Annotated in this window: 48 protein-coding genes and 1 riboswitch (2 of these 49 running past the window's edge); of the genes, 37 read left to right on the forward strand and 11 right to left on the reverse strand. The window is 60.4% G+C overall.

Annotation, left to right across the window (positions count from 1 at the left end; genetic code table 11):
• Positions 1–3161, forward strand: partial view of an InlB B-repeat-containing protein gene (locus E6C55_RS13680; RefSeq protein ID WP_230986678.1) — the end only. Its footprint begins 3187 nt before the window's first position; the window shows 3161 of its 6348 coding nt (coding positions 3188–6348); its start codon lies off the left edge, out of view; the stop codon is at positions 3159–3161.
• 60 nt (positions 3162–3221) lie between these two features.
• On the opposite strand, the gene E6C55_RS13685 is transcribed toward E6C55_RS13680, so the two are convergent.
• Entirely contained in the window at positions 3222–4088 is an 867-nt protein-coding gene (locus E6C55_RS13685; RefSeq protein WP_136370355.1) for an AraC family transcriptional regulator, read from the reverse strand.
• A gap of 184 nt (positions 4089–4272) precedes the next feature.
• Between E6C55_RS13685 and E6C55_RS13690 the strand changes: the two genes are divergently transcribed.
• The 7 genes from E6C55_RS13690 (at position 4273) to E6C55_RS33815 (ending at position 13815) form a co-directional block, all read left to right on the forward strand.
• The gene (locus E6C55_RS13690; protein ID WP_136370356.1) at positions 4273–5343 is read left to right on the forward strand and encodes a glycoside hydrolase family 88/105 protein; all 1071 of its coding nucleotides are present in this window, start codon (positions 4273–4275) and stop codon (positions 5341–5343) included.
• Positions 5333–7069: a hypothetical protein gene (locus E6C55_RS13695; protein WP_136370357.1), complete on the forward strand. Its 1737-nt coding sequence runs from the start codon at positions 5333–5335 to the stop codon at positions 7067–7069. The genes E6C55_RS13690 and E6C55_RS13695 overlap by 11 nt, the downstream gene beginning before the upstream one ends.
• A gap of 569 nt (positions 7070–7638) precedes the next feature.
• Positions 7639–9927: an AraC family transcriptional regulator gene (locus E6C55_RS13700; RefSeq protein WP_168735634.1), complete on the forward strand. Its 2289-nt coding sequence runs from the start codon at positions 7639–7641 to the stop codon at positions 9925–9927.
• 204 nt (positions 9928–10131) lie between these two features.
• The gene (locus tag E6C55_RS13705) at positions 10132–11103 is read left to right on the forward strand and encodes an ABC transporter permease (protein ID WP_136370359.1); all 972 of its coding nucleotides are present in this window, start codon (positions 10132–10134) and stop codon (positions 11101–11103) included.
• The gene (locus E6C55_RS13710; RefSeq protein WP_136370360.1) at positions 11104–12000 is read left to right on the forward strand and encodes a carbohydrate ABC transporter permease; all 897 of its coding nucleotides are present in this window, start codon (positions 11104–11106) and stop codon (positions 11998–12000) included.
• 75 nt (positions 12001–12075) lie between these two features.
• Positions 12076–13650 carry an extracellular solute-binding protein gene (locus tag E6C55_RS13715; RefSeq protein ID WP_136370361.1) on the forward strand — a complete coding sequence of 525 codons (1575 nt, stop codon included), beginning with the start codon at positions 12076–12078 and terminating at the stop codon, positions 13648–13650.
• A 15-nt stretch (positions 13651–13665) separates the two neighbouring features.
• Positions 13666–13815, forward strand: a complete 150-nt coding sequence (locus E6C55_RS33815; protein ID WP_168735635.1) for a hypothetical protein — start codon at positions 13666–13668, stop codon at positions 13813–13815.
• Between the two features lie 122 nt (positions 13816–13937).
• Here the strand turns inward: E6C55_RS33815 and E6C55_RS13720 are convergent, their stop codons facing one another.
• From E6C55_RS13720 to E6C55_RS13730, 3 genes are all read right to left on the reverse strand, one after another.
• Entirely contained in the window at positions 13938–14321 is a 384-nt protein-coding gene (locus E6C55_RS13720; protein ID WP_168735636.1) for a PD-(D/E)XK nuclease family transposase, read from the reverse strand.
• Positions 14322–14444: 123 nt separating this feature from the next.
• Positions 14445–15872: a sensor histidine kinase gene (locus tag E6C55_RS13725; protein WP_136370363.1), complete on the reverse strand. Its 1428-nt coding sequence runs from the start codon at positions 15870–15872 to the stop codon at positions 14445–14447.
• A complete protein-coding gene (locus tag E6C55_RS13730; RefSeq protein ID WP_136370364.1) occupies positions 15859–16560 on the reverse strand; it encodes a response regulator transcription factor in 702 nt (233 codons plus the stop codon). Before E6C55_RS13730 ends, E6C55_RS13725 begins: the two co-directional genes overlap by 14 nt.
• A 204-nt stretch (positions 16561–16764) precedes the next feature.
• Between E6C55_RS13730 and E6C55_RS13735 the strand changes: the two genes are divergently transcribed.
• The 14 genes from E6C55_RS13735 (at position 16765) to E6C55_RS13800 (ending at position 33263) form a co-directional block, all read left to right on the forward strand.
• A complete protein-coding gene (locus E6C55_RS13735) occupies positions 16765–17709 on the forward strand; it encodes a hypothetical protein (RefSeq protein WP_136370365.1) in 945 nt (314 codons plus the stop codon).
• A gap of 237 nt (positions 17710–17946) precedes the next feature.
• Positions 17947–18048: riboswitch (purine riboswitch) on the forward strand.
• A 196-nt stretch (positions 18049–18244) separates the two neighbouring features.
• The gene (purE, locus tag E6C55_RS13740; RefSeq protein WP_136370366.1) at positions 18245–18727 is read left to right on the forward strand and encodes a 5-(carboxyamino)imidazole ribonucleotide mutase; all 483 of its coding nucleotides are present in this window, start codon (positions 18245–18247) and stop codon (positions 18725–18727) included.
• 41 nt (positions 18728–18768) lie between these two features.
• Complete coding sequence (gene purK, locus E6C55_RS13745) at positions 18769–19965, forward strand: 5-(carboxyamino)imidazole ribonucleotide synthase (RefSeq protein WP_136370412.1); 1197 nt, start codon at positions 18769–18771, stop codon at positions 19963–19965.
• A gap of 7 nt (positions 19966–19972) precedes the next feature.
• Entirely contained in the window at positions 19973–21268 is a 1296-nt protein-coding gene (purB, locus tag E6C55_RS13750; protein ID WP_136370367.1) for an adenylosuccinate lyase, read from the forward strand.
• A gap of 102 nt (positions 21269–21370) precedes the next feature.
• On the forward strand, positions 21371–22261 hold the full coding sequence (locus E6C55_RS13755; RefSeq protein ID WP_136370368.1) for a phosphoribosylaminoimidazolesuccinocarboxamide synthase: 891 nt from the start codon (positions 21371–21373) through the stop codon (positions 22259–22261).
• 106 nt (positions 22262–22367) lie between these two features.
• Positions 22368–22610: a phosphoribosylformylglycinamidine synthase subunit PurS gene (gene purS / locus E6C55_RS13760; protein ID WP_136370369.1), complete on the forward strand. Its 243-nt coding sequence runs from the start codon at positions 22368–22370 to the stop codon at positions 22608–22610.
• 6 nt (positions 22611–22616) lie between these two features.
• Positions 22617–23309, forward strand: coding sequence for a phosphoribosylformylglycinamidine synthase subunit PurQ (gene purQ, locus E6C55_RS13765; RefSeq protein WP_136370370.1), 693 nt, complete (start codon positions 22617–22619; stop codon positions 23307–23309).
• Positions 23287–25530, forward strand: coding sequence for a phosphoribosylformylglycinamidine synthase subunit PurL (gene purL / locus E6C55_RS13770; RefSeq protein ID WP_136370371.1), 2244 nt, complete (start codon positions 23287–23289; stop codon positions 25528–25530). Before purQ ends, purL begins: the two co-directional genes overlap by 23 nt.
• Positions 25515–27059 carry an amidophosphoribosyltransferase gene (purF, locus tag E6C55_RS13775; protein WP_136370372.1) on the forward strand — a complete coding sequence of 515 codons (1545 nt, stop codon included), beginning with the start codon at positions 25515–25517 and terminating at the stop codon, positions 27057–27059. Before purL ends, purF begins: the two co-directional genes overlap by 16 nt.
• Before the next feature lie 48 nt (positions 27060–27107).
• The gene (gene purM / locus E6C55_RS13780; protein ID WP_136370373.1) at positions 27108–28154 is read left to right on the forward strand and encodes a phosphoribosylformylglycinamidine cyclo-ligase; all 1047 of its coding nucleotides are present in this window, start codon (positions 27108–27110) and stop codon (positions 28152–28154) included.
• Entirely contained in the window at positions 28151–28807 is a 657-nt protein-coding gene (gene purN, locus E6C55_RS13785) for a phosphoribosylglycinamide formyltransferase (protein WP_136370374.1), read from the forward strand. Before purM ends, purN begins: the two co-directional genes overlap by 4 nt.
• A 102-nt stretch (positions 28808–28909) precedes the next feature.
• Entirely contained in the window at positions 28910–30457 is a 1548-nt protein-coding gene (gene purH, locus E6C55_RS13790; RefSeq protein ID WP_136370375.1) for a bifunctional phosphoribosylaminoimidazolecarboxamide formyltransferase/IMP cyclohydrolase, read from the forward strand.
• A 113-nt stretch (positions 30458–30570) separates the two neighbouring features.
• On the forward strand, positions 30571–31839 hold the full coding sequence (gene purD / locus E6C55_RS13795) for a phosphoribosylamine--glycine ligase (RefSeq protein ID WP_136370376.1): 1269 nt from the start codon (positions 30571–30573) through the stop codon (positions 31837–31839).
• Between the two features lie 599 nt (positions 31840–32438).
• A complete protein-coding gene (locus E6C55_RS13800) occupies positions 32439–33263 on the forward strand; it encodes an alpha/beta hydrolase (protein WP_136370377.1) in 825 nt (274 codons plus the stop codon).
• A 153-nt stretch (positions 33264–33416) separates the two neighbouring features.
• On the opposite strand, the gene E6C55_RS13805 is transcribed toward E6C55_RS13800, so the two are convergent.
• Together E6C55_RS13805 and E6C55_RS13810 are read right to left on the reverse strand one after the other, a co-directional pair.
• The gene (locus E6C55_RS13805; protein WP_136370378.1) at positions 33417–35420 is read right to left on the reverse strand and encodes a glycoside hydrolase family 15 protein; all 2004 of its coding nucleotides are present in this window, start codon (positions 35418–35420) and stop codon (positions 33417–33419) included.
• 5 nt (positions 35421–35425) lie between these two features.
• Positions 35426–36457, reverse strand: coding sequence for a LacI family DNA-binding transcriptional regulator (locus tag E6C55_RS13810; RefSeq protein WP_136370379.1), 1032 nt, complete (start codon positions 36455–36457; stop codon positions 35426–35428).
• A 473-nt stretch (positions 36458–36930) separates the two neighbouring features.
• On the opposite strand from E6C55_RS13810, the gene E6C55_RS13815 reads away from it, so the two are divergent.
• The 9 genes from E6C55_RS13815 to E6C55_RS13855 all read left to right on the forward strand — a co-directional run bounded on the left by E6C55_RS13815 (position 36931) and on the right by E6C55_RS13855 (position 49252).
• Positions 36931–38253 carry a sugar ABC transporter substrate-binding protein gene (locus E6C55_RS13815; protein ID WP_136370380.1) on the forward strand — a complete coding sequence of 441 codons (1323 nt, stop codon included), beginning with the start codon at positions 36931–36933 and terminating at the stop codon, positions 38251–38253.
• 106 nt (positions 38254–38359) lie between these two features.
• Complete coding sequence (locus E6C55_RS13820) at positions 38360–39673, forward strand: carbohydrate ABC transporter permease (RefSeq protein WP_136370381.1); 1314 nt, start codon at positions 38360–38362, stop codon at positions 39671–39673.
• The gene (locus tag E6C55_RS13825) at positions 39670–40503 is read left to right on the forward strand and encodes a sugar ABC transporter permease (protein ID WP_136370382.1); all 834 of its coding nucleotides are present in this window, start codon (positions 39670–39672) and stop codon (positions 40501–40503) included. Before E6C55_RS13820 ends, E6C55_RS13825 begins: the two co-directional genes overlap by 4 nt.
• Entirely contained in the window at positions 40500–42164 is a 1665-nt protein-coding gene (locus E6C55_RS13830; RefSeq protein ID WP_136370383.1) for an alpha-amylase family glycosyl hydrolase, read from the forward strand. The genes E6C55_RS13825 and E6C55_RS13830 overlap by 4 nt, the downstream gene beginning before the upstream one ends.
• A 286-nt stretch (positions 42165–42450) precedes the next feature.
• Entirely contained in the window at positions 42451–43458 is a 1008-nt protein-coding gene (locus E6C55_RS13835; protein WP_230986679.1) for a LacI family DNA-binding transcriptional regulator, read from the forward strand.
• A gap of 118 nt (positions 43459–43576) precedes the next feature.
• Positions 43577–45874, forward strand: a complete 2298-nt coding sequence (locus E6C55_RS13840; RefSeq protein WP_136370385.1) for an alpha-amylase family glycosyl hydrolase — start codon at positions 43577–43579, stop codon at positions 45872–45874.
• 417 nt (positions 45875–46291) lie between these two features.
• On the forward strand, positions 46292–47455 hold the full coding sequence (gene trpB, locus E6C55_RS13845) for a tryptophan synthase subunit beta (protein ID WP_136370386.1): 1164 nt from the start codon (positions 46292–46294) through the stop codon (positions 47453–47455).
• A 325-nt stretch (positions 47456–47780) separates the two neighbouring features.
• Positions 47781–48110, forward strand: a complete 330-nt coding sequence (locus E6C55_RS13850) for an antibiotic biosynthesis monooxygenase (protein ID WP_136370387.1) — start codon at positions 47781–47783, stop codon at positions 48108–48110.
• A gap of 215 nt (positions 48111–48325) precedes the next feature.
• Positions 48326–49252, forward strand: coding sequence for an Rpn family recombination-promoting nuclease/putative transposase (locus E6C55_RS13855; protein WP_136370388.1), 927 nt, complete (start codon positions 48326–48328; stop codon positions 49250–49252).
• Between the two features lie 60 nt (positions 49253–49312).
• Here E6C55_RS13855 and E6C55_RS13860 read toward each other — a convergent pair whose 3' ends face one another.
• The 3 genes from E6C55_RS13860 to E6C55_RS13870 all read right to left on the reverse strand — a co-directional run bounded on the left by E6C55_RS13860 (position 49313) and on the right by E6C55_RS13870 (position 51807).
• On the reverse strand, positions 49313–49894 hold the full coding sequence (locus E6C55_RS13860) for a hypothetical protein (RefSeq protein ID WP_136370389.1): 582 nt from the start codon (positions 49892–49894) through the stop codon (positions 49313–49315).
• On the reverse strand, positions 49891–50730 hold the full coding sequence (locus tag E6C55_RS13865; RefSeq protein ID WP_136370390.1) for a hypothetical protein: 840 nt from the start codon (positions 50728–50730) through the stop codon (positions 49891–49893). The genes E6C55_RS13860 and E6C55_RS13865 overlap by 4 nt, the downstream gene beginning before the upstream one ends.
• Positions 50731–50829: 99 nt before the next feature.
• Positions 50830–51807 (reverse strand): D-2-hydroxyacid dehydrogenase, encoded by a 978-nt coding sequence (locus E6C55_RS13870; protein ID WP_136370391.1) that lies wholly within the window; start codon positions 51805–51807, stop codon positions 50830–50832.
• 191 nt (positions 51808–51998) lie between these two features.
• On the opposite strand from E6C55_RS13870, the gene E6C55_RS13875 reads away from it, so the two are divergent.
• From E6C55_RS13875 to E6C55_RS13890, 4 genes are all read left to right on the forward strand, one after another.
• Positions 51999–52439 (forward strand): DUF4362 domain-containing protein, encoded by a 441-nt coding sequence (locus tag E6C55_RS13875; protein WP_136370392.1) that lies wholly within the window; start codon positions 51999–52001, stop codon positions 52437–52439.
• Between the two features lie 74 nt (positions 52440–52513).
• Positions 52514–53302, forward strand: coding sequence for an MBL fold metallo-hydrolase (locus E6C55_RS13880; protein ID WP_136370393.1), 789 nt, complete (start codon positions 52514–52516; stop codon positions 53300–53302).
• Positions 53280–53858 (forward strand): TetR/AcrR family transcriptional regulator, encoded by a 579-nt coding sequence (locus tag E6C55_RS13885; protein WP_136370394.1) that lies wholly within the window; start codon positions 53280–53282, stop codon positions 53856–53858. Before E6C55_RS13880 ends, E6C55_RS13885 begins: the two co-directional genes overlap by 23 nt.
• A 267-nt stretch (positions 53859–54125) precedes the next feature.
• Positions 54126–54977, forward strand: a complete 852-nt coding sequence (locus E6C55_RS13890) for a VOC family protein (protein WP_136370395.1) — start codon at positions 54126–54128, stop codon at positions 54975–54977.
• 171 nt (positions 54978–55148) lie between these two features.
• On the opposite strand, the gene map is transcribed toward E6C55_RS13890, so the two are convergent.
• Positions 55149–55898, reverse strand: coding sequence for a type I methionyl aminopeptidase (map, locus tag E6C55_RS13895; RefSeq protein ID WP_136370396.1), 750 nt, complete (start codon positions 55896–55898; stop codon positions 55149–55151).
• Positions 55899–55901: 3 nt separating this feature from the next.
• The gene (locus E6C55_RS13900) at positions 55902–56528 is read right to left on the reverse strand and encodes a TetR/AcrR family transcriptional regulator (RefSeq protein ID WP_136370397.1); all 627 of its coding nucleotides are present in this window, start codon (positions 56526–56528) and stop codon (positions 55902–55904) included.
• A gap of 421 nt (positions 56529–56949) precedes the next feature.
• Here E6C55_RS13900 and E6C55_RS13905 point away from each other — a divergent pair, with 421 nt between their 5' ends.
• Complete coding sequence (locus E6C55_RS13905; RefSeq protein ID WP_136370398.1) at positions 56950–57336, forward strand: tautomerase family protein; 387 nt, start codon at positions 56950–56952, stop codon at positions 57334–57336.
• A gap of 27 nt (positions 57337–57363) precedes the next feature.
• Positions 57364–57671 carry the 5' end (the start) of an HAD family hydrolase gene (locus E6C55_RS13910; RefSeq protein ID WP_136370399.1) on the forward strand. It continues 379 nt past the right edge of the window, so 308 of the gene's 687 nt are visible here — the first part of the coding sequence; its start codon is at positions 57364–57366; the stop codon falls past the right edge of the window.

Genomic DNA, 57671 nt, shown 5'->3' on the forward strand with positions numbered 1-57671 from the left:
GATGGAATAACGCGCCGCTAGCCTTTACGTCCACTCCTATTCAGCGGACGTATGATCTGACATGGTTGAAATATTCAGGCAAGAGAAGGATCGTGCTTAATACGGGCAATGGAGGGCTGGCTACCTACATCCTCGCGGAGTATAAAGACAAGATCGTTGCTCCGGCCGATCCCGAGCGTCTGGGCTATACCTTCGAAGGCTGGTATACGGATGCGACTGGCGGCACGAAGTATGTCATTCCGGACACGATGCCGGGAGAGAATGTCATTCTCTATGCGCGTTGGGCATTGAGAACGGATATGCCGTACACCATTGAGCATTATTGGGTCGATCCGAATAGCGGAGCTGCGACGCTCGCGGCAACCGAGAGCTTGACGGGCACAGCCTTCTCGACGTTTACGCCTGCGAATACCGACCGCTTCAAGGCTCAAGGCTATGTGTATACCTCTTATGCGAGTACGGGCGCAAGCACGATCGTGAGCCGGAATGCAGATGGCGACGTAACCAAAACCTCCGTGTACATTAATGGATACGGTACGACAGTGGTTAAGGTTTATTACGTGCGGGATACGAGGGTGATGACGTTTAATGCCGGCTATGCGGGCGGCCCAACCTTTACGAAGTCGCTGCAGATCGGGCAAAACTTCACATGGAGGCCTTCGATATCCAGACCGGGCTATACGCTGGTCGGATGGTTCGAGTCCGATGGCGTCACCTCCATTCCGGGTACGGTGCCGGGGCAAGATACCGCATACACGGCGAAGTGGCAGGCTAGAACCGATACCTCCTACAAAGTCGTCTACCTGCAACAGAATATGGCGGTGAACAACCAGCTCGTGCCGGTTCTAAGCAATACCTACACGATCGTTGATCAGCAGGAGTATAGCGGCACAACGGATACCGCAACGATTACGGCGAAGATGAAGGACTATGAAGGATTCACCTTTGACAGCAGCAATCCGGCCACCCTTCTATCGAGCACCATATCAGGGGACGGATCGACGGTCCTGAGATTGTACTACACACGCAATACGTATAAGGTAACCTATGATCTGGATGGCAGGGTTTTCGTAGGGGATACGGATGATCCTTATGTATTCGCTCTTCCATACGGAGCTGCTGTAGGCTCGATAGGCGCCATCAATAAGGCTGTAGCTCAAGGAACGGGAGAGATCCTCACCGGATGGACACCGTCCCTTCCGACAACGGTGCCGGCGCATGATATGACGGTCGTCGCACAGTGGAGCGCGAAGCTGGCCTCCTATACGGTAACCCATTACAGGCCGGATACAACGGGCCAATACACGATAATCGAGAAGATGACATTAAGCGGACCCGTAGACGAGACAGTTACAGCAGCAACGAAGAGTTATGAAGGGTTCTCGATTGACTCCGCTGTAGTTGCTGCAGTTGCATCGGGTACTGTCATCGATTCGACGACGAGTCCTCTCGAATTGAAGCTGTATTACAAACGCAACGTGTACACGGCGACGCTCGATCTCAATGGAGGGACTGTCTATGCAGGGACTTCCAGCGCGAAGACGGGCACTTACACGCCAAGCATACTTTACGGGTATTCCCTCCCGTCCATGCCCGTTACGCGGGCAGGCTATGTATTCGCAGGCTGGTCGCCTGCTCTGCCGGATCGTATGCCTGCCGGGAATATCTCATCTGTTGCACAGTGGGAGCCGGATTACACGATAACGAGCGTGAGCATAGACCATACGGAGCCGGCGATAGGCGATACATTAAATGCCGAGGTTATCATGGGGGATGGTCAGTCTGCAAGCAATCGCGTAACCTATCAATGGAAGGTTGAGACGGAGGCCAGCGGAACGTATGTGAATGCGGCAGGCACAGGCAATACAACGGCGAGCTACACAGTTGCTGCTGCGGATGCGGGGAAGAGGCTGCAAGTGGCAGTGACGGGGGTCAGCCCGATAACCGGCACCCGAAGCGCAACGACCCATGCGGTATCCGTTCCGATCTCTGAAGTCACGATCGACAATGTGTATCCGGTTTATGGCGATACGCTTACCGCCAGTGCGACATTGAGCGATGGCAGTGCCGCAGGCAGCAGCGTGACTTATCAATGGAAGGTCGAGACAGAGGCCGGCGAGACGTATGAGAATGCTGCAGGCGATGGCAATACAACGGCAAGCTACACGGTTGCGGCAGCGGATGTAGGCAAGCAACTGCAAGTTGTGGCATCGTACATGGGTCGAGCGGCAGGAGCCGCAACAAGCGAAGCGACCCATGCGGTAGGCGTGTCTATCGCAAGGGTTGCGATAGACAACCCATCTCCTCGGATTGGCGATATTCTTACAGCCGCCGCAACGATGGCTGACGGCACATCTGCGGGCGACCGCGCGACTTACGAATGGATGGCAGAAGATATAGCCGGAAGCGGCGTGTACGTGTCCGCTGCCGGTGCGGGCCGGACAACCGCGAGTTACACCGTTGCGGCAGCGGACGCAGGGAAGAAGCTGCAGGTGTGGGCGATTGGCGCCAAGGAAGGCCTCGGTATGGCAATCAGTGAAGCAACGGATGCTGTTCAGGCGGCCGCGTTCGAGCCGCTTCCGGAATGGATCGCGAGTGCAGAAGCATTGGATCTGGAGTCGGCGACCGTCACTGTCGTATCCGCAACGGAAGTATCCATAAGCGGTGCTGCGCTGACCGATGATTGGGCTCTTCCGGAAGACGTAACGCTGAATATGAGCGATATGACGTTGAATGGCCACACCTTGACCCTTGCAGCAGGCGCAACGCTGAACGTGAGCGACTCTACAATGGATGGCAATATAGAGGCTGAGGCAGGCTCGACGTTGAATGTGAGCAATACGACGATAGACGAAGGTTATTATTGGAACATCCGGGAAGACGCCGCATTGAATGTGAGCGGCACAGTTACGCTGGCAATGGCAGCATCGTTGATCGTCGACGGAACGGCTGCTGTTCTAAGCTCTGCGACGGTGAACAATAACGGTACCATCACAGGATATAGCGGCACCGGCGTCATTACGAACGACGGTACCATCACGAACAACAGCTCCATTATGAATTCCGGCACCCTCACGAATAACGGCACTATTATCAACACAGCCGGTGCGATATGGAGCAACTTCGGTACTTTCGCCGGCAACGATCCGATTGCCAATTAGCTGTGACAGCAGGGCCTCCCCAAGCCGAAGAAGGCTGGGGCGGCCCTGTGTTTGCTTCCGTTACGTCTTCCCGAAGCGGGAACGGTATCCGCTTGGCGTCGTGTGGGTGAAGCGCTTGAACATATGGCAGAAGTGCGACAGGTCGCGGAATCCGACCTCGGCCGCCACCGCGATAATCGGCCAGTCGGTCCGGAGCAGAATCGCCTTCGCCTTGTTAAGGCGCAGCGCAGCCACGTATTCATTGGGCGCGAAGCCGGTTTGGTTTTTGAAGATGCGATACATATAGGAGCGAGACAGGCGGAATTTGGCCGCGACCTCGTCCATCGGCAGCTCTTCCTGATAATGCTCGGAGAAGTATCGCAGGATCTGCTCCACCTTGACGTCCGCCGCCGATACCGACCGAGCCGGAGCCGGGCCTCCCGTTCGCAGGCGGGCGATCTCCGCCAGCCCCCGCAGCAGCAGCCCCTTCACGGCGGCTTCGGCATACGGCTCGTGCCGGGCCAGCTCGTGCTCGAGCTGCAGCAGCAGCTCCTGCAGCATCGCCGCATTGTTCGGCGCAGGCGTCAGACAGAGCAGCCGATCGTCGTCGGGCAAGCTCCGGTACGCATCCGCAAGCGGAGCATCCGTCTGAAGCAGCTTCTCCCAGTAGTGCTCCTCGATGGACAGCACGAAGCGGTGGAACGGCTCCGATTCCGGCCGCGACAGATGCAGCCGCATCGGCGGGATGATGAACAAGGCGCCTTCCGCAAGCGGATACATGCGATCCCCTGCGAAGAAGCGCCCCTTGCCCTTGGCGCATAAGTAAACCTCGTACCCGTTGTGGGAATGCAGGCCGGGTTGGCGCAGCGTCTCCGTGCGGAAGCTGCAAATAACCGGCGCTCGCTCCAGCATCGAATTCGTGACGGCATCGACAGCTTCCGAACTCATAACATCCCTTCTCTCCCCGGTTCGATTCCTGTTCCCATTCTATCAAATTCGAGCCGAATAGGGAGCCGTTCGCCAGTAGACAATTCCCCAACTTAAGAAGTGAATTCCCCAAGAGACCCGAGAGGAGGAAGAGTATAGTCGTAGGGGAAGCACGAAGAAGGAAGCATGAGGAGTTGGGCAAATAATGGGCATTCCGGAGAAAAGCTTGATCGGCGAGCGGGCGCAACGTGTGTATGAACGATTGAACCAAGGAACGGACGGCGAATGGGGCATGGATCGCAACGCTTGGGATTGGGTGCCCGGCGTTGGCGTCATCTCGCAGTTGGCTTATTACGAGCGCAACGGCAGCCCGGAGATTATCGCGGACCTGCGCCGCTGGGTCGCGGCCAACCGCCACCGCGCGGGAGCCGTCAACGTGATCAATTCCATGGCGCCTTATGCGATTTTCCCGGCGCTGTATCGCCTGACGGGAGAGAGCGGACTGCTCGAGGAAGCGAAGCGCATCGGCGATTGGATGCGGTTCGAAGCTCCTCGCACGCGCGGGGGAGCCTGGGAGCACACCGTGACCGAGGATGCGAGCTTTCCCGAGCAGGTATGGGCCGACACGGTCTTTATGGCGGCGCTGTTCATGTCCAGGCTGGCTCGCGTTACCGGCCAAGAGGAATATGCCGAAGAGGCAGTGCGGCAGTTGACGCTTCACCTGCGGCAGCTTCAGGACGAAGCGACCGGCGTGCTGTTCCACGGTTGGGATTGCCGTGCGGGCAATCCGCTGTCCGGAGCCCGCTGGACCCGAGCGAACGCCTGGATTGCGCTCGCGACGCCGATGATGCTCGAAGAGCTGAAGCCGTTCGGGACTATTCCGGACGAGGTTCCCGAGCGATATCGAACGCTGATGACGGCGCTCGGCCGTTATCAATTGGAGGGCGGCTTATGGCCGACCGTCTTGGACCGCCCCGACTTCTATACCGAGACGTCTGGCAGTGCGGGCATTGCCTGCGGCATCCTGTACGGCATCCGTCAGGGATTGCTGGAGCCGAAGCTGCAAGCGGTTGCCGACCGGGCGCTGCCGGCCGTGCTGGAGCGGATCGGGAGCGACGGGACCGTGACCGGGGTGTCGGGCGGCACGCCGGTGCTTCAAACGGTCGAGCATTACAACGAGGTCCCCTGTTATCCGACGCTATACGGACAAGGCTTGGCGCTAATGCTGCTGGCGGAATACAACGGAGCGAAGGGAGTGTCGGGAGATGGCGAATAACACCATCGATTGGGAACAGGAATTCCAGGAGAAGCTGCGTCAGATGCACGAGAGCTACAACCCGGAGAACCGCCTTCTGCGGTGCCCCTTCTCCAGTCCGGGATACCATACGAAGATCAAGCAAGCGGACTTCGTGCATCCGACCCGGCAAGCGGCGGATTACGCGCTGGCGCTGCTGGATGGAGGCGATCCCTCCTATCGGCAGCGGGCATTCGATATCTTGCAGGTGCTCGTATCCTTGCAGGACCAGGACCCGTCCTCCCCTACGTACGGGATTTGGTCCTGGTTCTGGGAGGAGCCGCTGCCGGAGATGGCTCCTCCCGACTGGAACTGGGCCGACTTTATCGGCAAGCGCCTGCTGTTTGTCCTGCACCGCCACGATTCGCTGCTGCCGGAGCAACTGAGGCTGGATATTCGGCAAGCCGTCCGCAACAGCTGCGAAGCGATTATTAAACGGAATATCGGTCCTCACTACACCAATATTGCCATTATGGGCAGCTTCGTCACCATTATTGCCGGGGAGCTGCTGGAGGACTCCCGTTACCTGGAATACGGCCTGGACCGATTGCGGAAGCTGCTTGATCACACGCGAAGAGAAGGCGCGCTTCAGGAATACAACAGCCCGCCCTATAGCTCGATAGCGATTACGGAGCTCTCCGCGATTGCCGTCTGCACCAAGACCGAGCAGGCGCGGCAGATGGCGGAGGAGCTGTTGGACATCGCATGGGGCATGACGGCCGAGCACTTCCATCCGCTGCTGAAGCAATGGTCCGGCCCGCACGCCCGCTCCTATTCGATCTTCACGGAGCGGGAACGGTTGACCTTCCTCCAGATGGCATTCGACGGGCGGCTCGATGTTCTGGAAGGCTCCGAGCCGGCCTACGATCCGGAATGGCACGGGCAGGGCGTACGCTGTCCGGACAGCTTCCTGCCGTTGTTCGCCGAGTGGAAGGGGAACCGGGAGATCAGCCAGAAGCTTCCCGACGAAGGCATGCCGCTGCAGCGCAAAGCTTATACGTATATGACGCGCGACTATTCGCTGGGGTCGTTTAACCATCAAGCGATGTGGAACCAGTGCCGCAACCTGCAGGCTTACATCGCAGGAGACGGCGGAGAAGCGATCAGCTTGCGGCTGCGCGTGCTGCATGAGGATTACGACTTCTGCTCGGCCGTTATCCGCACGGAGCAGCGCGGCGGCAATGCCCTGTACGGCATTCGCTTCTCGCTCGACGGAGGGGATACCCATGTCAACCTCGATCCGATCCACGGGCGGACGAAGGCCCGCGATCTGCGGATTCGGTTGGAGATCTCCAACCGAAGAGGGGCAGGGGCGCCGCGCTGGGAACGGCTCGCGGACAATCGCTACGAGGCGACAATCGGCTCGACGAAGGCGACGGTTACCGGGTTGTTCGCAGCGATGAGCGGCTTCGGACCGTTCCGTTGGGAGACGTCCGCAGGAACGGTTCAGAGCCGCAGCGGCGAATACGACGGTTCGTTCCTGGACCTGGTGCTGCATGCGGGAGAAGAGAGGGAGGTCGACTTCCATGCGATGGAGGAGGCGCTGCTTGGCTTCGCGCTCAGCTTGACCGAGCCGGGGCAGGAGCCGCCGACCGCCTCCGCGGAACGGCTGCAGGACCGGGTCGGCTTCGAGCTGGCCGACGCTGCGGAGCCGCTCCGCCTGACGCTCGGCGTCAAGCCCGGGCCGGTGGCCGAATTGTTCGGCTAAGTTCGTTCGGGCGATGGAGCGCCGAAGTGACCAAGCATCCAGGCATCCAGGTATCTAGGCGTCCAAGCATCTAAGCATCTAAGCATCTGGAGTCTGCATGGCCCTTCCGGCATATTATCGCCGGAGGGCTTTTTGCGAATGGCGCACCTAGCCAGATAAGTTCCGAATCCCTTTATCCTGTCTGACGCCTGCGCCAAGCTTCTCTCGCCATCTGAGGCTGCCAAATCCGCACCGATGTCGCCGAAGCCGCAGGAGGCCGGGAATGTATGTGAAAATCCACATTGGAGCAACGCGATAACGGGCAGTTTGGGCGATTGTATGTGAAAAATAGCATACATCCGAAAAATCCCGGCTCGTTTTGCCGGATGTATGCTAAAAACCATATAAAATGCTGCAATTCCTCCCAAACCAAGCCGACGAATGCGAAAAACCGCACAAAACCGCAAACGTCCTCGGGCCGGGAGGGGCTGGCATTCTTTTGAATGGCAGCCCCGCCGCTCTGGCTCTGGCATATGAGGCGATTCGTTGATATACTGATCTGCATCCGAAGGAGAGTGAGGAGGCGGTACATGAAGCCAAACATAACGAACCGGATCATGCTCATCTACGGAGGCGTGCTCCTTGTCATCATTACGCTGACCGTCTTGCTGTCTTATCTGGGGACGGTGCGCGGCTTGCGCGATCAATTGAAGGAGACGAATTACGCGCTGCTGAACCAGATTATCGAGAAGATGGATCGCAGCTTCGCACAGATCGAGAAGGATTTGCTCCAACTGACGAGCGAGCTCGAATTTGTGTATTTTATGAACGACAGCTACGAAGGAACCGCGCAGAAGTACGCCAACTTCTATGCCCTGAACAATAAGATGAGCAAGTTTATGAGCCGCAACCTGCAGTTCTCGTCCATTTACGTCTATTCTTCTGTAAGCGGTAACATATTGACCCAGGACAGCTATATAGATATCGACCAATCGAATAATCAATGGATTGCCGATTATCTCGACATGAACGGCTACTTCAAGTGGCTGCCGACGCATTCGATTACGAACGGGTACGCCAAGGAGAACGTCGTAACCTTGATCCGCTCCTACCCGGCGATCAGCAAGCCCGGCTTCCGCACGGGGCTGCTGGCCGTCAACATGAAGGAGAGCGAGCTGTACCAGATGATTCGGGATATTTATTCCGAAGGCTACAAGGGGCAGACGCTGGTCATCGACAGCGAAGGCAATGTCGTCACTCACGACGACAAGAGCAAGCTGACGAGCCGGCTGGCGGACAAGCCGTACGTGCAGCAAGTGCTGGCCGGGCCTGCCGAGGGCTCCTTCGAGATGACGATCGAAGGCGACAAGCAGACGGTGTTCTACGCCACTTCCGCCTACACCGGCTGGAAGGTCGTCAGTATTATTCCGGAGAGCCAGGTGTACCGTCCGCTGACCGTTATGCGCAATCTGCTGATCGGCTTCGCGTCCGCGATGCTGGCGATCGGATTTGTTGTCCTGTTTATCGTCAGCCGCCGGACGATCCGGCCGTTCGACCGGTTGATCGGACGGCTGTCGGGCAAGTACCACGCGATCCCGAAGCCGGCGGGGGGAGGCGCGTCGTACCTCGAGCATGTGTTCGACGAGCTGTTCCACGACCGGGAGGTGCTGGAGCGGCAAGTGCGGGAGTCCAAGCCGATGATCAAGTGGCGGATCGTCATGGATATGCTGACCGGCCATCGCGCCGAATACTCGGCCGTCCATCATCAATTGGAGTTCGCCGGGGTGAAGCTGCATCCGGAGCGGATCGTCGTCTGCGCGGCGGAGATCGGCAAGGAGGGCGGCATCGCCTCCAAGGACGAGACGCTGTACACGTATGCGCTGTGCAACGTGGCGGAGGAGATCGTCAATGCGGAATATGCCGGCGCGGCGATCGATGCCGGAGGAGGCCACGCAGCGCTGCTGTTCAGCTTCCCGGACGGAGATTCGGCGCAGAACCTGATGCGCGTCACCACGCTGCTCGAGCAGATCCAGGACGTGATGCAGCGGCAGGTCGGCGTGTCGGTGACCGTCGGCGTCGGCAGTTGCTGTACGGAGTTGAAGAAGCTTCCGGAGAGCTACGGCGAAGCCCAGTTCGCCCTCCGCTACAAAATGGTGACAGGACCGAACACCCTCATTCTGATCGATGACCTCAAGCCGCCCTCCGACCAGGACTATTACCGGTTTATGCGCTCGATAGACCGCATCTGCGACGAGCTTAAGCAGGCGGAGCGCGAGCAACTGAAGGCGATGGTCGACGAGCTTTATTCGGAGGCGGTCGGCGTCGGTCTGTTGCCGGAGCTGATCCGGCAATTCTCCTTCGAGCTGCTGATGCGCTTGATGCAGGCGGTCGAATCGCTCGGCATCGCCACCGAGCCGATACGCGTTCGCAACAGCAATCTGTACGAGCGTATCCAGCAATGCGACAATTGGCGGCAGGCCGAGGATCTTGTGCAGTCGTTCCTCGGCGAGCTGATAGACGAGCTTGAAGCGAAGCGGAGCCAACGCGGGCGCAACGATACGATCGAGCTGATCCGCGAGTATATCGGCGAATGCTACGGCGACAGCGGATTGTCGCTGGACCGGCTCGCCGAGCGATTTAATCTCAACCCCGCCTACATCAGCCGCTTGTTCAAGATACACGCCCAGACGAATTTTATCGACTACCTGATCGAGACCCGAATCAACGCCGCGAAGCAACTGCTCAAGGATCGTTCCGTGCGGGTGAACGAGATTTCGCATAAGGTCGGTTATACGAACAGCCGCAGCTTTATGCGCAGCTTCAAGAACTATACCGGGCTGACGCCGACGGAATACCGCGAGCGTTTCCCGGATTCATAAGCCGCTCTATCGCCTTTCCGCGCTCCCTGCGGAAGGGCTTTTTTTATTGCCGAAGGGGGGCAAGGACAAAGGATGTCGCCCAGGTAAATAGTTGTCACCTGCCGTTTGTCAAGAATGGCTACCGGTGTCAAAAGCTATCTGTAGCGCCGTTGCGGCCGCCGCGGCTATGATCGGGTTGCCAGTGATTCGGAAAGGGTGAGCATCATGAGCGGAACCAAATCGGAACTCGCAGCATTCGCAACAGACAGAGATGAGGTGATCGTCCGCCGCCAGTCGCGATGGAAGAGAGTCGCGCAAGACCGTTCCTTATACGTCATGCTGCTTCCTGTAATCGCCTTCTACCTATTGTTTAAGTACGCTCCCATGGGCGGGGAGATTATCGCCTTCAAGAATTACCGCTTCGTCGACGGCATTCTCGGCAGCGACTGGGTCGGGCTTAAGCACTTCAGGCTGCTGTTCCAAAGCCCGGACTTCTGGAGGGTGCTGCGCAACACGCTTCTGTTGAACGTGTACAGCCTTGTTCTGGGATTCCCCGCCCCGATCCTGCTGGCCCTCATGTTAAATGAAGTTCGCAAGGAATTGTTTAAGCGCGTCATTCAGAACCTGCTGTACATTCCCCACTTTATCTCTTGGGCGGTGCTGGGAGGCATTCTGATCGCGGTTCTGTCGCCGAGCACGGGAGTTGTCAACTTCGTCTTGGAACGCGTATTCGGATTGGAGCCGATCTACTTCATGGCCAGCTCCGCCTGGTGGCCGGCGGCCTATACGGTATCTTCGATCTGGCGCGAAGCCGGCTGGGGCACCATTCTGTATCTGGCGGCGATGGCGGCGGTCGATCCGCAGCTCTATGAAGCGGCGAAAATCGACGGAGCCGGCAAGCTGCGTCAGATCTGGCACATCACGCTCCCGGGTATCCGCAGTACGATAGCGATTCTGCTTATCCTCCGCATGGGCAGCATGATGGACGTCGGACTGGAGCAGACGCTCTCGCTGCAGAATTCCTCGGTGCTCGACGTAGCCGACGTAATCAGCACCTATGTGTACCGGATCGGCCTGCAGAACATGAACTACAGCTACTCGACTGCACTCGGCCTCTTCCAATCGTTGATCGGCCTCATTCTGGTCGTCGGCGTCAATCGCGTCATTCGTCTTATCGGGGAAAGGGGGCTGTGGTGAATGGAATACGGACATAAGAGAGTCTCCCCGTTGTCGCTTGCTCTGCGCGCATTAAATGTTGTGCTGTTGTCGTTGTGCGCCTTCATTGCGCTATATCCGTTCTGGTATGAGATATCGGCGTCCTTCAGCAGCAGCCGCGCCATTACCGCCGGCGAGGTGTCGCTGTGGCCGGTCGAATTCAACACCGTCGCTTACGAGCGGCTGCTGCAGGACGGTCAACTGTTCCGGGCGATGGGCAATACGGCGCTGGTTACGCTTGTCGGCACGCTGTTCAACATGGCGATGACCGTTCTGGCCGCCTATCCGCTGTCGCGCAAGCGGCTGCTCGGACGCGGACCGCTTCTGTTGTTCATTACCTTCTCGATGATTTTCGTAAGCGGCCTCATTCCGAACTTTATTCTGATCAAATCGCTGGGGCTTATGGACTCCTACTGGGCATTGTGGCTGCCGGGTCTGATCAGCACTTACAACATGTTCGTCATGAAGAGCTTCATGGAAGGGCTGCCGGAGGAGATCGAGGAATCGGCTGCGATTGACGGGGCGGGCAACTGGCGTATTCTGGTGCAAATCATGCTGCCTCTGTGCAAGCCGATTCTTGCCGCGCTGTCGCTGTTCTATGCCGTCGGCTGGTGGAACGCATACTTTAACGTCATGTTATATATCACAAGCTCCGACTTGCAGACGCTCATGCTGAAGCTGTACCAGATGATCACCTCCGTGGACCCGAGCCTGCTGAACGGGGGCGGAGGGAGCGAAGCCGCCTCTACGGTTGTACTGACGCCGGAAGCGATCAAGGCGGCTTCGGTTGTGGTCGCGATAGCGCCGATCCTGTGCGTGTACCCGTTTTTGCAGAGATATTTTGTCAAAGGCGTGCTGATCGGCTCGGTCAAAGGGTGATATCAGAGGGCGGGCTCCCGTTGCTTGCCCTTCGATATAAATTCGCGATACCATCATAACAAAGGGGTTGAAGGAATGGTTAAACACGTAAAGATTGCCGCAACTGCCATGGCGGTCTGCTTGTCGATGAGTGCGCTCGCGGCATGCAGCTCGAAGTCCGATTCATCGGAGAGCGGCGGCAGCGCTTCGGCAAGCAAGCCATCCATTAGCGTCTCGGTGTTCGATCGAGGCACCGTATCGAGCGAAGAGGGGACTTACGAGAGCAACCGCTGGACCAAGTGGATCAACGAGAACAGCCCGACGAAGGTGGATTGGGTTCCGGTTCCGCGCAACGAAGCCCAGACGAAGCTGAATACGCTGATCGCTTCCGGCAGCGCGCCGGATCTCATCTGGGAATATTCTCGCGATTATATCGTTCAATTGGCCAATCAGGGAGCCATCCAGCCGATCGACGAGTATCTCGATAAATATAGCACCAGCTACAAGGCGTACTTGGAGTCCCACTCGGAGCTGCTGCCGTACTTGAAGATCGATGGGAAAATGTATGCCGTCGCCAGCGAGCGGGGCATCGATTCGGTCGCCAACCACGGCATGTGGATTCGCAAGGACTGGTTGGACAAGCTGGGATTGGATGCGCCTGCAACGGTGGAGGAATTGCTGGAGGTGGCGCGCAAGTTCCAGACCGAGGACCCGGACGGCAACGGCAAGGACGATACCGTGCCGATCGTGTTTAACTATAACTTCCCGGGCATTCTTCAAGCGTTCTTCCAAGCGAATTCGACGCAATGGTATGCCGAGGGCGAGGGCGTTCAGCTCGGGCGGCTTCTGGATCGCTATGAGGACTACTTGAGCCTCCATAAGCAATTGTTCGACGAGAAGCTGATCGACCAGGAATACATCACGGACTCGAATTATACGCGCGCCATGCAGAACTGGACAACGGGCAAGGCCGGCATTCTGTTCGGCAGTTGGAATATGGAGTCTCAATATCGGGACTTGGTGGCCAATGTGCCGGATGCGGAGATGGTGCCCTTGGAATCTCTCGAGACCAAGTACGGCAAGAACGGCCTTTATCAGGAAGCGCCTCCGGGAATCTATGTCGCGTTCAACAGCGATATGAAGGAGGACGAGATCGAAGCGGCGTTCAAATTCCTCGATTGGCTGATCGACGGGGGCTGGGAACCGCTTAAGCAAGGAGAAGAGGGTGTCCATTATCAGGACGTAAACGGCGTGCCGCAGACCATCGATGCGGATAAATTCAAGACGGAAGCCGGCTACGCCTATGAGTATGCCATCGTTAACCAAAGCGCGCCGCAGCCGGAATGGTTCCCGATCATGGCCGCTTCCGACGAGGTCTCGCAGGCGTACGCCAAGCAGAAGGCGGCCTCCCTGGAGACGGCAATGAAGAACACCTATCGCCGCGACATCGCTTATGCGCCGGGAATGGCGGAGCTGACGCAGTTGATGGCTACGTTCGACCCCATCGCGCAGCAGATCGAAGCGAAGGTCGTTACCGGCGGCCCCGGCATGACCCCCGCCAAGGGAATGGAGGAGCTGCGCTCGGAATGGAAGCGTCTGGGCGGCGACACGATCAACCAGCAGGTAAACAAATGGTACGCGGAGAACAAGGATCAGTTGACGACGAAGTAGATCATCATACGGAAAATGATACCGAAGGCGATCCTTGCCAAGCCGGAAGAATTCGACAAGTTCTGGGACGACTATTTGTCGCAATTGGAGAAGGCTGGCGTTCACAAGGCGGAAGAGCTTCGTCTGCAGTTGGTTCAAGAGCGCGTGAAGCTGTGGAACGAATAAGCACGCTTGGGTCGTAGCTATAACAACAAGCTGAAATAGCCAAACGGGACGAAGAGGGAATTTCCCTGCTTCGTCCCGTTTGCGCTTCCGGTCTAATGTCAAGACAAAGTGATGTGATGTCCTCAAACGCGACTTCGTCTCAATGATTCGATACGCTGCAAGTCGATCCCCGTCGCTTCGGCGATGTCGTCAGCCGTGAAGCCTCTCACTAGCATTCGTATTGCGGTCTGCTCGACACCTCGCTCAATCCCGTCGTTCGTCGCATCCTGCAGCCAGGTGGCCCTGTCGTGCAGCGCCTTCTCTCTCATCCGGTACAACCGCCGCGTCACCTCGTCGCTTGCGAGCTGGTTCAGTCGGTCTTCCGCTTCTCCGATCATCTCATCCACCTCCATCAATTCTTGCAATTGTTCGGGTGTCACGTCCTGCTCTAGGAATCTCAGCCAGCGGTGCAGCGGGTCGTCGATGTCGAAGACAACCTCCTTGTCGCCGATCCACTCCCCGCCCAACTGGGTATCGCCGATAAAGACCACTTCTGCAATGAGCTGGCTGCCGCCGCGAGATGTGCGGAAACGGGAGGTGCGAGGTGCGTTGCGGGGAACGGTCAGGGAGCGCTTCCCTGACCGCTGTGCTTAGTCTTGCGGGAGGGGAAGCCGCACCTCGAAGGTGCTTCCGCCCCTGCTGTGGCCGCGATCCCCGCCTCCACCTGTACCGCCATCTCCGCCCGCTCCACTCCCGCCCGCGCTGCCGCGAGCGACGACCGAGATGCGGCCCTGATGGGCGTCGACGATCCACTTGGCGATCGAGAGCCCGAGGCCGTGGCCCCCGGCCTCCCTGGCGCGGGCCTGGTCCGAGCGATAGAACCGGTCGAAGATGCGCTGCGCCTCGTCGTCCGGAATGCCGGCGCCGGAATCCGTCACCGCGATTCGGAACATCCGTCTCCGGCTCATGGCGAGCGGGTCAAGCTCGACGACAATCCGGCCGCCTTCGGGCGAGTACTTGATGGCGTTGTCCAGCAGAATGTACAGAAGCTGGGTCAGCTTGTCCGGGTCGCCGTAGGCCGGCACGCTGGGCGGCGCCTCCAGCTCGATCGCGATTCCCTTGGCCGCGGAGAGCAGCTCCATGGAACGGATCGTCCGCTCGGCCCACGGGCGAAGATCGAACTTCCGGCGGTCCAATTGCACGTCGCCGGAATCGGTGCGGGCGATCATCAGCAGGTCGGACACCATGGCGGACATCCGCTTCACCTCGTTCCGCATGCCTTCGAGCGTGCGCTCCGTATACTCGGGGCTCTCCTCCGAAGGCTCCCTCGTCTCCATCCGGATCGAGTCGATCGAGGAGAGCATGACGCTGAGAGGAGTGCGCAGCTCGTGAGACGCGTCGGCCAGGAACCGCTTCTGCCGCGAATACGATTGCTTGATCGGAATCATCGCTTTGCCCGACATGTAGCGGGCCGTCCAGTAGGCAATCAGCGAGAAGGCGGCGGCAAGTCCGATAAGCGCGAGCAGCATTAATTGGAAGGTGCGGTAACGGGAAGTGACGTTCAAGCCTACATACAGCGTTGCGCCGACATCGGGGCCGAGGTTGATCGCCTCTCCCGCCATCATGAGGCGAACGGCGGAGGTTGCGCCTTCGAGCGTTCCGTTGCGAATGGACCCGGGCTTCGGCGTCCAGCCGCTCACAAGGGCGAGGATGTTCTCCCGCAGCGAGGGAGCGGCCTCGCTGCCCGCGAGGATCGACCCGTCTTCTCCTATTAAGTAATAGAAGAAAAGCTCGTTGCCCGACTTGCGGAACCTCAGGCTGTCCAGGTCGAACCGGTCGATCTTCCGATTGTCGCTCCAATCGCTGCGAAGCTGATCGGTCTGCTGGCGAAGAAGCTCTCGCAGATCGCTCGCCTGCTCGCTCATGATCAAGTAATGAAGCAGGAAGTATATAACGGCGATAAACAGCGCCAGGAACAGCGTAATCAACCCGGTGTAAAGCAAGGTCAGCCGGTAGTGGGTGCGGCGGAACAGATCCTTGCGGCCGTCAGAGATAGAGAGCGGTTTACGGTCCGTCATCGGAGCCCGCCTCCAACTTGTACCCGACTCCCCGCACGCTGTGGATGCTGTCGCTGTGGCCGAAGGGCTTCAGCTTCTTGCGCAGCAGCTTGACCGTCGCGTCGACAATCTTGGGCGACACCTCCGATTCATACCCCCAGATTCTCTCCATAATAAGCTCCCGGGGGAGAACCGCTCCCCGGTTGCGCTGCAGCAGATCGAGAAGCTGGAATTCGCGCGGGCTGAGCGCGGCGGAGAAGCTCTCCTGCGATATCTCCTGGCTGCTGCGGTTCAGAACGAGCCCATCCAGCCGCACCTTCTCCTCCAGCACCGGCGCGAAGTTCCTTCGGCATAACGCGCGAAGCCGGGCGAGCAGCTCCCCGATCTCGAACGGCTTCATCAAGTAGTCGTCGGCTCCCGCGTCGAGCCCCTCGATGCGATCCTCGAGCGCATCCTTGGCCGTCAGCATCAGGATCGCTCCGGAATAACGCTCCTTGCGAAGCCGGCGGCAAGCCTCGACCCCGCTCAGCTTCGGCATCATCCAATCCAATATCGCGACGTCGTAGAACGACGACAGGCAGTATTCGCATGCATCCTCCCCGTTGCGCACCCAGTCCACCGCCTCCAGGCCGCTCTTCCTTAACATGCGAACGACGAGGGCGCCCAAGTGAGGATCATCCTCGGCCAGCAATACCCGTTGCGGATTCATCGTTGCCCTCCTTGCCGGCACCCGGCTCTTCTGGCCGAATGCGAAGCTACCGTCTAAGCATAACGGCCCAATCTGAAAAGAAGCTGAAGCGAGGATAAGAGAAAACAGGAGAATGGCGCGCTTTCACCGATTTTTCACCAAGGGCCGTTATATTGAGGATGTCGACGACAACCACCATTACAACGATCAAGGAGTGTTCTCATGATGAAGAAGATGCAAAAGGCAATTCCGCTGGCCGTAGGCTTGACGCTTCTCTTCTCCGGCTCCGCCTTCGCGGCGAGCCCCGAACCGTCCCATTCCGTCGCCTCGTCCTCCAAGATCGCTGCGGGCGATTACCAGATCAGCTTCGATCAGGCTTCCATCGCCTCGAACGTATATGTGCAGAACCTGCTGGGGCTGACGAAGAACGAGCTTCTGAAGAGGCTTCAGACGGGCGAGTCGCTCGAGGATATCGCGGAGGACGAAGGCGTGGACACGGACGATCTGCTCGATGCCCTGCTGCAGGCTTCCGGCAACAAAATGGCCGCCGCTGTGAAGGAGGGCGAGCTCACTTCCCAGGAATACGAGAATACGAAGACGGGCCTGAGGGACCAATTGACGGACTTCCTGGACAAGCAGGTCCCAAGCGCGAACACGAATGCGAACAATGCGAACGCGAATACGAATACGAATGCGAACACGAGCGCCGCGGCGCAGACGAGCTCGAACGCAAGCAGCCACCGGCTTAACCAGGCGGCATACTTGCTCGGCTTGTCCAAGTCGGAGGTCGAGAAGCAGACGGAAGCCGGCAAGTCGATCGCGCAGCTCGCGAAGGAGCGCGGAATCGATTCCGGCAAGGTCGTGAACGGAGTCGTGTATGCGGAGAAGCTGTGGATCGCCGAGCAGTTGAAGAAGCCGTGGACCGGAACGAGCGCGAGCACGTCGGAGCAGCAGCAGGAGTTCAAGGACAACGGTTATCTGGCGAAGGCGGCGAGCCTTCTCGGCCTGACGGAGACGCAGCTTGCCGCGAGGCTGAAGGCCGGGGCGACCGTCGAGCAGCTTGCGAAGGAGCGCGGAATCGACCTGAGCAAGATTACGAGCGGACTCGTGAGCTTGGCGCAAGAGCGAATCTCCAAGGCGGTCAATACGCAGGGGGGACATCTGGAATAGGGTTCGGGGAAAATAAGGGGGGCCTTGCCGGCGGCGAGGCCCTCCGTCTGCTTGGCGTTAAGCGGACAGATGCGGAAAATTGTCGAATAATGGGGTTGCGAGGCGTACGGCGCACACAGGGGAGCTCGCTAAATCCGCATATTTGTTTGTAGCCTAAATCCGAACATTCGTATTTTCACATTAAATAAGTGTTCGTCTTTGAATTGACATCCATGTGAGGTTGGGGTAAACTTAGAACCGTAAAAAAGCTGATTCGCTCGTATATAGTCGGGGATAAGGCCCGATCGTCTCTACCCGGAAACCTTAAATTACCGGACTACGAGCTCTGACGATGGCGAAATAGGTGGAATATCGGAGAATATGGCCGCTTGCGGCCCGGAGCCCGATGTTGCGCCTATGTGGCGTCCGTCTGGGCGGAAGTTTGGCGAACGAAGTTTCCGCAAGAGAGAAGATGGGGGTGATGGGGAATACTGACAGTATACCCATCGGCCTCTTTGTGTGTTTGGGAACGATTTACAAGGGGAAGGGTGGATTTATGTCGACACTTGTCGGCGTCATCATGGGCAGCACGTCCGATTGGGAGACCATGAAGCGAGCGTGCGACGTGCTGGACGAACTGAACGTATCTTATGAGAAGAAGGTCGTCTCGGCTCACCGGACACCGGACCTGATGTTTGAATATGCGGAGAGCGCGGCCGGCCGCGGGCTCAAGGTGATCATTGCGGGCGCCGGGGGCGCCGCGCATCTTCCGGGGATGGTCGCCGCGAAGACCGTCCTGCCTGTCATCGGAGTGCCCGTCAAGTCGCAAGCCTTGAACGGGCTTGATTCGTTGCTGTCGATCGTGCAGATGCCGGGCGGCATCCCGGTCGCGACGGTCGCGATCGGAACGGCGGGGGCGACGAACGCGGGCCTGCTGGCGGCGCAGATCGTCGGCGCCTTCGATCCGGACGTTCAGGCGCGCGTTGCGGCCAGACGCGACCGGATTACGGCGGAAGTGCTCGCGGGAGAATTGCCATGAATGGCGGATTCAAGCTGGTGAACCTCGGCGCGGCGGACGGCATGATCTGCGAGGACGGCTACTGCGCGGTTCCGGGCGCGGCGGAGGCACGGAAGCCGATTCTGCCGGGTTCCACGATCGGCATTCTCGGCGGCGGCCAGCTCGGGCGAATGCTTGCCCATTCGGGCAGCCGCCTCGGCTACAAGTTCGTGACGCTGGACCCGACGCCGGACTCGCCATGCGGCCAGACGGCACAGCAGATCGTCGCCGGCTACTCGGACCGCGAGGCGGCGCGCGAGCTGGCGAAGCGCTCGGACGTCATCACGTACGAATTCGAGAACGTCGACGCGGACGTGGCGGCGATGCTCGAACAAGAGTCGTACGTGCCGCAAGGAAGCAAGCTGCTGCATACGACGCAGCATCGCCTGCGCGAGAAGCGGGCGATCGAAGCGGCGGGGGCGCGGGTCGCTCCTTACGCGGAAGTGGACAGCCTGGCGTCGCTTCGCGAAGCGGCTTCGAGTCTCGGCTTGCCGGCCGTGCTGAAGACGGCGACCGGAGGATACGACGGCAAGGGCCAATGGGTGCTTCGCTCGGAGGATCAGTTGGCGCCCGCGTGGAGCGAGGCGGAGAAGGCGGGGACGGAGCTCGTGCTCGAGAAGTTCATCTCCTTCGAGCTGGAGATCTCGGTCATCGCGGCCCGCCGGCCTTCGGGGGAGGTCAAGACGTTCCCGCCGGCGGAGAACGTGCACGTGGACAACATTCTTCATCTGTCCATCGTGCCGGCCCGCATCTCGGACGAGGTGCGAGCCGAAGCGGAGCGCCTCGCGGTGTCCATCGCGGAGACGCTCGGCGCGGTCGGCCTGATCGCGGTCGAGATGTTCGTCGCATCGGACGGGACGCTGTACGTGAACGAGCTGGCTCCGCGTCCGCACAACTCGGGGCACTATACGATGGAGGCGTGCCGCACGTCGCAATTCGAGCAGCACATCCGCGCGATCTGCGACCTGCCGCTCGGCGATCCGTCGCTGCTCACGCCGGTCGTCATGGCGAACATTCTGGGCGAACACATTCCTCCGCTGCTTGCGTGGATGGAATCGCGGGACGCGGAAGCGGAGCGCCTGGGCGTTGAGCCGAAGGTTCACCTGTACGGCAAGGCGGAAGCCAAGAACAAGCGCAAGATGGGGCACGTGAACGTGCTGGCTGCCCATACGGAGTCGGCGCTCGCATGGATCTCCCAATCGAATATATGGAGGGTTTGATTTTACGATGATTGATCGCTACAGCCGCCCGGAGATGCGGGCCATCTGGACAGAAGAGAACAAATTCAAGGCATGGCTGGAAGTCGAGCTGTGCGCCTGCGAAGCGTGGGCCGAGCTGGGCCACATTCCGAAGGAAGACACCGTGGAGCTGCGCAAGAACGCGAAGTTCGATATCGATCGCATCTACGAGATCGAGCTGGAGACGCGCCATGACGTCATCGCCTTCACCCGCGCAGTGTCGGAGAGCCTCGGGCCGGAGCGCAAGTGGGTGCACTACGGCATGACCTCGACGGACGTCGTCGACACGGCGCTCGGCTACCTGCTTAAGCAAGCGAACGAGATTCTCGACCGCGACCTGGTGAACTTCGTCGAGATCGTGCGCGGCCAAGCGATCAAGTACAAGTCCACTCCGATGATGGGACGCACACACGGCGTTCACGCCGAGCCGACGACGTTCGGCCTGAAGCTGGCGCTGTGGCACGAAGAGATGAAGCGCAACCTGGAGCGCTTCCGCCGCGCGGCCGACAACGTCGAGTTCGGCAAGATGTCCGGCGCGGTCGGCACGTACGCGAACCTCGACCCGTTCGTCGAGGGCTTCGTCTGCGACAAGCTCGGCATCAAGGCGGCGCCGATCTCGACGCAGACGCTGCAGCGCGACCGTCACGCCGAATACATGGCGACGCTGGCGCTGATCGCGACGTCGCTGGACAAGTTCGCGACCGAGATTCGCGCGCTGCAGAAGAGCGAATTCCGCGAAGTCGAGGAGCCGTTCGCGAAGGGCCAGAAGGGCTCGTCCGCAATGCCGCACAAGCGCAACCCGATCGGCTGCGAGAACATCAGCGGCCTCTCCCGCGTCATTCGCGGCCACATGCTGACCGCGTACGAGAACGTGCCGCTCTGGCACGAGCGCGACATCTCGCACTCCTCGGTCGAGCGCATCATTCTGCCGGACGCGACGATGCTGCTCAACTACATGCTGAACCGCCTCGGCAACATCATCAAGAACCTGACGGTGTTCCCGGAGAACATGAAGCGCAACATGCGCAGCACATACAACGTGCCGTTCTCCGGCCGCGTGCTGACGAAGCTGATCGACAAGGGCTTCAGCCGCGAGCAGGCGTACGACACCGTGCAGCCGCGCGCGATGCAAGCGTGGGAAGAGCAGCGCGACTTCCGCGACATCGTCGCAAGCACGCCGGAGATCACGGAAGTGCTCTCCGCCGAGGAGATCGCCGACTGCTTCGACCCGAGCTGGCACCTGAAGCACGTCGATACGATCTTCGAGCGCCTGGGGCTGAAGTAAGCCTCGCGCCGCTGGGGCAGGAATAAGTGTATAAATGGACTTCATTAAATAATAAGCACGATCGCATGCAGCAAGATTAAGTTGCCACCCAAGGAGGCCATCATGTCCACCGTAACGCTGTCCACCGCCGAAGGGCTGATCCAAGCTCCGCTCCTCCACAAAGGCAAGGTGCGCGAGCTGTACGACCTCGGCGACCGGCTTCTGATCGTCGTCACCGACCGCATCTCGGCTTTCGACTATGTGCTGGACCCGCCCGTTCCGGGCAAGGGCTCCGTGCTGAACGGGCTCAGCTCGTTCTGGTTCGACCAGACGGCGGAGCTGCTCCCGAATCACGTCGTCCATACGGACGTCAACCTCCTGGGCGACCTCGTTGCCGAAGAGGACAAGCCGAAGCTGGCGGGCCGCATCATGGTGTCGAAGAAGGCGAAGCGCATCGACATCGAGTGCGTTGTCCGCGGCTATATCACCGGCGGCGGCTGGCGCCAGTACCAGACGACGGGCGAAGTGAACGGCATCAAGCTGCCGGAAGGGCTGCGCAAGAACTCGAAGCTCGAGCTGCCGATCTTCACCCCGGCTGGCAAGAACGATGTCGGCCACGACGAGGACATCCCGTTCGAGGAGATGGCCCGCCGCGTCGGCCAAGACCTGGCGGAGCAGCTTAAGCAGCTCAGCTTGAAGCTCTACTCCTTCGGGCGCGACTTCTGCGCGAAGAAGGGCATCATTCTCGCCGACTGCAAGTTCGAATTCGGCCTTATCGATAACGAGGTCATTCTGATCGACGAGCTGTTCACCCCGGATTCCTCGCGCTTCTGGGCCGAAGAGAACTACAAGCTCGACGTCGAGATCGACAGCATGGACAAGGAGCCGGTGCGCGCCTACCTCTCGAATTCGGACTGGGACAAGAACAGCCCGCCTCCGAGCTTGCCGGACGAGGTTGTTGCGGCGACTTCGGCCCGGTACCGGGACATTGCGAATCGCCTGATGAACGGTTGATTACCGGCTGATCGCCCCTTCAGACAGAACGCCCCGCCGCCCGCGACAAGCCGCACGGATGGGACAAGACCACACCTTTTTCCCCAACATAGGAGGAGAATCACTCATGAAAGCAACGGTATACGTAACGATCAAGGAAAACGTGCTCGACCCGCAGGGCAACGCCGTCCAAGGCTCTCTGCAGACGCTTGGCTTCAGCGAAGTCGCGAAGGTGCGCATCGGCAAGTACCTGGAGCTTCAGCTCGACACGACGGACCGCGCGGAAGCGGAAGAACGCGTCAAGGCGATGTGCGAGAAGCTGCTCGCCAACACCGTCGTCGAAGACTACCGCTTCGAACTGGAGGGCTGAGACCTCATGAAATTCGCGGTTCTCGTGTTCCCGGGCTCCAACTGCGACATCGACATGCTTAAGGCAGTCGAAGACGTCGTGCAGCAGCCCGTCGATTACGTCTGGTATACGTCCACCGACCTGTCTGAGTATGATGCGATTCTCGTTCCGGGGGGCTTCTCCTACGGCGACTACCTGCGCTGCGGCGCGATGGCCCAGCTCGCTCCGGTCATGCAAGAGGTGCGCAAGGCGGCGGAAGCGGGCAAGTTCGTCCTCGGAGTCTGCAACGGCTTCCAGATTCTCACCGAAGCGGGCCTCCTGCCGGGAGCGCTTATCCGCAACGACTCGCTGAAGTTCCGCTGCCACCAGGTCGGGCTTCGTGTCGAGAACGCCGGCACGGCATTCACGAACGATTACGAGCAAGGCGAAGTCGTCACGATCCCGATCGCGCACGGCGAAGGCAACTTCTTCTGCGACGAGGAGACGCTGGCCAGCCTGAACAAGAACAACCAGATCGTATTCCGCTACGCGGGGGACAACCCGAACGGCTCCCTGGACAACATCGCGGGCATCTGCAACGAGAAGGGCAACGTCGTCGGCATGATGCCGCACCCGGAACGCGCGGTCAGCGAGCTGCTTGGCTCGGCGGACGGCGCCCGGATGTTCACATCAGTACTCAACGCTTGGAGGGAACGCAATGGCGCAGCAAGTATCCGCTAAGGAGCCGACGATCGAGCAGATCGCCGAGCAGAAGATATACAAGCAATTCGGGGTATCCGACTCCGAGTATGAACTGATCTGCGGGTTCCTCGGCCGCAAGCCGAACTACACCGAGATCGGCGTGTTCAGCGTCATGTGGTCCGAGCATTGCGCGTACAAGAACTCGAAGCCGCTGCTGCGCCGCTTCCCGACGACCGGGCCGCGCGTCCTCATGGGACCGGGCGAAGGCGCGGGCATCGTCGATATCGGCGACAACCAGGCCGTCGTGTTCAAGATCGAGTCGCACAATCACCCGTCCGCGGTCGAGCCGTACCAAGGCGCGGCAACCGGCGTCGGCGGCATCATCCGCGACATCTTCTCGATGGGCTCCCGCCCGATCGCCTTGCTCAACTCGCTGCGCTTCGGCAAGCTTGAGAACGACCGCGTCCGCTACCTGTTCGAGCATGTGGTGAGCGGCATCGCCGGCTACGGCAACTGTATCGGCATCCCGACCGTCGCGGGCGAAGTGATGTTCGACGAAGCGTACGAAGGCAACCCGCTCGTCAACGCGATGTGCGTCGGCCTCATCGACCACGACCAGATCCAGCGCGGCGTCGCCAAGGGCGTCGGCAACCCGGTGTTCTACGTCGGCCCGGCGACCGGACGCGACGGCATCCACGGCGCGACGTTCGCTTCAGAGGACCTGACCGCGGAATCCGAAGCGAAGCGCTCGGCCGTCCAGGTCGGCGACCCGTTCATGGAGAAGCTCGTCATGGAAGCGACGCTCGAGCTGATCGCCTCCGGCATCGTGCTCGGCATTCAGGACATGGGCGCCGCAGGCCTCACCTGCTCCAGCGCGGAGATGGCGTCCAAGGCCGGCAACGGCATGGAGCTGTACCTCGACGAGGTTCCGCAGCGCGAAGAAGGCATGACGGCGTACGAGATGATGCTGTCCGAGTCGCAGGAGCGCATGCTGTTCGTCACCGAGCCGCAGCATGAGGAGCAAGCGAAGGCGATCTTCGAGCGTTGGGGCCTCCACTGCGCGAAGGTGGGCAAGGTAACCGACGACGGCCGCCTGCGCCTGTTCCACAAGGGAGAAGAAGTGGCCGACATGCCGGTCAAGGCGCTTGTCGACGACTGCCCGATCTACGAGAAGCCGTCCAAGGTGCCGGACTACTACCTGAAGAACGGCTCCGTCGACACGAACGGCTATGAGCAAGCGACCGATCTGACGGACGCGCTGCGCAAAGTGCTCGGCTCCCCCTCGCTCGCGAGCAAGGAGTGGGTGTACAGCCAGTACGATTACCAGGTGCGGACTTCGACTGCGGTCGTTCCGGGCTCCGATGCCGCCGTCGTGACGATTCGCGGCACGCGCAAGGCGCTGGCGATGACGACGGACTGCAACGGCCGTTACGTCTACCTCGATCCGGAAGTCGGCGGACGCATCGCGGTCGCGGAAGCGGCGCGCAACATCGTCTGCTCCGGCGGCGAGCCGCTGGCGATCACCGACAACCTGAACTTCGGTTCGCCGGAGAAGCCGGAAGTGTTCTGGCAGATGGAGAAGGCGGTCGACGGCATGGCGGAAGCTTGCCGCTTCCTCGAGACGCCGGTTATCGGCGGCAACGTCTCCTTGTACAACGAGAACTCGAAGGGCGCCATCTACCCGACGCCGGTCGTCGGCATGGTCGGCCTCGTTCACGACACGGACCACATCACGACGCAAGAGTTCAAGGCCGAAGGCGACGTCATCTTCCTGCTCGGCGAGACGAAGGCGGAGCTTGGCGGCAGCGAATTCCAGTACGCCGTTCACGGCGTCACGGAAGGCCGTCCTCCGGAGCTTGACCTTGCGACCGAGCAGCGCCTGCACAAGGCCGTTCTCGGCCTGATCCAGCAAGGGCTCGTCGCTTCGGCGCACGACCTGTCCGAAGGGGGCCTTGCGGCGGCGCTCGCGGAATCCGGCTTCGGCCGCGGCCTTGGCGCAACGGTCGACTTCCAGTCGAACCTGCGCCCGGACATCGCACTGTTCAGCGAATCGCAATCGCGCATCCTGCTGTCGGCGAAGCCGGACAAGGCGGAAGAGGTAGCTGCGGCGCTTAAGGCGGCCGGAGTGCCGGCTGCGCAGCTCGGCACGGTAGGCGGAGAGAACCTGACGATCAAGATCAACGGACATACGGCCATCTCGGCGCCACTCGGCGAATTCCGCAAGGAATGGAAGGAAGCGATCCCATGCCGGATGAAGTGAAGTCCATAGCGGCGACTCGCTTGGCTTACCCGCCAAGCAAGTCGGCTCTCGGGGAGCTTGCGCCCTCCGAGTCCCGCTTCTGGACCGGCGACCACTACAACCAAGGCAACTTCCAGGAAGACATCTTCGACAAGGCGAAGGAAGAGTGCGGCGTGTTCGGCGTGTTCGGCCATCCGGATGCGGCGGGCCTGAGCTATTACGGCCTGCACGCGCTGCAGCACCGCGGCGAGGAGAGCTGCGGCATCTGCACGACCGAGGACGAGACGTTTAACTACCATCGCGGGATGGGGCTCGTCAAGGAAGTGTTCGACCGCGAGCGCCTCGAAGCGCTGAAGGGCGATCGCGCCATCGGCCACGTCCGCTATTCGACCTCCGGCTCGAGCAAGCTCGCGAACGCGCAGCCGCTCGTGTTCAAGTACCGCGACGGCGATCTGGCCGTCTGCACGAACGGCAACCTCGTGAACGAGCCGATCATCCGCCGCGAGCTGGAAGAGCAGGGCTCGATCTTCCAGACGTCCAGCGACACGGAAGTCATCGCCCACCTCATCGCCCGCTCGCCGAAGGACCTCGTCGACGCGGTCAAGGATGCGTTCGCCCGCCTGATCGGCGGCTACGCGTTCCTGATCATGACGAAGGACCGCCTGATCGCGGCCTGCGATCCGAACGGCTTCCGTCCTCTCGTCATGGGACGCCTGGGCGACGCTTACGTGTTCGCAAGCGAGACGTGCGCGTTCGAGACGATCGGTGCGGAATACGTCCGCGACGTCGAGCCCGGCGAGATTCTTGTGCTCGACAAGAACGGCTTGCGCGAAGACCGCTTCGCCCCGATGGAGCGCCGCGCCGTCTGCGCGATGGAGTACATCTACTTCGCGCGCCCGGACAGCGACATCTACCAGGTGAACCTGCATTCCGCGCGCAAGCGCATGGGGCGGCATCTCGCGCTCGAAGCGTTCGTCGACGCGGATATCGTCACCGGAGTGCCGGATTCGAGCATCTCGGCGGCGATCGGCTATGCGGAGCAGACGGGCATTCCGTACGAGCTCGGCCTCATCAAGAACAAATACACCGGACGCACCTTCATCCAGCCTTCTCAAGAGCTGCGGGAGAAGGGCGTCAAGATGAAGCTGTCCGCCGTTCGCAAGGTCGTTGAAGGCAAGCGCGTCGTCATGATCGACGACTCGATCGTCCGCGGCACGACGTCGCTGCGCATCGTCAACATGCTGCGCGAGGCGGGCGCGACCGAGGTGCACGTGCGTATCTCGTCCCCTCCTTTTATGAACCCGTGCTACTATGGCATCGACACGCCGAACCCTCGCGACCTGATCGCGAACACGAAGACGGTCGAGGAGATCCGGAAGGCGATCAACGCGGACTCGCTGTACTTCCTCAGCAAGAACGGGCTGATGGAGGCGGTCGGCAAGCACGAGGGCGAGAAGAATCGGGGCTTGTGCCTGAGCTGCTTCGACCACGACTATCCGACGCAGGTGCAGTTCGAGCTGGCGAAGACGACGTCCTGCAGCTGCGATTAAGGGACAAGACTTATAGGGACAAGAATCATACTTAGAGGGGGACCTACTGTGTCCGAAGCGTACAAGCAGGCGGGCGTCGACATTGCCGCAGGCAACGAAGCCGTCGAACGGATGAAGAAGCACGTCAAGAAGACGTTCCGCCCCGAGGTGCTCACCGGGCTGGGCGGCTTCGGCGGCTTGTTCGGCCTGAACAAAGACAAATACGAGGAGCCTGTGCTCGTCTCCGGAACGGACGGCGTCGGCACGAAGCTGAAGCTGGCGTTCTCGCTCGACAAGCATGACACGATCGGCATCGACGCGGTCGCGATGTGTGTGAATGACGTCGTTGTGACGGGCGCCGAGCCGCTGTTCTTCCTCGACTACCTCGCTTGCGGCAAGCTGATTCCCGAGAAGGTCGAAGCGATCGTCAAGGGCGTGGCGGAAGGCTGCCAGCAAGCGGGCTGCGCGCTCATCGGCGGCGAGACGGCCGAGATGCCGGGCATGTACCAGGACGGCGAGTACGACATCGCCGGCTTCACCGTCGGCATCGTCGACCGTCCGAAGGCGATCGACGGCTCCGCGATTGCGGCGGGAGACGTCGTGATCGGCCTCGGCTCCAGCGGCGTTCACTCGAACGGCTACTCGCTTGTGCGGAGCCTCCTGATCGACAGGATGGGCTACTCCTATGTGGACGAGCTTCCGGAGCTGGAAGGCAAGAAGCTCGGCGACGTGCTGATCGAGCCGACCCGCATCTACGTCAAGTCCGTTCTGAAGCTGCTTGAGAGCGTGAAGATCAAGGGAATGGCGCACATTACGGGCGGAGGCTTCATCGAGAACATTCCGCGCGTGCTGCCGGAGACCGTCAACGTCGACATCGAGCTCGGCTCGTGGCCGATTCAGCCGATCTTCAAGCTGATGCAGCGGGACGGTAAGATCAGCGACCGCGACATGTTCACGACGTTCAACATGGGCGTCGGCATGGTGCTGGTGGTCCCGGCCGAGCAGGCGGACGAGGCCGTCGCGCTCGCGAAGGAGAACGGCGAGGCGGCGTACGTGATCGGCAAGGTAACGGAAGGCAGCCGGATCGTCACGTTCGGAGGAGTCGAGCTGCCATGACGGCGGCGGGGGCGGCGAGAGCGGCCGGAGCGGTCGGCGCGGGAAGTCCGCTGCGGATCGCGGTGTTCGCTTCGGGCAGCGGCAGCAACTTCCAGGCGCTCGCCGAGGCGATTCGCGACACGGGCATTCCGGCCGAGATCCGGCTGCTCGTCTGCGACAAGCCGGCGGCGCGGGTCGTGCAGCGGGCGGAGAGCCTCGGCATTCCGGCGTTCGTGTTCCGGCCGAAGGAATACGCTTCGCGCGAAGCGTACGAGACGGACATTATCGGGCGGCTTGAAGCCGAAGGGATCGAGCTGATTGTGCTCGCGGGCTACATGAGGCTTATCACCGACGTGCTCGTGCAGCCGTATTACGGCCGGATGATCAATGTGCACCCGGCGCTGCTGCCGGCCTTCCCCGGCGTGAACGCCATTCGGCAGGCGCTCGACTACGGGACGAAGCTTGCCGGGGTGACGGTTCACTTCGTCGACGGAGGCATGGATTCCGGTCCGATCCTTGCGCAGCGGGCGATCGAGATTCGCGAAGACGAGAGCGAGGAGTCGCTGACGGAGCGCATCCACGCGGTCGAGCACGAGCTGTATCCGCTGGCCGTCCGCTGGATCGCCGAAGGCAAGGTCGAGCTGGACGGCAGGCGCGTTCGCATACGAGAGTAAACAAAGTCGTCATCGAGACGGCCAACTATTCGCAATCGGCTTGTTCCGCGCATGTTCGGCGTCGGGGCGAGCCATCATTTTGGACAGGGAGTGAGAACCTTAATGGCAATCAGAAGAGCGCTTGTGAGCGTCTCCGACAAGACGGGGATCGTAGAGTTCTGCCGCGAGCTGGCGAACCAGGGCGTGGAGATCGTCTCGACCGGAGGAACGAAGACGCTGCTCGAGAAGGAGAACGTGCCGGTCATCGGCATCTCCGACGTGACGGGCTTCCCGGAAGTGCTGGACGGACGCGTGAAGACGCTGCACCCTGCCGTACATAGCGGGCTGCTCGCCATCCGCGACAACGAAGAGCACATCGAGACGATGAAGAAGCTTGGCCTGGATTACATCGACATCGTTATCGTGAACCTGTACCCGTTCCAGCAGACGATCGAGAAGCCGGACGTCAGCTACGAAGACGCAATCGAGAACATCGACATCGGCGGTCCGACGATGCTCCGCTCCGCGGCGAAGAACCATGCGTTCGTCACCGTTGTCGTCGATGCGGGCGACTATGCCAAGGTTCTCGAGGAAGTGAAGGCGGAAGGCGACACGACGCTCGAGACGCGCAAGCGCCTGGCTGCGAAGGTGTTCCGTCATACGGCCGCTTACGACTCCCTCATCTCCGACTACTTCGCCAAGGTGCTGGACGAGCCGCTTCCGGAGCGTCTGTCGGTCACTTACGAGAAGGTGCAGGAGCTTCGCTACGGCGAGAACCCGCACCAGAAGGCGGCTTTCTACAAGAAGCCGCTCTCCTCGGAGGGCAGCATTACGCGGGCGAAGCAATTGCACGGCAAGGAGCTCAGCTACAACAACATCAACGACGCGAACGCCGCTCTCTCGATTCTGAAGGAATTCGACGAGCCGGCCGTTGTCGCCGTGAAGCATATGAACCCTTGCGGAGTCGGCATCGGCGCGGACATCGACGAAGCGTACCGCAAGGCATATGAAGCCGATCCGACGTCCATCTTCGGCGGCATCGTGGCGGCGAACCGGACGATCGACACGGCGACGGCGGCGAAGCTGGGCGAGATTTTCCTCGAGATTGTCATTGCCCCCGACTTCACGCCGGAAGCGCTCGAGATTCTGCAGAAGAAGAAGAACATCCGCCTGATGACGATCGGGGAGCTGGATGCGGGCAGCAAGCGCGAATCGGAATGGCTCGTGACGAGTGTCGAAGGCGGCATGCTCGTGCAGCAGAGCGATGTTCACTCGCTGACCGAAGCGGACCTGACGGTTGTCACCGACCGCGCTCCGACGGCGGAAGAGCTGAAGCAGCTTCTGTTCGGCTGGAAGGTCGTCAAGCATGTGAAGTCGAACGCGATCCTGCTCGCTGCGGACAACATGACGGTCGGCGTCGGCGCCGGCCAGATGAACCGCGTCGGCGCGGCGAAGATTGCGATCGAGCAAGCGGGCGAGAAGGCTCGCGGGGCGGTGCTCGCCTCGGACGCGTTCTTCCCGATGGGCGACACGCTGGAGCTGGCGGCGAAGGCCGGCATCACGGCGGTCATTCAGCCGGGCGGCTCGATCAAGGACGCGGAATCGATCGCCGTCGCCAACGCGAACGGAATCGCAATGGTCATGACGGGCGTCCGCCACTTCAAGCACTGATTCGCGATATATGCGACACGCATGATGAGCATGGCGCGCATGATGCGCGGGATAAACGGGATTCGTTAGAAGCGAGATGCCGATTGGCTTAGATGATTAAGGGGGATTCCGACATGAACATTCTGGTGATCGGGCGAGGCGGACGCGAGCATGCGATCCTCTGGTCGCTCAAGCGAAGCGACAAGGTGAAGCAGTTGTACTGCGCGCCCGGCAACGCGGGAACGGCACAGATCGCCGAGAACGTGGATATTGGCGAGTTCGAGTTCGACAAGCTCGTCCAATTCTCGCTCGACAACGCCATCGACCTCGTGGTCGTCGGACCGGACGATCCGCTCGCGGCGGGCATCGTCGACGTCTTCGAAGCGGCGAAGGTGCCGGTGTACGGGCCGCGGAAGAACGCCGCCGAGATCGAAGGCAGCAAAATCTTCATGAAGAACCTGCTTAAGAAGTACGACATCCCGACCGCGAAGTACGAGACGTTCACCGATTACGAGACGGCGGCGGCCTACCTGCGGGAGCAGGCGATTCCGATTGTCATCAAGGCGGACGGCCTCGCGGCGGGCAAGGGCGTGACGGTGTGCTTCACCCGCGAGCAAGCGGAGGAAGCGCTTCGCGATACGATGGTCGACAAGTCGTTCGGAGCGGCGGGAGACAAGGTCGTCATCGAGGAGTTCCTCGAAGGCCAGGAGATGTCGATTCTCGCGTTCGTGGATGGAGAGACGGTTCGCCCGATGACCGCAGCGCAGGACCACAAGCCGGCGTATGACGGCGACAAGGGGCCGAACACGGGCGGCATGGGCACGTATTCGCCGCTGCCTCACATTCCGCAATCGATCATCGACGAGTCGATCGAGACGATCATCAAGCCGACCGCTAAAGCGATGGTTGCGGAAGGCCGCCCGTTCCGCGGTGTGCTATACGCCGGCCTCATGATCACGAAGGACGGGCCGAAGACGATCGAGTTCAACGCCCGCTTCGGCGACCCGGAGACGCAGGTGGTGCTCCCTCGTTTGAAGACGGACCTGGTCGATATTTTCCTCGCGTCCATCAACGGCCGCTTGCACGACATCGACATCTCCTGGAGCGACGAGGCGGCGGTATGCGTCATTCTCGCCTCCGGCGGCTATCCGGGCTCGTACGCCAAGGGCTTGCCGATCAGCGGCTTGGACGAAGCGGCTGCGGACGCTCTGGTGTTCCACGCGGGAACGGCGGAGAAGGACGGCGAGATCGTGACCAGCGGCGGACGTGTGCTCGGCATCGTCGGGCGCGGAGCGGACATCGCGGCGGCTCGCGCCAACGCGTATGCGGCGGCTGACCGCGTGCAGTTCGAGGGCAAGATGAACCGCACCGACATAGCGGCGAAGGCACTGGTGCGCGTGTAGCGGAAGAGACATGACCGCCCGTTAGCCGATGAATGCTGCTGTCCCCCGTCAGTTGCCAGGATTTTATGCGAAAATCCACATTGGAGCGGCACGAGAACGAGCAGGTTGAACGATTATATGTGAAAAATAGCATACATGGAGGGGATTCCGGCCGGAGTTTCCGTATATATGCTAAATTCTGCATAAAACGTCGCGATTCCGCCGAATCCAGACTGACGAATGTGATAAACCGCATAAATCGTCGTTTTCACAGTCATCCTCATTCAAAAGAACCGTCGAACACGTTCCCTCTCGGGAGCGTCCGGCGGTTCTTTTTTTGTCAGCATCCGTGTCAGTGTCATTCCTTCCAGAACAGCGCTTTGCGGTTCGCGAAGACGTACGAGACGGAGAACACGATGCCGAAGATCAGAATTGTCGTCAGCACGTGATGGGCGAGCCAATTCACGATTAGATCCATGCGCGATCACCTCGGTGTCGGTTGGTCTGGTTAGTTGGTTTGTATTAGCATAACCGAACCGATCCCTTGACATTCGCGCGAACAGCGTGTAAATTTAATACATAGTAAAATAATCGGAATTAACGGAATAGGGGGCGGTTCCATGCAGCGCGCATTGACGATCCGACACGAGGGACTGAACTTGGCGGCGACCATACATTATCCGAATGACATTCACCACCACAGCGGGGAGAAAAAGTGGCCGATCATCGTTGTCGCGCACGGGTTCGTGGGCAATCGGGTCGGCGTGGACCGCTTGTTCGTGCTATCCGCATCGGAACTGGCGAGTCAGGGCAATCTCGTCATTCGCTTCGACTATGCGGGCTGCGGCGAGAGCGACGGCGTCTACGGAGAGCATGGCCTCGACTCGATGATCGAGCAGACGCGGGCGGTGCTCGACTACGCGCTCGGCCTCGACATCGTCGACCCGTGCCGGGTGACGCTGCTCGGCCACAGCCTCGGCGGTGCGGTCGCGCTGCTGACGGCCGTGCGGGATCGCCGCGTGAAGTCGCTGATTCTGTGGGCGCCGGTCGGCTACCCGTTCAACGACATCGTGCGCATCGTGGGCCGCAGCACGTACGAGGAAGCGGTAACGAAGGGAGCGTCCGATTACCTCGGCTACGAGCTCCGGCCGTCGTTCTTCGACTCCCTGCTGAAGCACCAGCCGTTCCAGGAGACGCAGAAGTTCTCGGGCGACGTGCTGCTCGTGCACGGAACGGGAGACGACGTCATTCCGGTGGACTACACATTCCTGCTTGAGAAGACGTTCTGGCTTCGCGGCGAGGGGCGCTGCGACAAGGTTGTGATTTTCCAGGCGGATCATACGTTCACACGCGGCGAGTACAAGAAGGAGCTGTTCCGCGCGACGACCGACTGGCTCGCCGGCTACGAGCAGCGCCAGAGCGACTGGCAGCACTGGAGCATCTGACGCATTTCGCGGCGTATTCGGAGGAATGCGGGGGATGGGGCGGGAGGAGCAGATTGGCGCAGCGCCGCATGGAGCCCCAGGATGAGTCGTGGTTGCTCAATTAACAGAACACCCCGTCCCCGCGGCTTGCGCCGAGTGGGGACGGGGTGTTGTTCAGCCCGCCAAGCTGCCGGATTCGGCGGCGGGCGAACCGCTCTTCGAGCGGGCTTCCGCGATCAGGTGCACCGCGAGGATAAACATCGCGTGCGACCAGGTGAGCGGCACGACCCAGGCGGTGTCGCCGGAGTCGCGGTCGACTTGCTCCGGCAGCAGGCCGCACAGCGACTGGTGGCTCGCGGCCCAGTCGAGGTGCTTCATTGCTTCGTCAAGCTGGCCGTTCGTCGCGCGGTATTGCGCCAGCCACAGCGTCGTCAGAAGCCACGGATTGCCGCCGATGTAGCCGTCGTTCTCGTAGCGCTTGATGCCGCCGACACCGGGCACGGTAAGGGCACGCTCGACGGCGTCGGCCGTGCGGACGGCTTGCGGGTGGTCGGGAGCGACGACGGCGAACGGAACCGAGATGCCGAGCAGGCTCACATCGACGATCGGATCGTAAGCGACGCGGCAGCGCTCGTAGCCCTTGTCGTCGACGAGGCGGGACACGGCCATGCCTTCCAGCTCCGCCTGCTCCGCTCTCCAGCCTTCGACGGCCAGATTGACGCCGCGGTAGTAGGCGCCGCGCTCTTCATTCCAGCAGAGCGTTGTAATGGTGTCCGCGATCCGGTCGGCGACGGCGTTCCATTCACCGCCAAGCGCAGCCTCCCCCTTCAGCTCCGCGAGCGACGCGGCCGCCTTCAGGCCGGCGTACACCGCTGCGGAGGAGTATGTGTGCTGCCCGTTCCGCTCTTCCCACAGATCGTGGCTCGGCAGCGGCAGCCCGTTCGTTCCGTCAATGGAACGGACAAGGAACTCGGCGCCCTTGCGGACCGCAGTCCACACCGACTCCAGGAACGCGCCCCGTTCCGCCTCCGGCAAGGCCTGATAATGCTGGTTCATGCCCCACAGAATCGAGGACCCCTCGTCGATCTGAAGCCCCCATGAAGGCGCAAGCGTGCCGTCGTGGTAGTGGCGCTGCTGCCAGGAGCCGTCCGCGTCCTGCGCGGTCAGCGTCCATTCATAGAAGCGGGTCGACATAGCGAGCAGCCCCGCCTTGTCGAGCGCCGTCGTGATGAACGCGGCGTCGCGGCCCCAGCAGTACGCATAGCCGCCGCAGCGCGAGAAGCGTTCGTCGAATTCCGGAGCGGCGATAATGCTGCCGGTCTCCTCGTCGGTCATGAGCTTCATCGTGAGCAAGGAGCGTTCATACAACGCCTCCAGGTCGGGGCGATCGAGCGGGCATGCCGGGACCGAATCGAGGTACTGCTGCCAGTATTCCGCCGTACGGGAGCGCAGCTCGTCGGCGCCGATCAGCTTGGCGGTCCCGAGCGCGGCGAGCGCTTCCGGCTGGCGGCGGCCGGCGGCCAGGAGGACGGTCATGCGGACCGTCTGCCCCGGCGCCACGTCGCGGAATTCCCACTGCATCGCGCCTTCGGGAGACATCTGAATCCGGTCGCCGTTCAGGTTCCCCGCGTTCGCCGCATCCCAGGCGTATCCGGCCTGATACTTCATGCACACGTTTGCACCCGAGAACGCAAAACAATAATCGCGGCGGAAGTGAACGAGGGCGTCCGACTCCGGTACGAATTGCGTCGTATGGTAGTACGGGCTCTCGGCCGTCAGCACGGAAGCGTAGAAGAGGAACGAGAAGGAGAGCGGCTCGTCGCCTTTGTTCGTGAAGCGATAATCGAACACGAGAATGTCATCGTCCGGTACGGAGTACAGCTCGGAGCGCACCCCGACGGGACAATTCGCGGAATCGGCCCCCACGGCGAAAATATTCGTGCGAGGAACATAAGCGGCTTCATGCGTCCAGCCGTCTTCCGCTGCGTCGAACCAGGTGGTGCGCTCGGCTCCGCCGACCCGAAGGCCGGCGCGGATGGCGTCCGCGTGCTGCGGAATGTCGACATTGGGCCACCAGAACCGGACGAGCCGGCCCGTCTTCAGCACCGAAGCGAGGAATCGGGAGTTGCCGATTACGGCATCGATCAGGTAAGGCTTTTTATCCAACGAGAAGGTCATGAGGATCAGCTCCGTTTGTTTTTTTGCCCGAGGGACGATTCGCGAACGATCAATCGATGCGGCACGATAACGCACATCTGCTGCGGCTTGTCTCCCTGGATGGATCGGATCAGTTGCTGGGAAGCCATATAGCCGAGCTGGTAGATGCCGATGTCGATGCTGCTCAGAGGGGGCGATGACAGCTCGGCGAGCGCGATGTTGTTGAAGCTCACCAGGCTCAGGTCGTCCGGGACCTTGAAGCCGAGCTCGTTCAAGCCGCGCAGCACCCCGAACGTCACGAGATCGTCCACGACGACGAGGGCGGTCGGGCGCTCCGGAAGATTCATGAAGAAGGACATCGCGCGGTAGCCGCTCTCCTGAAGGAACTCGCCCTCGACGATCCACTCCGGCAGCACGTGCAGGCCGCTCGCGTCCATCGCCTGACGGAAGCCTTCCAGCCGGTCGAGCGACACGGTCAGGTTAGGCGGTCCGCTGACGAAGCCGATCCGTTCATGCCCCTGGGAGATGAGATGCTGGGTCGCATCGAACGCCGCTTGCACGTTGTCGTTGTCCACGCACAGAATGTCCTCGTCCTCCCGGTTGTGACCGATGAGAATGAACGGGAACGCTTCTTTTTTCAGAAAATGAATGATGGGGTCGTTCTTGCGGGACTGCAGCAGAATAACTCCGTCCACGCGACGACCCTTGACGAGCCGGGTAACCGCCTCGAGCTCGCCTTGCTCCGAATGGCCAGCCGTCATCAGCAGGTCGTACCCGTTGCGCGAAGCCTGGGTGGTAATCCCGCGAATGTTCTCGGCGAAGAACTGGTTCTGGAACAGCTCCTCCGCCGGACGCGGAAGAATCATTCCGAGCGTGTATGTCTTATTGGAGACGAGGCTTCGGGCCATGATGTTGGAGTGGTAGCCAAGCTCCTCCATGATCTCCTTGACCTTCCGGGTCGTCTCCCTGCTGATTCGAGGATGGTTGGAGAGCACGCGGGAGACGGTGGAAGGCGAGACCCCGGCCTTCTTGGCGACGTCTTTGATTGTAATGGACATAAAAGGACCTCCACGAAATCTGTGCAATCGTTTGAACGACCGCCCTAACTATCTCTCATGTTACATGAACAAATCGGGGTTGTAAACGGTACCTTCCGCAAGTATGTCCCTAAATTAAATGTAAAATTCGTGCGGCGCCTCCTCTTTATTAATAGAAGAGAGAGGAATTTACATCTTTTGAACGACTAAGGAAATGGAAGAAAAATCGAGCATTCAGAAGAATAGAGGGGTGAAAATGGGCCTAAATGTTTGTGCAAACGGTTTCTCATTGGCGATGGATGTTGTATAGTGAAGGTGCGAACATGAAGCGCTTCCACCCCGATGCGAGCGGTTTATCTAGCGGAAATTGCCAAGAAACGGTGGGGGTTCCTTCGTTCTTGGCCGTATTCGTCAAGGTAATACAAACGTTTGCACAGATCTTAAACGACCAAACGAACCGAACAAACGAACCGAATGAGAGGGGAAAAGAAAAAGTGAAAATCAACAAAACGATTACCATGATGGCCGCACTTACGCTGATGGCCGGATCGCTCGCCGCTTGCGGCAGCAACAACAACGGCAACAACACCTCATCCCCGGAGGCTTCCTCCGCGGCACCGTCCTCCAGCGAGACGTCCTCCGCTCCGGCCTCCGAAGAGGCTGCCGAAGACGAGCTCGCGCCGGAAGCGGGCGCGACTCTCGTCGTATGGGAGACCAAAGAGATGATTCCTCGCATGGAGGCGATCGGCAAGGAATTCACCGATAAGTTCGGAATTCCGGTCAAGGTCGAGGAAGTGGGCGAAGCCGATCAGATCAACAAGCTGATCAACGACGGCCCTGCCGGCATCGGTCCGGATATCGTCATCTATCCGCACGACAATCTCGGCAAGGCGGTCGCCGCCGGTCTGATTCTGCCGAACGACTACTTCGAAGAAGAGACGAAGGCGGACAACTCCGATGCCGCGATCACGGCATTCACGTTCGACGGCGTGCTGTACGGCTATCCCCGTTCCGTCGAGACGTACGCGATGTTCTACAACAAGGACCTCGTATCGACGCCGGCCAAGTCGTTCGACGAGATATTCGAATTCGCCAAGACCTTTAACGATACGAAGAACAACAAGTACACCTTCCTGTTCGAACAGAACTTCTATTATCAGTACTCCTTCCTCGCCACGCCGGGCGGCTACGTGTACGGCAACGGAGGCGTCGACAAGAACGATATCGGCCTGAACAACGACGCGGCGATCAAGGGAGCCGAGACGTATCAGAAGCTTAAGGAGATCATTCCGATGAAGACGGCCGATGCGACGTTCGACATCAAGAAGGGCCTCTTCACCAGCGGCAACCTCGCCTATGACGTGAACGGTCCTTGGGCGATCGCGGATTACAAGAAGTCGGGCGTCAACTTCGGCATCGCTCCGCTGCCTTCGATCGACGGCAAGGCGAACGTCAGCTTCTCCGGCGTCAAGGGCTTCTCCGTCAGCGCGTTCTCGCAATACCCGAACGCCGCGAAGCAGTTCGTCCACTTCGCGACGTCGAAGGAACAGCAATTGAAGGACTTCGAGGAGCTCGGCACGCTGCCTTCCAACAAGGAAGCGGCTGCAGACCCTGCCGTTACCGCCGATCCGTTGCTCGTCGGCATTCTCGAGCAATTCTCGAATTCGACCCCGATGCCGGCTATTCCGGAGATGGGCAACGTCTGGACGCCGGCGCAATCCGCAATGGCCGATATCTGGGATAACAACAAGGACCCGAAGGAAGCGCTGGACAACGCCGTGAAGCAGATCCAGGACGCCAACGCCGCAACCAGCTAATTCATTCCGCGATTGAACATGGACGAGGGGCGCCCAGCCGCGCGGGCGGGTGCCCCTTATCCGCGTTCCTGCACGCTTCATGCTTTTTCTATGGGGAGGTCCTTCTATGCAGCGCAAGAGCACTCAAGCGGCCATTCTGTCGTTCCTCGCTCCCGGCCTCGGGCAGCTCTACAATAAACAAATTCTTAAGGGGCTTATCTTCCTGGCCCTCGACGTTCTCGGCATCTGGTACTTCGCCGGCCATCTGTATCGGGCGGTCTGGGGGATCGTCACCTTGGGCGAGACGGCTCAACAGCTCGTCAAGGTAGGCAAAGTGTACAAGAACATTCCCGGCGATCATTCGATCCAACTGCTCGTGGAAGGCCTTATCATCCTCATTATTTTCTTTATATTCCTCTGGTTCTATATCCTGATTGTTCGCGATGCCTGCTTGACGGGGCGGCTCCGGGAGAACGGCGGCACGCCTGCCCGCTTCTCGCAATCGATTGCCGCGTTATTCGAGAAGCAATTCCCGATCACGATGCTGACGATTCCCGCGATCGGAATCCTGTTCTTGACCGTTCTGCCGATTCTGTTCGGCGTTCTTATAGCGTTCACGAATTACTCCGGTCCTTCGCACGTGCCGCCGAAGTCGCTCGTCGACTGGGTCGGCTTCAAGACGTTCGTCGATCTGCTTACGCTCAAGACGTGGAGCCACACGTTCTGGAACGTGCTGCTCTGGACGATCGAATGGGCGATTCTCTCCACCGTCACTTGTTACTTCGGCGGCCTGTTCGTCGCTCTGCTTATCCAGCAGAAGGGCATCCGCTTCAAGAAGCTGTGGCGCACGATTCTGCTGATCCCCTTCGCGATTCCGTTCCTGGTCTCGGCGCTGATCATGAACAACCTGTTCAACGGGGAGTTCGGACCGATCAACCAGTATCTCGGCTACTTCGGCATTCCGAAGATCGGCTGGCTGTCGGACCCGAGCCTGGCGAAGCTGACCGTCGTTCTCGTCAATGCCTGGTACGGCATTCCGGTCACGATGCTGCTTATGCTCGGCGTGCTGACGACGATCCCGCGCGACCTGTACGAAGCGGCGGACGTCGACGGAGCGACCGCGTTCCAGAAGTTCAAGAACATTACGATGCCGCGTATCCTGTTCATTACGTCTCCCGTTCTCATTACGAGTTTTGCCGGGAATATCAATAACTTCAATGCGATCTACCTGCTCACCGCCGGCGGGCCGCTGACGGGCGAATACCAGTTCGCTGGCCATACGGACCTGCTCGTCACCTGGCTGTTCGGCCTGACGTATGCCAACAACAAGTTCAACTTCGCATCCGCGATCGGGATTATCGTCTTCCTGATGATCGCAACCGTCTCGATTGTGAGCTATCGTCAGACGAAATCGTTCAAGGAGGAGGATCTCGTCCAATGAGAGCATCCCGCATCGGTCTTACCTTCAGCTATGTGCTGCTCGTCATTCTGTCGATTGTCAGCTTGTACCCGGCGCTCTGGATCATCATCTCCGCGTTCCGCCCCGGCGGCGCGATCTACAGCCCGACGTTCCTCCCGGATCATTGGACGACGTCCCACTTCACCGAGCTGTTCACGGACAAGAGCTTCATGTTCGGCCGCTGGTACATGAATACGCTCAAGATTGCGGTCTTCAGCACGATCTTCGGCACGCTGCTTGTGACGCTTGTCGCCTATTCGCTCTCCCGGTTCCGGTTCAAGGGCCGGAAGAAGGTGCTGTCGCTGCTGCTTATTCTGCAGATGTTCCCGAACCTGATGGCGCTCACGTCCGTGTTCCTGCTGCTGAATCAGTTCAATCTGCTGGATACGCACCTGGCGCTCATCATCATCTATTCGTGCGGCGCTCCGGTGCTCGGCATGTTCGTGGTCAAAGGCTACTTCGATACGCTCCCGCTCAGTCTCGAGGAATCCGCCCGGATCGACGGGGCCAGCCATATCACGGTGTTCATGAAGATCATGCTGCCGCTCAGCAAGCCGATTCTCGTGAATTCGGCGATCGGTCTGTTCACGGGCTCATGGGTCGACTTCATTATGGCGCGGCTGGTGCTGCGGGCCCGCGAGAACTGGACGGTCGCCGTCGGCCTGTGGGAGCTGGCGACGAACTTCAAGACGGCGAACTTCACGATGTTCGCGGCCGGCTGCTTGCTGGTGGCGCTGCCGATTACGCTCCTGTTCATCTTCCTGCAGCGGTACATCGTCGAAGGACTCACCGCCGGGGCGAACAAGGGATGATCGGATGGAGGGGCGAATGGAGTCTCCGGAAGGCGCTGCGGACAGCTTCGGGCAAGGGAGGGGCGCTTCGTGGCATTCCGGGCAAGGCGCTGCGAGCTTCGCTTCTTCTCTCGACTGCCGCCTTGCTGCTGGCTGCGTGCTCTTCCTCCGGGAACGAAGACAAGTCCGGGCCGTCGAACGTCTTCTACGAGATCTTCGTCCGCTCGTTCGCGGATTCGAACGGGGACGGCGTCGGCGACCTGAACGGCGTGACGGAGAAGCTCGACTACGTGAAGTCGCTCGGAGCCGACGGCATCTGGCTGATGCCGATCAACCCTTCGCCCAGCTACCACGGCTACGACGTGACGGATTATTATGCCGTGAACCCGGACTACGGCACGATGGAGGACCTGCAGCGCTTGCTGGACGAAGCCCATAAGCGCGGCATCCGGGTCATCCTGGACCTCGTCGTCAATCACACGAGCTCGGAGCATCCCTGGTTCCTGGACGCGGCGACGGGCAAGACGAGCGAGCATCGCGACTGGTACGTCTGGTCGAGCGAGCGGGGAGGCCGCTCCCCGGCCGACGGCGCGGCGGGAGCTCCGCCGTGGCACGAGCTGGGCGGCGACGATTACCTCGGCATCTTCTGGGAAGGCATGCCGGACCTGAACTTCGACAATCCGGACGTGCGCGCGGAGCTGGTCAAGATCGGCCAATACTGGCTGAAGCAAGGCGTGGACGGCTTCCGGCTGGATGCCGCCAAGCATATTTACGGCGACTTCACTTCCACGGCGAGCACGCCCGGCGTGAAGGCGGCCAATCAGAAGTGGTGGCAGGAGTTCCGCTCCGGCCTGAACGAGGTCAATCCGGACGCCTATCTGGTCGGCGAGGTGTGGGATTCCACGGCCGTCATCGGGCCTTATCTGAACAAAGCGCTCGACTCCGCGTTCAACTTCGATCTCGCGGGCAAGCTGCTCGGCGCGGCGCAGAACGAGAGAGCCTCGGATCTCGGCTTCACCCTGTCGAGAGTGTACGAATTCTACGCCAAGGCCGCGGAAGGCTCGGCGTTCGTCGACGCTCCGTTCCTCTCCAATCATGACCAGACCCGCGTCATGTCGGCGCTAAGCGGCAATGTCGACCACGCGAAGACGGCGGCCGCGATGCTGCTGACGATGCCGGGCAACGCGTTCGTCTACTACGGCGAAGAGCTCGGCATGAGCGGCATGAAGCCGGACGAGAACATCCGCGAGCCGTTCCCGTGGACGCGGGAGCCGGGCGGGTCCGCAGCAGAGTCGGGCGAGACGTCCTGGGAGGCGTCCAAGTACCGCTCCGCGGACGGCTCGGTGTCGGTTGAAGCGGAGGATGGGGCCGCAGGCTCGCTGCTCGAGCGCTATCGGCTGCTCATCGATTGGCGCCGGCAGGACGTCGCGCTTCGCGAGGGCTCAATCGGCTCCTACGAGAGCGGCATCGACTCCGTCATGGCCTACACGCGAACGGCCGGCGAGGAAGAGCGGCTTGTGCTGCACAACCTGTCGGGAACGCCGCAGACGGTGACGCTGGAGACGACGAAGGCGCAGCCGACCGTCTACAAGAAGCTCGCCCGCACGACGGACGAGGCGGCGACGCTGAAGGACGGGAAGGCGGAGCTTCCGCCTTATGCGACCGTTATTCTGAAGCCGTGAGCAAGGCAAGCAAGTTGCGCAAGGCAAGCAAGAGCAAGGCGGCGAGGAGCGAGGCGCCGGGAGAGCGGCAGAATCGGCGCAACAAGAGGTCCAATACAACAAGAGCTCGGGATAACGAGACAACCGAATGGCATGTTGACCGTCATTCGGTTTTTTCGTACAGATTGATTAAACGTTTCATCAAGCTAGGGCAGCGAGGGCAGGCGAGGAAAATAAGACGAGGGAAATAAGGCGAGAGAGATCAGGCAATGGAGATCAGGCGAGAGGAGAGAGGAACGTGAGCGACATGAGAGTCACGATCAAGGATGTCGCCCGCTGCGCGGGAGTGTCCATCGCGACCGTCTCCAACGTGCTCAACGGCACGGGACGGGTATCGGCGGACACGATAAGCCTGGTGCAGCGGGCGATCAAGGCGCTGGACTTCTCGCCGAGCCAGGCGGCGCGCAATCTGAAGGCGAAGAAGTCGCGGCTGATCGCGGTGATCGTTCCGTTCGCGGGCCGAGGCGTTCTTCACGAGAACCCGTTCTACTGGGAGCTGGTGACGGCGATCGAAGCAGGAGCGCGTTCCTATCAGCTTCACGTTCTGCTTGTCGGCGCCGAGCCGGAGGAGTCCTTCTCGTTCGTCAAGGAGCGCCACCTGGACGGCGTTATCGTAATCGGAGCGTCCGAGGGGACGGAGGCGCTGGCGCGAATTCTGCAATTGAACGTGCCGACCGTGTTCCTCGACAGCTACCTCTCCGACGCCGCTCTCTATCAGGTGCTCGTAGACGATGAATGGGGCGGCTGCGAAGGGACGAAGCACCTGATCGGTCTTGGCCATCGGAGCATCGCGCTGCTGACGGGAGAACTCCGGCCGCGAGGCGTTCACGAAGCTCGTTACATCGGGTATCGCAAGGCGCTGGACGAGGCGGGCATCGGCTATCGGCCGAATCTGGTCATCGAAGCCCCTCCTTCGATGGAAGGCGGCAGCAGCGCGGCAGCCCGCATTGCGGAGCTGATCGGCGTTACCGCCGTGTTCGCGACGTCCGACGTGGCGGCGATCGGCTTGATGAGCGGCCTTGGCGAGCGGGGAATCGCCGTTCCGCGGGACCTGTCCGTGGTCGGCTTCGACGATCTGCACCTCGGCCGGTTCGCGTCGCCGCCGCTGACGACGGTGGCGCAGGATATCGGCGGGAAGGGCCGGGAAGCGGTGCGCCTGCTGCTGGCGCAGATGGAGAACGGCCGTGCGCCGAGCCGGCTGGAGAGATTGAAGGTCGAGATGAAGGTGAGGCGAAGCGCACGAAGGCTGGAGTAGGGGCCGGGAACGGCCAGCGATGAAGGGAGGTGATGGATAACGAGAACAGGAACGGAATGTTCAGCTTAGACCGATCATCATCGCCAAGACTTAACCAACAATCGGAGGAGATGAGAAGATGGGCAAGTGGAAAAAGAGCATTCGAGCAAGCACGGCGGCACTGGCGGTTACGCTGGTCTTCGGCGGGGGCTTCATTCCTTCGCAGCAAGCTTCGGCGGTAACGGCATCGGGGGCGCTCGGGCCGCTGACGCCGAAGGATGTCGTCTACCAGATCATCACGGACCGGTTCGTGGACGGGGATACGTCCAACAACGTTCCGTCCGGATCCAGCAGCGCATTGTTCGACGATTCGAACTCCGACGGCATCGGCGACGGAGACGATCTGAAGCTGTATCAAGGCGGAGACTGGCAAGGGATCATCGACAAAATCCCTTACCTGAAGGATATGGGAGTGACGGCCGTATGGATCTCCGCTCCGTACGAGAACCGCGACACCGCGATCAACGACTATCAGAGCGGGGGCGGAGTGGACGTCTGGACCAGCTTCCACGGCTATCATGTCCGGAATTATTTTGCCACGAATAAGCACTTCGGCCTGATGCAGCAGTTCGAGGAGCTGCGCGACGAGCTGCACGACAACGGGATGAAGCTCGTCATCGACTTCGTCACCAATCATACGAGCCGCTGGCAGAACCCGACGGACGGCTATTCCGCGGAAGACGGCAAGCTGTACGAGCCGGACAAGGACAGCAGCGGCAACTACGTGTTCGACACGAACGGCAACCCGGTCGACTACAACAGCGACGGCAACGTGGAGAACCTGCTCGCCGACCCGAACAACGACGTGAACGGCTGGTTCCACGGTCTCGGCGACCGCGGCACGGATTCCAGCCGGTACGGCTACCGGCACAAGGACCTCGGCTCGCTGGCGGACTTCTCGCAGGAGAACGGAGCGGTTGCGGCCTACCTCGAGCAGGCGGCGCTCTTCTGGAAGAGCAAGGGCATCGACGGCTTCCGCCACGATGCCACGCTGCATGAGAACCCGGCGTTCGTGAAGGGCTTCAAGGACGCGGTCGACTCGGCAAGCGGCGGTCCGGTGTCGCACTTCGGCGAGTTCTTCATCAGCCGTCCGGACTCGAAGTACGACGAGTACCAGTCGTTCCCGGACCGCACGGGCGTGAACAACCTGGACTTCGAGTTCTTCCGCGCGGCGACGAACGCCTTCGGCAGCTTCTCGGAGACGATGAGCGACTTCGGCTCGATGCTGACGCAGACGAGCGCCGATTACGAGTACGAGAACCAGGCGGTCACATTCCTCGACAATCATGACGTGACCAGGTTCCGCTACATTCAGCCGAACGACAAGCCGTATCACGCGGCGCTCGCCGCTCTGCTCACGAGCCGCGGCACGCCGAACATCTACTACGGAACCGAGCAATACCTGACGTCCGCGGACAGCAGCGATATCGCGGGCCGGGTGTTCATGCAGACGGAATCGACGTTCGATACGACGACGACGGCATACAAGACGATCAAGAAGCTGTCCGCGCTTCGCCAATCGAATGAAGCGATCGCCTACGGGACGACGGACATTCTATACAGCACGGACAACGTGCTCGTCTACAAGCGCCAGTTCTACGACAAGCAGGTGATCGTCGCAATCAACCGCCAGCCGGATACCTCGTATACGGTGCCGGCGATCAACACGTCGCTGCCGACGGGCACGTACAGCGACGCGCTGGATGGGCTGTTGTACGGCTCTTCGAACACGGTCAGCACGGTGAGCGGGCAGAACCAGTTGGCCTCCTTCACGTTGTCCGGAGGCGAAGTCAACGTCTGGTCGTACAATCCGGATCTCGGCACGACGGTGCCGCGCCTCGGCGACGTCGTCTCGACGATGGGCCGCGCCGGCAACACGGTGTACATCTACGGAACCGGCCTGGGCGGCTCGGTTACGGTCAAGTTCGACACGACAACCGCAACCGTCGTCTCCAACAGCGACAACGTGATCGAAGCGATCGTTCCGAGCGTTGCGACCGGCGTTCGTCAGATCACGGTCACGAAGGGCTCGAACGTCAGCAACCAATTCCGCTACGAGGTGTTGACGGACGACCAGGTGCAGGTCATCTTCAAGGTGAACGCGACGACGACCTACGGGCAGAACATCTACGTGGTCGGCAACATTCCGGAGCTCGGCAACTGGGACCCGACGAAGGCGACGGAGGCGTTCCTCAACCCGGATTATCCGGTCTGGTTCCTGCCGGTCAGCGTGCCGAAGGGAACGACGTTCGAGTACAAGTTCATCAAGAAGGACGCAGCGGGCAACGTCACCTGGGAGGGCGGCAGCAACCGGACGTTCACCTCTTCGTCCTCGTCCGCGGGCTCGTCGGATACGGGAACGCTGACGTGGCAGTGAGTCCGGCTCGAAAGTGACAAACAGCGGCATGGGGAGCTTCTCCCTGTGCCGCTTTGTCTCGTCAGCTTGCCGGCAGCCTTCTGCTCGCTTCGGATAACCGTTTTTATGTGGAAAACCGCATACAACCGCCTCTTTTTCCCCTTCGGATGGCCATTCTATGTGAAAAACCGCATAAAATCGGCGAGCGGAGGGAGTTCGGAGCGAGATAGGTGTGAAAAATCGTATAAAATCCGCGGATGGGGAGGGTTTGGGGTGTCACAAATATGAAAAACCGCATAAAATCGTCACCAAATCGTCGCCAAATCGTCGCCCGCAGGCTCCCTTCGGCCCCGCTTATTTTTGTCCGCGTATCCATGGAAAATTTATGATAGGATAGGAAGGGAAGAGGATCAATTCTCAAGTTGGAGGCGCTTACCCATGGAGCAATCGTTGCAGCAAGAGGGGTACTTCGGAGAATTCGGAGGGAGCTTCGTCCCGCCGGAATTGCAGGAAGTGCTTAATTATTTGAGCGAGCAATTTACGAAGTTTAAGGACGACCCGGCCTTCAAGGAGGAGCTTCGCTACTACCTGAGCGAGTACGTGGGCCGCGAGAACCCGCTCACCTATGCGGAGCGGCTGACCGAAGCGTGGGGCGGCGCCAAGATCTATCTCAAGCGCGAGGATCTGAATCATACCGGAGCACACAAAATCAACAACGCCATCGGGCAGATTCTGCTGGCCAAGCGGATGGGCGCCAAGCGGATCATCGCCGAGACCGGCGCCGGTCAGCACGGCGTCGCTACGGCGACGGCCTGCGCCATGTTCAATATGGAATGCGTCATCTATATGGGAGCCGAAGATACGCGCCGCCAAGCGCTTAACGTGTTCCGGATGGAGCTGCTCGGCGCGACCGTCGTGCCGGTCAACAAAGGGCAGGGACGTCTGAAGGATGCGGTCGACGAGGCGCTTGACGATCTGGTTCGCAATTACAAGAATACGTTCTACCTGCTCGGCTCCGCGGTCGGCCCGCATCCGTTCCCGACGATGGTCAAGCACTTCCAGTCGATCATCAGCGAGGAGTCGAAGCGGCAGATTGTGGAGAAGGAAGGCCGTCTGCCGGATGCGGTCATCGCCTGCGCGGGCGGCGGCAGCAATGCGATCGGCGCGTTCGCCCATTACATCGACGAGCCGAGCGTCCGTCTGATCGGCGTCGAGCCGGATCAAGCTCCTTCCTTGACCCAAGGCGTGCCGAGCATCATCCACGGCTTCAAGTGCCTCGTGCTGCTTGACGAAGAGGGCCAGCCGAAGAAGACGTACTCGATCGCCGCGGGGCTCGATTATCCGGGCATCGGGCCGGAGCACAGCCACCTGAAGGTGACAGGCCGGGCCGAATACGCGACCGTTACGAACGAGGAAGTGCTCGCCGCCTTCCAGGAGCTGTCCCGCGTGGAAGGAATCATCCCTGCGTTGGAGAGCGCCCATGCGATCGCCTATGCCAAGAAGCTGGCTCCGACCCTGGACAAGGATCGGATTCTGATCGTCAATCTGTCCGGACGCGGCGACAAGGATGTCGAGCAAGTGTTCCACATGCTTCAGAAGTAAGGGATAAGCCCCACCTGCACCAGGATTTTATGTGAAAAACCACATTGAAGCGGAACGATAACGGTCAGCTTGGGCGATTTTATGCGAAAAATCACATTCGTAGGGGCAGTTCCGACCGGAACTGTCCTTCTTTATGTGAAAAACCACATAAAACGCCGCGATTCCCCTTCCATCCGAGCCGACGAATGTGAAAAAACGTATAAAATCGACGCTTGAGCGATTTGACAATGAGAACGATTATCAACTAACATGACAATAGAGACAAGAAGGGGCGATGGGAGCGGCGCAGGCCGTTCGAGAAGGCAATCGAGAGGAGAATGGGAATATGCTCGTCATGACAAGAGCGATCGTCGTCGAGAAGGGCCATGCGGACAAGGTGATCGAACGGTTCAGCGGACCCAGCAAGTTCGACGGACGCGAAGGCTTGGTTGACGTCAACGTGATGGTGAACAAGCGGACGAAGGAGCACGACGAAGTTCTCGTGGTGATTCGTTGGGAATCCGAGGAGGCGTGGAAGGCTTGGGAGAAGAGCCCGGAGCATATCCAGGGCCACCGCGACAGCAAGGGCCAGCAGCCGCCGGAATACATCATCAGCACGACCGTGAACCTGTACGACGTGAAGGCGGTCAAGCAAGGTCCGGCGTCGCAGGGATAAGCATAGTATAGGTTCGACCGAATCAAGAGCCGCTCCGTCAAGTTCGTCGACTTGATGAACCGGCCGTGTTCCCGTTTACAAACTGCTTCCTTGCTGGTATACTCACAGCAACTTGAATTCATGTCGCGAAGCACGCGCATCCCTCGATATCCCGCCATACGGCGAGATGGGAGGAGGCGCGTGTTTTTTTATGTTATAATCGGGAGGACAAATGGATGACGAACGAACCAGCCATTGATGAAGGCAAGCCTGCGCTTGCGGCGGAGAGATTAAATCCGAAGAACGACTATCTGTTTCGGCGGTTATTCGGAGAAGAAGCGGGGAAGTGCCTGCTGATCAGCTTGCTGAATGCGGTGCTCGGACGCAGCGGCAGTCAGCGCATTGCGGACGTGGTCATTATCGGCGAGACCCAGTTGGGCGGCGAGTGGATCGGCGACAAGGAGGTTGTCCTGGACATTCTGTGCAAGACCGACAGAGGGGATAGCATTAACGTCGAGATGCAAATCCGGCGATTCCCGGTCATGGAGAAGCGGAGTCTGTACTACGCGGCGCAGATGATGGTCGACTCGATCCACAGAGGGGAAGCTTATGCCGATCTGAAGCGTGTGGTCAGCATCAACATTCTGGACCATCGTTATTTGCCGCTCGCCAGGTATCACAGTACGTTTCACTTGTATGAGGATGAGGAGAAGCACTATTTGTTGACGGATGCGCTCGAGCTGCATTACATCGAATGCCCGAAGTTTCAGGAGGTTGCCTTCGACATCGATGATCCGCTGCACCGCTGGCTAAGATTCCTGGAGCAGGACGTGACACCCGAACAATTGGAAGAATTGATGGAGGTGGATGAGATGATCAGAGAAGCGGAAGACCGCCTGAACCAACTCGCCAGCGACGAGGTGACGCGGCGGTTGTACCAGATGAGAGAGAAGGCGCTGCACGACCGGGCCACCTGGCTGGAGGATGCGACGAACGAAGGGATTGAGCGAGGGATTGAGCAAGGAATAGAGCAGGGAATAGAGACCCGAGATAAACAAATCGTGCTGCGAATGCTAGCCAGAGGCTTCACGGCTGACGACATCGCCGAAGCGACGGGGATCGACTTGCAGCGCATCGAATCATTGAGACGAAGCCGTGGTTGAGGACATCTCATCATAATCTCGGATGTTGAGATACCAATTCGCTCTGTTATCTATGTGCGATTAATAAGGATGCTGCCGATGCAGCGCTCCGAGAGCTCTCCGCCTGCGGGAGAGGAAGACGATCAGGCACAGGTTCGTCGCCAGCAAGCCGAGCGTGAGCAGGGCCAAGAGCAGGTACAGCCCGCTATTCGCGAAGTTAAGCTGGAACGGGAATAGCACAAGCGTTGCGGCTCCGAGCGCGAAGGTCCACCTCCACAGAGTTGCGGCGGTGCGAGCCAGGTCCCGAGCCCCTTCCGTCTGCAGCGCGGCCGTGCGGATGCCGTCGAGAATGCCGTAGCCGAGCAGCATCTGACCGGCGATGCCGAACATAACGACCGCCAGATCGATACCGCCCTGCCGGCCTTCCTCGAACAGCTCGTAGCGGGTGGAGACGCCAAGGAAGGGCAGAACGGAGTAGACGAGCAGGACAATGGAAGCCATCCAGGCGATGCGATATCCCGATTGGCGGTCCTTCAGCTTGGCGAGTCCCGCGAGAACGAGCGCGTACCCGACGATGTCGGGCAGCAGGTCGAAGCCGCCTATCCGCAGAGAGAACATGGCAAGGGCGAGGCCCCACGCGAGTTTAACGTAAGCTCGGCTCATTCCTTCCTCCCCCTCTCCGCTCGGACGAACGTCCGCATCTCGGCCTCCGTCGGGTGAGGATCGGCGCGGGCGAACACCACGTAGTCGCTTTGCTCGCCGTTCGGTTCTACGAAGTTCATCCTCAGCCTCAGCTCATAGGCGTTTATCCGCTCTTCATCGTCAAGCTTGAAGCGGTAATCCAGCCGGGCGCTCTGGCCCGATTCAAGATTGGCGGAGTCGCCAAGGGCCGGGTTCGGCGTCAACTCATACTCGAGAGAATCGCCCAAGCTCTCCAGCCAGGCCGAAGATACGCCTTCGAGGCGCACGGGGCGATCCGCCCTTACGGAGCCGAAGCCTCCGTTATCGCTTGATCCCCCGGCAGACAGCATCGTGACCGGGGATTGCCTCGACGCATCTGTCGATGCAGCGAGCGGCCAAGCCGACCGCTTGACTACGATCTCGCCAATGTCCTCCGTCTTCTGCTCGCCATTGCTGTAATGCACGTCAACGGTTCGCAGCCGAAGCGGCTCCATCGCTTCCCTATCCGCCATGGCTCCCTCGTTATAATAGCCGCGCAGAACATAGATCGTCTGCCTGCTGAGCTGCTGATGGACGTAAGGCGGATCGAACCGCAGCTCCGGAAGCTCCGCAACGGTGACGCTGAGAGGCGTACGATCATCATCCTTGTCGACAACGTAATAGAGATCGAAGGCCACGGCCGGAATCGTCTCCGTCTCGATGTAGTGCCGCAGGAAGACCAGATTCGGCAGGCTGTAATACTCGCGATACGAATAATTCCCCAGCCAACTGGCCAGAACGATTCCCGCAACCGCGCCATAGACCGCCTTCTTGATCAAGCTGTCCCCTCCCCCTCTTTGGCGTTGTTAAATTGTTCCACTAAATAATAAACGCCAATTGGTGGAAGATAGTTGCTTTATCGAGCGATTTTGCCGGGCTTAGGATACCACGTTCGCCGGAGCTCCGCCGGCGAAGCCCCGCAGGTTGGCAACGGCGATGTCCATCAGCCGCTTGCGGGCTTCCGCCGTCGCCCAGGCGATGTGCGGCGTGACGATGCAGTTGCGGGCGGACAGCAGCGGGTTGTCCGCGGCCGGAGGCTCCGTGGACAGCACGTCGACGGCAGCGCCCGCGAGCCGCCCTTCGTTCAGCGCGGCGGCAAGGTCCGCCTCCGCGATCAGCTTGCCGCGGGCGGTGTTGATGAGCCGGGCGCCGGGCTTCATGAGCGCGATGGTGTCGCGGTTGATCAGCCGCTCGGTCTGCGGCGTCAGCGGGCAATGGAGGCTTATTGCGTCCGCTTCGCGGAGCAGGACGTCCAGCGGCACGCGCGGCACATGCGGCGCGATGGCAGGCGGCGCTCCGGCATTCGTTCCGGCGGTGCCGGGGCGGCCCGAGGCGATGACGCGCATGCCGAAGGCGGCCGCGATCCGTGCCACGCTCTCGCCGATGCGGCCCATGCCGACGATGCCCATCGTCTTGCCCGCCAGCTCGGCGAGCGGGGAGTGCCAATAGCAGAAGTCGGGGCTCGCCGCCCACTCGCCGGAGCGAGCGGATTCGCTGTGGTCGCCGATCCGGTGGCACAGCTCGAGCAGCAGCGCCATCACGAATTGGGCGACCGACTCCGTCCCGTAGGAAGGGACGTTGGTCACCGTGATTCCGCGTTCCGATGCGGCGGTGATATCGATGATGTCGTAGCCGGTGGCCAGCACCCCGATGTAGGTCAGCTCGGGCAATAACGCGATCGTGTCCGCTCTCAGCGGCGTTTTGTTGGTGAGCAAGACGGAAGCGCCGCGGCTCCTCTCTGCGATAAGCTCGGCCGGCGTTCGGTCGTGCACGACGACGTCCCCAAGCTTGCGAAGCTCCTCCCAGCTTAGATCGCCGGGATTCAAGGCGTATCCGTCCAGCACGACAATGCGCATAAGCGATTCCTCCTCTGGCGGCGCCTGCAGGAAGCCGCGCCGCATGGTCGATATTCCCTCTATTATAGCAAACCCAACGCATCGAATCCGACTCGCAAGATCAACGGACATGGCACCAAGGAAACTTTTCCAGAACAGGAACGTTTATAAAGGAGACAAGCCGGTCGATCCGGGAGAAGGGGGAGCCATAGTTGAAGATACGGAGGAACGCTGCGCTGCTCGCGTTGGTCGCGCTGACCATCGGCCTGAGCGGCTGTCTGAATCGCACGAACGATTATGCCGAACTCATCGACAGCTCCAATGTGCTGATCCATTACGACAAGCAGGACCGCGACCGGATGGACAGCTTCATCGAGCGCGCGAAGCAGAAGAAGTACGATTATGTATTGGCTGTAGCGAATACGATCGAGGGCGGCAAGCTCATCTACGATCTCGTCTCCGACCAGCAGGACGGCCGAATTCATCTGAGGATGGATTATTCGCGGGACATCTATACCGGTCAGGACGATGCCAAACAGGAGTATGTATGCGAGAGGATCGATTGGGAGAAGGGATTCGGGGAACGCGGAGTGAGGCTGTCGAGCTGTGAGGGGCTGGATGCGGACATTCAATTGTTCGGGTTCAGCGAATAATCCTTGCTAAAACTAATGTCATTAGTTATTATAAAACTAACGACATTAGTTTATGGGCGAAGGGAATGATTCTGATGAAAATAACCCGCGAGGGGAATGTGGTCCAACTGGCTTTTATGCCTCGTTTCTTCCCGGTGAATGCGTACTTCGTGGAGGAGGACGACGGCCTGACGCTGATCGATACGGCGCTTCCGTTCAGCGCGAAGGGGATACGGGAAGCGGCGGAACGCCTGGGCAAGCCGATCCGGCGCATCGTGCTGACGCATGCGCACGGCGACCATATCGGCGCGCTCGACGCGCTGAAGGCGGCGCTGCCGGAGGCGGAGTTCGCGATCTCGGCTCGCGACGCCCGGCTGCTCGCCGGCGATGCCTCGCTGGAACCGGGAGAGCACGCGGGTCCGATCAAGGGCTCGGTTCCGAAGCTGGGCGCGATCCGGTCGAAGCCGGACATTCTGCTGCGAGACGGCGACCGTGTCGGCTCGCTGGAGGCGATCGCGACGCCGGGGCATACGCCGGGCTCGATGTCGTTCCTCGACACGCGCACCGGTGCGCTGCTCGCGGGGGATGCGTTGCAGCTCAGAGGAGGCATCGCGGTGTCCGGCAAGGTACGGCCGCTGTTCCCGTTCCCGGCGATGGCGACCTGGAGCAAGGAAGACAGCTTGGCCAGCGTCCGGCGTCTGCTCGAGCGCAAGCCGACCTTGCTCGCCGTCGGACACGGCAGAATGCTCGCGAGCCCGGCGAAGGAGATGGCGCGAGCCGTGGCGGAGGCGGAACGGGCATGGCACTCATGGCACACCGGACGGCAGGACGGGTCGCCCGGCGGAAGGAGGAAGAACGCTCATGTCCCCGAGAATCGGTCTTGATCTGGGCACGCTGCTGGACGCGGCGACGGAGTTGGCCGACCAAGGCGGACTCGAATCCGTCACGCTTGCGTCCCTCGCGGGGAAGCTGAACGTCCGCTCTCCGTCGCTCTACAACCACGTGAACGGGCTTCCGGAGCTTCGCCGCCAGCTTGCGCTGCGCGGCCTCGCCCTCTTCAACGGCCAACTGGCGAAGCAGCTTGCCGGGCTGTACGGCGACGAGGCGCTGAGGCGCTTCTGTTATGCATACATTGCCTTCGCGCGCGAGAATCCCGGCTTGTACGAGTCGGTGCAGCTCGTCGGCGAACCGGAGGACGCGGAGCTTAAGGCGGGGAAGGAGGAGCTCGTGAGCCGCGCGGCCGAGACGGTGGGGGCATACGGACTCGAAGGAGAAGCGGCGATTCACGCGGTCCGCGGCCTGCGCAGCCTGCTCCACGGGTTCGCGTCGCTGGAGCGGCAGGGCGCCTTCCGGATGAAGGTCGGCCTCGACGAGTCGCTGAGGCTGATGATCGACACGTTCCTCTTCGGCATGAAGGCGATGCGTGAGAGTGGAGACTAACGGATAGCTGCTGAGGGGATAGGGTTTTCCATAATATAGGTAATTCCTGTGTGCCAATCTGGGTTTCCCCCAAAGGGTGCCTTATCCCTGCCGTTCAGGGGTGGTCGGAATTTCCAATAATTAGGATTCTGATCAGAGGGGATAAGGCACCCTTTGGCGAAAAAGGGACAGCGGCGATTGACGGTGTGTGAGAATAATAGTATGATACTTACTAAAGGTAACTAAATTACGATTCGATTCGTTCCACACCCCAAGGAGGAGTTCTGCATGGCATCCATCCATCCCGCCGCCCGCATCGGTCTCGTAAGCATCAAGGTCGCCAGCCTGGAGCGTTCGATCCGGTTCTACCAGTCGTTAATCGGCTTCAACTTCGTGAAGGAGATCGGCCGCACGGCGGAGCTGTCCACGGACGGCGGCCGCCCGCTGCTTCTGCTTGAAGAAGTGCCGAACCCGGTTCCGCTTGCGCGCCGGCACGCCGGGCTGTATCACTTCGCGATTCTCGTGCCGGACCGCAAGTCGCTTGGCTTGACCGTCCGCCATCTTGCCGAGAACGGCGTTCCTCTCGGGCAGGGCGACCACTGGGTGAGCGAAGCGTTCTACCTGAACGACCCGGACGGCAACGGCATCGAGATCTACGCGGACCGTCCTCGGGACACTTGGGAATACGAACCGACCGGCGCTGTGAGAATGGGAACCGACCCCGTAGACGTAGAGAGCCTGCTGCAGCTCGCGGGCAACGAGCGATGGGAGGGACTGCCTGCGGGGACGACGATGGGGCATATTCACCTGCATGTGTCGGAGCTTCCGGCTACGCGCCGGTTTTATTGCGAGCTGCTCGGGTTCGACCTGATGGCGATGTACGGCGATGCCGCGATGTTCGTCTCGGCCGGCGGCTACCATCACCATATCGGCCTCAACACGTGGGCGGGCGTCGGCGCGAAGCTGGCTCCGGAAGGCGCGGTCGGCCTCAAGGATTACGAGATCGTCGTGCCCGATATCGCGGCTTTCTCGGAGATAGAAGCCCGGCTCCAAGCTGCGCAGTACCCCTGCGAGCACGAAGGAGCGGAGCTGCGCGTGAAGGACCCGACCGGCATCGCGATCCGGATAACGGCGCGATAAGTGAAGGCAGTCGTCGTTGGCGATTACCGATGGAGTCCGATGTTACCCGATTGCCACCAATTCGAGCAGACGAATGTGAAAAACCGCATACAATCGCATAAAACCCCAATCCCCAAAAACCAGCTTCCCGGTTATCGCCGAGGAGCTGGTTTTTTCTCGTTGCCGTTACTGTTATCCTTGATCCGTCAGAATGACCGGGCCGTCCTGCGTGATCGCGATGGTGTGCTCGTACTGCGCGGACAGCCGTCCGTCCGTCGTGCGGCAGGTCCAGCCGTCGCCGTCGATCTTCATGCGCCACGTGCCGGCGTTGACCATCGGCTCGATCGTCAGCACCATGCCTTCCTTGAAGCGGAAGCCCTTGCCGACATTGCCGACGTGGATGAAGCTCGGCTCCTCGTGCAGCTCGCGCCCGACGCCGTGGGCGGCCAACTCGCGGACGATGGAGTAGCCGTTCTCCTCGGCGTGCTTCTGGAGCGGAGCCATCGCGTCGCCGAGCCGGTTGCCGATGACGGCGTGCTCGATGCCGATGTAGAGGCATTCCTTCGTGATCCGCATAAGCTTCTTCACTTCTTCGGACACTTCCCCGACGCCGTAGCTCCAAGCCGAATCTCCGATCCAGCCATCGAGCTGGGAGACGATGTCGATCTTGACGAGGTCCCCATCCTTCAGCGGAGTCCTGTTGGGGAACCCATGGGCGATCACGTCGTTAACCGAAGCGCAGGTGGCGTACTTGTAGCCCTTGTAGCCCTTCGTGTAGGCTCGGGCTCCCGCGCGGTGCAGCATGTCGTCGACGAGCTCCTCGATGTCCCAGGTCGTGACGCCCGGACGGATCATCTTCGCGATCTCGCTGTGGCAGGCGGCGACGATCGCTCCCGCCGGCTTCATCTGTTCAATCTCGCTTGGCGATTTTAGTGTAACCAACGTTCAGTTCTCCTCTCGTTCGCTTGCGGTTTGCTTGATTCCGGCGAGCAGCAGGCGCGACGTGCGTTCCGCATCCGGAGCGGGGGAGCCGCGATAGAGCGCCAGCCCGGCGCAGCCGATCAGCGAGCCGAACAGCAGGCTGGCGATCTCCTCCGCCCGGCGAGAGGCGACGATTCCCGCGAATGCCGCCGCAATCGGCTCGAACAGCTCCGCCTCGAAGCGGTGTTGAAGCTCCGCAGTCGCTCCGACGGGCAATTGATGGAACTTCTCGGATGCCATTTTGTACAGAATAAAGGTTGCCGGCTCGCGGGCCCACAGGGCGAGAAGGTCGGCGGCGAATCGCTCCAGCGCTTCCCACTTGGCCATTCCGGGGGCGGCGCTTGCGGGAAGGCTTCGTTCCGTCAGCTCCCGGGCCGTCTCGAACGCTTCCCAGAGCAGGTCGCCGAGCAGCGTGAATTTATTGTTGTAATAATGGTAGACGGTTCCGTAACCGACTCCGGCCCGCAGCGCCACGTCGCGGATCTCGAAGGCGGTTCCTCTTGTCAGGTAAACGTCGGCGGCGGCGGCGCGAATCTGGCGGAAGCGCTGCTCGCGAATGACGTCGTTCTGTTCCTTCGTTCGGGGCGACATTGGAGACCTCCTTCGGATCGCACGTTTTTTGACCTACTGTAATGTCGATATAAAACAAGAGTACGCTTAACAGAGGCCCATGTCAAGGGGAAGAGGCGGAGGGAATCGGCTCATCAAGCCAGCCCATGGCAATCGGCACAGAAGCTTTAACGTCAGCATATGACGGGGGAGCGCAAGGAGTGCGGGGGTGGCTTGTTCACGATTCAGACAAACTAATGGGAAAGGGGGCGTTCTTTTGTGACGGTTCTGTCACTGCGTTCGCTTGCAATCGGCCGCGCCGGTCGAACGGCTCTTCCGTAAACGGTGCCAATTCCGAATTCCGTCCATTCGAAGACACAAAAGTTTGCAAAATTGTTTAGAATCATTTTCTGAAAATAATGCTATGATGATTCGTATAATAGGGGCAAGGAGGCGATTCTGCATGGTACTGGTGAAAATATACGGCATTCGGGACAAGCTCGGAGCCATTCGCCTGACGCTGTCCGACATGGTGCACATGAGTCTTGTCGACGCGTTCGGCATCCCGGAGGAGGACAAGTTCCAACGGTTCTTCTGGCTCGAGCGGGACGACTTCGTGTACCCTGCAGGACACTCGGAACATTATACGATTATCGAGATTCTGATCTTCGAAGGGCGCTCCGACCGCGCGAAGAAGGAACTGATCAACCTCATCTACGAGAGAACCGCAGCTTGCGGGCTGACGGCGAACGACCTGGAGATTGTGCTGATCGAGTCGCCTCGGGTGAACTGGGGGATCAACGGCTTGCCGGCGGACGAGCTGAAGCTGCCTTACCGGGTTGATATATAGATCGATATTTAGAGGAGTGGTGAAGCGGTGATACGGGCTATCGTGTTTGACTTCGACGGAACGATCATGGATACCGAATCGGTGGCCTACGACGCATTCCGCGGCATCTTCAACGAATATGGGCTTGAGCTCTCGCTCGCCAGATGGGCGAAGGGAATCGGCACCTGGGGCGGCTACGATCCGTACACGGATCTGGAGGAGCAGACGGGGCTGCTGCTGAACCGCGAGGAGCTGCGGCGGAAGTACGAGATGTCGTATGCGGAGAAGGTGCTGAACGTCGAGGTGCGTCCGGGCGTGCTGGCGGTTCTGGAGGAAGCATCGCGCCGGGGGTTCGG

The organism is Cohnella fermenti, from assembly GCF_004801405.1.
Taxonomy (GTDB): domain Bacteria; phylum Bacillota; class Bacilli; order Paenibacillales; family Paenibacillaceae; genus Cohnella; species Cohnella fermenti.

Coding starts and splice junctions, on each gene's coding strand:
- E6C55_RS13685 (WP_136370355.1), bottom strand. CDS start 4,088: ATGAGTTCGGAAGCTGTCGATGCCGTCACGAATTCGATGCTGGAGCGA.
- E6C55_RS13690 (WP_136370356.1), top strand. CDS start 4,273: ATGGGCATTCCGGAGAAAAGCTTGATCGGCGAGCGGGCGCAACGTGTG.
- E6C55_RS13695 (WP_136370357.1), top strand. CDS start 5,333: ATGGCGAATAACACCATCGATTGGGAACAGGAATTCCAGGAGAAGCTG.
- E6C55_RS13700 (WP_168735634.1), top strand. CDS start 7,639: ATGAAGCCAAACATAACGAACCGGATCATGCTCATCTACGGAGGCGTG.
- E6C55_RS13705 (WP_136370359.1), top strand. CDS start 10,132: ATGAGCGGAACCAAATCGGAACTCGCAGCATTCGCAACAGACAGAGAT.
- E6C55_RS13710 (WP_136370360.1), top strand. CDS start 11,104: ATGGAATACGGACATAAGAGAGTCTCCCCGTTGTCGCTTGCTCTGCGC.
- E6C55_RS13715 (WP_136370361.1), top strand. CDS start 12,076: ATGGTTAAACACGTAAAGATTGCCGCAACTGCCATGGCGGTCTGCTTG.
- E6C55_RS33815 (WP_168735635.1), top strand. CDS start 13,666: ATGATACCGAAGGCGATCCTTGCCAAGCCGGAAGAATTCGACAAGTTC.
- E6C55_RS13725 (WP_136370363.1), bottom strand. CDS start 15,872: ATGACGGACCGTAAACCGCTCTCTATCTCTGACGGCCGCAAGGATCTG.
- E6C55_RS13730 (WP_136370364.1), bottom strand. CDS start 16,560: ATGAATCCGCAACGGGTATTGCTGGCCGAGGATGATCCTCACTTGGGC.
- E6C55_RS13735 (WP_136370365.1), top strand. CDS start 16,765: ATGAAGAAGATGCAAAAGGCAATTCCGCTGGCCGTAGGCTTGACGCTT.
- purE (WP_136370366.1), top strand. CDS start 18,245: ATGTCGACACTTGTCGGCGTCATCATGGGCAGCACGTCCGATTGGGAG.
- purK (WP_136370412.1), top strand. CDS start 18,769: ATGATCTGCGAGGACGGCTACTGCGCGGTTCCGGGCGCGGCGGAGGCA.
- purB (WP_136370367.1), top strand. CDS start 19,973: ATGATTGATCGCTACAGCCGCCCGGAGATGCGGGCCATCTGGACAGAA.
- E6C55_RS13755 (WP_136370368.1), top strand. CDS start 21,371: ATGTCCACCGTAACGCTGTCCACCGCCGAAGGGCTGATCCAAGCTCCG.
- purS (WP_136370369.1), top strand. CDS start 22,368: ATGAAAGCAACGGTATACGTAACGATCAAGGAAAACGTGCTCGACCCG.
- purQ (WP_136370370.1), top strand. CDS start 22,617: ATGAAATTCGCGGTTCTCGTGTTCCCGGGCTCCAACTGCGACATCGAC.
- purL (WP_136370371.1), top strand. CDS start 23,287: ATGGCGCAGCAAGTATCCGCTAAGGAGCCGACGATCGAGCAGATCGCC.
- purF (WP_136370372.1), top strand. CDS start 25,515: ATGCCGGATGAAGTGAAGTCCATAGCGGCGACTCGCTTGGCTTACCCG.
- purN (WP_136370374.1), top strand. CDS start 28,151: ATGACGGCGGCGGGGGCGGCGAGAGCGGCCGGAGCGGTCGGCGCGGGA.
- purH (WP_136370375.1), top strand. CDS start 28,910: ATGGCAATCAGAAGAGCGCTTGTGAGCGTCTCCGACAAGACGGGGATC.
- purD (WP_136370376.1), top strand. CDS start 30,571: ATGAACATTCTGGTGATCGGGCGAGGCGGACGCGAGCATGCGATCCTC.
- E6C55_RS13800 (WP_136370377.1), top strand. CDS start 32,439: ATGCAGCGCGCATTGACGATCCGACACGAGGGACTGAACTTGGCGGCG.
- E6C55_RS13805 (WP_136370378.1), bottom strand. CDS start 35,420: ATGACCTTCTCGTTGGATAAAAAGCCTTACCTGATCGATGCCGTAATC.
- E6C55_RS13810 (WP_136370379.1), bottom strand. CDS start 36,457: ATGTCCATTACAATCAAAGACGTCGCCAAGAAGGCCGGGGTCTCGCCT.
- E6C55_RS13820 (WP_136370381.1), top strand. CDS start 38,360: ATGCAGCGCAAGAGCACTCAAGCGGCCATTCTGTCGTTCCTCGCTCCC.
- E6C55_RS13825 (WP_136370382.1), top strand. CDS start 39,670: ATGAGAGCATCCCGCATCGGTCTTACCTTCAGCTATGTGCTGCTCGTC.
- E6C55_RS13830 (WP_136370383.1), top strand. CDS start 40,500: ATGATCGGATGGAGGGGCGAATGGAGTCTCCGGAAGGCGCTGCGGACA.
- E6C55_RS13835 (WP_230986679.1), top strand. CDS start 42,451: ATGAGAGTCACGATCAAGGATGTCGCCCGCTGCGCGGGAGTGTCCATC.
- E6C55_RS13840 (WP_136370385.1), top strand. CDS start 43,577: ATGGGCAAGTGGAAAAAGAGCATTCGAGCAAGCACGGCGGCACTGGCG.
- trpB (WP_136370386.1), top strand. CDS start 46,292: ATGGAGCAATCGTTGCAGCAAGAGGGGTACTTCGGAGAATTCGGAGGG.
- E6C55_RS13850 (WP_136370387.1), top strand. CDS start 47,781: ATGCTCGTCATGACAAGAGCGATCGTCGTCGAGAAGGGCCATGCGGAC.
- E6C55_RS13855 (WP_136370388.1), top strand. CDS start 48,326: ATGACGAACGAACCAGCCATTGATGAAGGCAAGCCTGCGCTTGCGGCG.
- E6C55_RS13860 (WP_136370389.1), bottom strand. CDS start 49,894: ATGAGCCGAGCTTACGTTAAACTCGCGTGGGGCCTCGCCCTTGCCATG.
- E6C55_RS13870 (WP_136370391.1), bottom strand. CDS start 51,807: ATGCGCATTGTCGTGCTGGACGGATACGCCTTGAATCCCGGCGATCTA.
- E6C55_RS13880 (WP_136370393.1), top strand. CDS start 52,514: ATGAAAATAACCCGCGAGGGGAATGTGGTCCAACTGGCTTTTATGCCT.
- E6C55_RS13885 (WP_136370394.1), top strand. CDS start 53,280: ATGTCCCCGAGAATCGGTCTTGATCTGGGCACGCTGCTGGACGCGGCG.
- E6C55_RS13890 (WP_136370395.1), top strand. CDS start 54,126: ATGGCATCCATCCATCCCGCCGCCCGCATCGGTCTCGTAAGCATCAAG.
- E6C55_RS13900 (WP_136370397.1), bottom strand. CDS start 56,528: ATGTCGCCCCGAACGAAGGAACAGAACGACGTCATTCGCGAGCAGCGC.
- E6C55_RS13905 (WP_136370398.1), top strand. CDS start 56,950: ATGGTACTGGTGAAAATATACGGCATTCGGGACAAGCTCGGAGCCATT.